36 protein-coding genes, 2 tRNA genes and 2 pseudogenes (1 of these 40 running past the window's edge) are annotated in these 57,671 nt (G+C 57.8%); 33 read left to right on the forward strand and 7 right to left on the reverse strand.

Annotation, left to right across the window (positions count from 1 at the left end; genetic code table 11):
• Both GA0061077_RS00005 and GA0061077_RS00010 read right to left on the reverse strand, forming a co-directional pair.
• Window positions 1-881, reverse strand: an 881-nt coding sequence (locus tag GA0061077_RS00005) for a hypothetical protein (RefSeq protein ID WP_200754426.1), incomplete at its 3' end; no start/stop codon positions are given.
• A 649-nt stretch (window positions 882-1,530) separates the two neighbouring features.
• Window positions 1,531-1,603, reverse strand: a tRNA-Thr gene (locus tag GA0061077_RS00010).
• 317 nt (window positions 1,604-1,920) lie between these two features.
• On the opposite strand from GA0061077_RS00010, the gene GA0061077_RS00015 reads away from it, so the two are divergent.
• The 4 genes from GA0061077_RS00015 to GA0061077_RS06910 all read left to right on the forward strand — a co-directional run bounded on the left by GA0061077_RS00015 (window position 1,921) and on the right by GA0061077_RS06910 (window position 6,711).
• Complete coding sequence (locus tag GA0061077_RS00015; RefSeq protein WP_091847523.1) at window positions 1,921-3,234, forward strand: mannose-1-phosphate guanylyltransferase; 1,314 nt, start codon at window positions 1,921-1,923, stop codon at window positions 3,232-3,234.
• Window positions 3,206-4,543 carry an acyltransferase family protein gene (locus GA0061077_RS00020; RefSeq protein ID WP_091846922.1) on the forward strand — a complete coding sequence of 446 codons (1,338 nt, stop codon included), beginning with the start codon at window positions 3,206-3,208 and terminating at the stop codon, window positions 4,541-4,543. Before GA0061077_RS00015 ends, GA0061077_RS00020 begins: the two co-directional genes overlap by 29 nt.
• A 243-nt stretch (window positions 4,544-4,786) precedes the next feature.
• On the forward strand, window positions 4,787-6,481 hold the full coding sequence (gene pgi, locus GA0061077_RS00025; protein WP_091846923.1) for a glucose-6-phosphate isomerase: 1,695 nt from the start codon (window positions 4,787-4,789) through the stop codon (window positions 6,479-6,481).
• A gap of 77 nt (window positions 6,482-6,558) precedes the next feature.
• Complete coding sequence (locus GA0061077_RS06910; protein ID WP_200754427.1) at window positions 6,559-6,711, forward strand: hypothetical protein; 153 nt, start codon at window positions 6,559-6,561, stop codon at window positions 6,709-6,711.
• Window positions 6,712-6,813: 102 nt separating this feature from the next.
• On the opposite strand, the gene GA0061077_RS00030 is transcribed toward GA0061077_RS06910, so the two are convergent.
• Complete coding sequence (locus tag GA0061077_RS00030; RefSeq protein ID WP_091846924.1) at window positions 6,814-8,511, reverse strand: AAA-associated domain-containing protein; 1,698 nt, start codon at window positions 8,509-8,511, stop codon at window positions 6,814-6,816.
• A gap of 133 nt (window positions 8,512-8,644) precedes the next feature.
• Window positions 8,645-10,402 (reverse strand): ABC transporter permease, encoded by a 1,758-nt coding sequence (locus GA0061077_RS00035; RefSeq protein ID WP_091846925.1) that lies wholly within the window; start codon window positions 10,400-10,402, stop codon window positions 8,645-8,647.
• A gap of 944 nt (window positions 10,403-11,346) precedes the next feature.
• Between GA0061077_RS00035 and rplS the strand changes: the two genes are divergently transcribed.
• The 4 genes from rplS to GA0061077_RS00060 all read left to right on the forward strand — a co-directional run bounded on the left by rplS (window position 11,347) and on the right by GA0061077_RS00060 (window position 14,870).
• Complete coding sequence (gene rplS, locus GA0061077_RS00045; protein ID WP_091846927.1) at window positions 11,347-11,715, forward strand: 50S ribosomal protein L19; 369 nt, start codon at window positions 11,347-11,349, stop codon at window positions 11,713-11,715.
• Between the two features lie 200 nt (window positions 11,716-11,915).
• The gene (lepB, locus tag GA0061077_RS00050) at window positions 11,916-12,617 is read left to right on the forward strand and encodes a signal peptidase I (RefSeq protein WP_091846928.1); all 702 of its coding nucleotides are present in this window, start codon (window positions 11,916-11,918) and stop codon (window positions 12,615-12,617) included.
• Window positions 12,618-12,762: 145 nt separating this feature from the next.
• Entirely contained in the window at window positions 12,763-13,614 is an 852-nt protein-coding gene (locus GA0061077_RS00055; RefSeq protein ID WP_091847524.1) for a ribonuclease HII, read from the forward strand.
• A gap of 176 nt (window positions 13,615-13,790) precedes the next feature.
• Window positions 13,791-14,870, forward strand: a complete 1,080-nt coding sequence (locus GA0061077_RS00060; RefSeq protein WP_091846929.1) for a LacI family DNA-binding transcriptional regulator — start codon at window positions 13,791-13,793, stop codon at window positions 14,868-14,870.
• Between the two features lie 40 nt (window positions 14,871-14,910).
• On the opposite strand, the gene GA0061077_RS00065 is transcribed toward GA0061077_RS00060, so the two are convergent.
• Both GA0061077_RS00065 and GA0061077_RS00070 read right to left on the reverse strand, forming a co-directional pair.
• Complete coding sequence (locus GA0061077_RS00065; protein WP_183193191.1) at window positions 14,911-16,038, reverse strand: PucR family transcriptional regulator; 1,128 nt, start codon at window positions 16,036-16,038, stop codon at window positions 14,911-14,913.
• Window positions 16,039-16,108: 70 nt separating this feature from the next.
• Window positions 16,109-18,352: a DUF6020 family protein gene (locus GA0061077_RS00070; protein WP_091846930.1), complete on the reverse strand. Its 2,244-nt coding sequence runs from the start codon at window positions 18,350-18,352 to the stop codon at window positions 16,109-16,111.
• A gap of 216 nt (window positions 18,353-18,568) precedes the next feature.
• Here GA0061077_RS00070 and GA0061077_RS00075 point away from each other — a divergent pair, with 216 nt between their 5' ends.
• The 25 genes and pseudogenes from GA0061077_RS00075 (at window position 18,569) to leuA (ending at window position 56,254) form a co-directional block, all read left to right on the forward strand.
• On the forward strand, window positions 18,569-19,663 hold the full coding sequence (locus tag GA0061077_RS00075; RefSeq protein WP_091846931.1) for a biotin--[acetyl-CoA-carboxylase] ligase: 1,095 nt from the start codon (window positions 18,569-18,571) through the stop codon (window positions 19,661-19,663).
• A 205-nt stretch (window positions 19,664-19,868) separates the two neighbouring features.
• Window positions 19,869-21,803, forward strand: coding sequence for an acetyl/propionyl/methylcrotonyl-CoA carboxylase subunit alpha (locus GA0061077_RS00080; RefSeq protein WP_091846932.1), 1,935 nt, complete (start codon window positions 19,869-19,871; stop codon window positions 21,801-21,803).
• 11 nt (window positions 21,804-21,814) lie between these two features.
• Window positions 21,815-23,410, forward strand: a complete 1,596-nt coding sequence (locus GA0061077_RS00085; RefSeq protein WP_375773989.1) for an acyl-CoA carboxylase subunit beta — start codon at window positions 21,815-21,817, stop codon at window positions 23,408-23,410.
• Between the two features lie 93 nt (window positions 23,411-23,503).
• A pseudogene (locus tag GA0061077_RS07175) lies at window positions 23,504-28,796 on the forward strand (fatty acid synthase subunit beta domain-containing protein); the annotation flags it as partial.
• Window positions 28,797-28,945: 149 nt separating this feature from the next.
• Window positions 28,946-32,908 (forward strand): annotated as a pseudogene (locus tag GA0061077_RS07180) (beta-ketoacyl synthase N-terminal-like domain-containing protein); the annotation flags it as partial.
• Between the two features lie 256 nt (window positions 32,909-33,164).
• A complete protein-coding gene (locus tag GA0061077_RS00095) occupies window positions 33,165-33,767 on the forward strand; it encodes a holo-ACP synthase (protein ID WP_234696431.1) in 603 nt (200 codons plus the stop codon).
• A 218-nt stretch (window positions 33,768-33,985) separates the two neighbouring features.
• Window positions 33,986-36,232, forward strand: a complete 2,247-nt coding sequence (locus GA0061077_RS00100) for an exo-alpha-(1->6)-L-arabinopyranosidase (RefSeq protein WP_091846936.1) — start codon at window positions 33,986-33,988, stop codon at window positions 36,230-36,232.
• Window positions 36,233-36,336: 104 nt separating this feature from the next.
• A tRNA-Gly gene (locus GA0061077_RS00105) sits at window positions 36,337-36,410 on the forward strand.
• A gap of 296 nt (window positions 36,411-36,706) precedes the next feature.
• Window positions 36,707-37,441 carry a hypothetical protein gene (locus tag GA0061077_RS00110; RefSeq protein ID WP_234696432.1) on the forward strand — a complete coding sequence of 245 codons (735 nt, stop codon included), beginning with the start codon at window positions 36,707-36,709 and terminating at the stop codon, window positions 37,439-37,441.
• Between the two features lie 288 nt (window positions 37,442-37,729).
• Window positions 37,730-37,999: a 30S ribosomal protein S15 gene (rpsO, locus tag GA0061077_RS00120; RefSeq protein ID WP_091846937.1), complete on the forward strand. Its 270-nt coding sequence runs from the start codon at window positions 37,730-37,732 to the stop codon at window positions 37,997-37,999.
• A gap of 337 nt (window positions 38,000-38,336) precedes the next feature.
• Window positions 38,337-41,045 carry a polyribonucleotide nucleotidyltransferase gene (locus tag GA0061077_RS00125; RefSeq protein ID WP_091846938.1) on the forward strand — a complete coding sequence of 903 codons (2,709 nt, stop codon included), beginning with the start codon at window positions 38,337-38,339 and terminating at the stop codon, window positions 41,043-41,045.
• Window positions 41,046-41,380: 335 nt separating this feature from the next.
• A complete protein-coding gene (locus tag GA0061077_RS00130) occupies window positions 41,381-42,703 on the forward strand; it encodes a hypothetical protein (protein WP_143249569.1) in 1,323 nt (440 codons plus the stop codon).
• Window positions 42,703-43,692, forward strand: a complete 990-nt coding sequence (locus GA0061077_RS00135) for a CpaF family protein (RefSeq protein ID WP_091846940.1) — start codon at window positions 42,703-42,705, stop codon at window positions 43,690-43,692. The genes GA0061077_RS00130 and GA0061077_RS00135 overlap by 1 nt, the downstream gene beginning before the upstream one ends.
• 3 nt (window positions 43,693-43,695) lie before the next feature.
• A complete protein-coding gene (locus tag GA0061077_RS00140) occupies window positions 43,696-44,388 on the forward strand; it encodes a hypothetical protein (RefSeq protein WP_091846941.1) in 693 nt (230 codons plus the stop codon).
• Window positions 44,385-45,032, forward strand: coding sequence for a tadC protein (locus GA0061077_RS00145; RefSeq protein WP_234696433.1), 648 nt, complete (start codon window positions 44,385-44,387; stop codon window positions 45,030-45,032). The genes GA0061077_RS00140 and GA0061077_RS00145 overlap by 4 nt, the downstream gene beginning before the upstream one ends.
• 198 nt (window positions 45,033-45,230) lie before the next feature.
• Window positions 45,231-45,518: a DUF4244 domain-containing protein gene (locus GA0061077_RS00150; RefSeq protein WP_091846942.1), complete on the forward strand. Its 288-nt coding sequence runs from the start codon at window positions 45,231-45,233 to the stop codon at window positions 45,516-45,518.
• A gap of 45 nt (window positions 45,519-45,563) precedes the next feature.
• Window positions 45,564-46,118 (forward strand): TadE family protein, encoded by a 555-nt coding sequence (locus tag GA0061077_RS00155; RefSeq protein ID WP_311389025.1) that lies wholly within the window; start codon window positions 45,564-45,566, stop codon window positions 46,116-46,118.
• Between the two features lie 284 nt (window positions 46,119-46,402).
• Window positions 46,403-46,753, forward strand: a complete 351-nt coding sequence (locus GA0061077_RS06800) for an Rv3654c family TadE-like protein (RefSeq protein ID WP_183193144.1) — start codon at window positions 46,403-46,405, stop codon at window positions 46,751-46,753.
• A gap of 142 nt (window positions 46,754-46,895) precedes the next feature.
• A complete protein-coding gene (gene dnaX, locus GA0061077_RS00165; protein ID WP_091846944.1) occupies window positions 46,896-49,706 on the forward strand; it encodes a DNA polymerase III subunit gamma/tau in 2,811 nt (936 codons plus the stop codon).
• Between the two features lie 3 nt (window positions 49,707-49,709).
• Window positions 49,710-50,312: a recombination mediator RecR gene (recR, locus tag GA0061077_RS00170; RefSeq protein ID WP_091846945.1), complete on the forward strand. Its 603-nt coding sequence runs from the start codon at window positions 49,710-49,712 to the stop codon at window positions 50,310-50,312.
• 231 nt (window positions 50,313-50,543) lie between these two features.
• A complete protein-coding gene (locus GA0061077_RS00175; RefSeq protein ID WP_091846946.1) occupies window positions 50,544-51,311 on the forward strand; it encodes an aspartate kinase in 768 nt (255 codons plus the stop codon).
• Between the two features lie 205 nt (window positions 51,312-51,516).
• Entirely contained in the window at window positions 51,517-52,059 is a 543-nt protein-coding gene (locus tag GA0061077_RS00180) for an ACT domain-containing protein (RefSeq protein ID WP_091847529.1), read from the forward strand.
• A gap of 214 nt (window positions 52,060-52,273) precedes the next feature.
• Window positions 52,274-53,347, forward strand: coding sequence for an aspartate-semialdehyde dehydrogenase (locus GA0061077_RS00185; protein WP_091846947.1), 1,074 nt, complete (start codon window positions 52,274-52,276; stop codon window positions 53,345-53,347).
• Between the two features lie 92 nt (window positions 53,348-53,439).
• A complete protein-coding gene (locus GA0061077_RS00190) occupies window positions 53,440-54,060 on the forward strand; it encodes a DUF5701 family protein (protein ID WP_091846948.1) in 621 nt (206 codons plus the stop codon).
• A gap of 283 nt (window positions 54,061-54,343) precedes the next feature.
• The gene (leuA, locus tag GA0061077_RS00195) at window positions 54,344-56,254 is read left to right on the forward strand and encodes a 2-isopropylmalate synthase (protein ID WP_091846949.1); all 1,911 of its coding nucleotides are present in this window, start codon (window positions 54,344-54,346) and stop codon (window positions 56,252-56,254) included.
• Window positions 56,255-56,524: 270 nt separating this feature from the next.
• Here leuA and GA0061077_RS00200 read toward each other — a convergent pair whose 3' ends face one another.
• Window positions 56,525-57,671: the final stretch of a transglycosylase domain-containing protein gene (locus GA0061077_RS00200; protein ID WP_091846950.1), read on the reverse strand. 1,154 nt of this gene lie beyond the right edge of the window; the window shows 1,147 of its 2,301 coding nt (coding positions 1,155-2,301); its start codon lies off the right edge, out of view; it ends in the stop codon at window positions 56,525-56,527.

The raw sequence follows: 57,671 nt of genomic DNA on the forward strand, positions 1-57,671 counted from the left end.
CCGTGCATGTTGGTGGTGTTGGTGGTGTTGAAGTGGGTGAGATCGAGTGATGCCAACAACTTGCAGTCGTCGAACATGTAGCTCATGTCGGTGGTTTGGCTGGTTTCGAACCCTGCGGGGTTGGTGCCGGTGAATGCAGTAAGGGCGGAATCCTCATTGAACAGTGAGGCTGCGGCTTTTTGGGAGAGGTGGAGTGTGCCGTCGATCCGCACCTCACTCAGCTCGGGCATGTCTCGGAACGCACCGAAGCCGGGGTAGAAGCGGTAGGTGGTGTGGAGTGTGAGGTTGCCGTCGATGTGGATTGTGGTGATGGTGTTGCGGTACGCGTCCCATGGGAATTTGTAGTTGAAGCCCCCGTAGTCGGGTGAGGTGCCGTGGTGGATGGTGAGGGTGCATTGGCTGTCGATGTCCCATTGGACGGTGCCCGGGTCCCTGTCGGGCACGTTGTTGACGAGGGTGTCGGTTGCGGGTGTCCCCCATGTTCCGCTTGTGGGTGTGCAGGTGCCGTCCTGTGGTCCGATGGCGTTGTGTGTGATGCTGGTTCGGTTCTGTGATTCGGTTGCGTTGATGCGTGGTGCGGCCGGTGCGAGTGGTGCGGTGGGTGATTCGGTGGGTGCGCCCGTGGCTGCGGTGTCGTGGTGGATGGGTGGTGCCGTCGGTTCCGATGCGGGTCCGGCTTGTCCCGGCTTGGTTCCGGGTGTTCCGGTTGTTTCGCTGACGGGTGTGGCGTGCGGTGTCGTGCTTCGTTGCGTGGACGTGCCGGGATTGGCGGCTTGCTGCGTTTGCGTTGTTCCGATTGCGTGTTCTCCGGAGGGTTCCGGAGGTATCGCCGTCATGGTTACGCATACAGCGACGCTTACAAGAATGCTGAAAATACCCAAGGTACCCCTACCTTTGCTGAGTTTTGGCCGGATCGCGCGTCCGAGCGCGATGGTCTCCCGGACTGTATATGCAACATAATAATAAGACGTGTCTAATACATAGGTTAAGTCGGTGTGTTATGTCGTATGACTTGGCGCGTGTTTTCGGCGTGGCGAAGCGAGCTGCGGGGCCGCATGTCGGCCACTGGCATGCGTGATCAGTCGGCGCCGGCGCCTCCCCCCCCTCCACACACACGTCGTACGGCAAGTCCAGAACGCGTTGTGGGCGCTGGTTTCGGGTGCGGTGTTTCGTCGCGCGGCCGTCTGTGTGACGATGTGTGCTGCGGGGCTGGTTTTCAGACGTTCTTGCCTGCGGTGCCGGTGTGGTTGGTTTTCATCTGGTCGGGGGGGGGGCAATTGCCACAATGATGCACAGTGTGATGCTGATGATGGTGTTGAGGATGCCTACGGTGGCACTACCTCCTCTTGTTTCGCCGTCCGGTCCGTGCGTTCGATGCCCGTCGAATGTCATTGTGGACCGTTTTCTATCACAATGCGATAGGCGGAATGTAGTGTAGATAGTAAATTCGCGTGTGGCTATGGGGTTTCATGATGGTGTTGGCGAGAAGATATGAAATGTGTGTTGATGGCACGAACTGCCGATAGAAAGAGCCGCTTGACAGAATCGAACTGTCGACCTTCTCATTACGAGTGAGACGCTCTACCAACTGAGCTAAAGCGGCGATGCTCGGAAGGTGTATGCCACCCGCGCACGAAATAAGAATACTACCTGATGGTGTCGATTTTGTCCAAGGCGGCGGTGTTTGGCTGTGTTGGGGGAACCTTTGTCGGTATTGAAGCGTGTTGAATTGTGCTTGAATATACCAGACTCGATGGTGCTTGTTTTCGCCGGATAGTAAGTGCCTCCGTGCAGGCGTTTCCACCCATGCCGTCCGTGTCTTGAAGCGGTTGATGGCAATGACAACGGGCTGAGCGAGAATAGGGGGAGCAAGCACGCCATGCGACCGGACGATTGGGGATGTGCACGTTGAACGACATCATGCCGCAGACACCGAATCAAGGTGACAATTTCATAGATTTCTATGCCGTCATTCCTGCGGGCGGCACCGGTTCGAGGTTGTGGCCGCTCAGCCGCGGGGCGAGACCTAAGTTCCTGTATGACCTGATGGGGAATGGCCGTACGCTGATTCAGTCCACATTCGACAGGCTTGCGCGCCTTGCCGGTCCCGATCGCGTTCTGGTGAGCACCGGTTGGCGGCATGTGGCGGCGGTGGAGGCGCAGCTTCCTGAGCTTAAGGCATCCAACATTCTTGCCGAGCCGGTGCCTCGTGATTCGACGGCGGCCATTGCGCTGGCGACGGCGGTTCTGGCGCGGCGGCATGGCGACCATATTGTTGTCGGGTCGTTTGCGGCCGATCACGTTATCCGTGGCAAAGAGTCGTTTGCTGATGCGGTGGCTCAGGCGGTGGTGGCGGCGCGCGCCGGGTACGTGGCGACCATCGGCATTGCGGCCTCGCGTCCGTCCACGGCGTTCGGTTACATCCATCAGGGCCGCTCGCTCGGCGCGGAAATTGCGGGCGCGCCGAGTGCCAGGCTGGTGGAGCGCTTCGTCGAGAAGCCGGATTCCGCCACGGCGCAGGCTTACCTTTCCACGGGCGAATATCGTTGGAACGCCGGAATGTTCGTGATGCGGGCAGATGTGTTGCTTGAACATTTGCGTGAATACAAGCCGCAGCTGTACGATGCCGTTTCGCACATCGCCGATGCATACGCGGCGGTTGACGGGCAAAACGGGTCGGCGGCGGCCTCCAGTGAGCAGACCGCAGCGGCCCAGCGTGTGGCCCAGAGCGAGAATCGTACCGACGGCCGGTTTGCTGATGGGGCTGGTGAGGGCGGCGCTGGTGATAACGCTGCTCCCGGTGCTGATGCTGATACCAACGTCAACGCGGCTGCGATTGACGAAGCGATGGCGACCTACTGGCCCGGCATCGAAAAAATTGCCTTTGATTACGCGGTTGCTGAGCCGTTGAGCGTGGCGGGGGGCGTGGCGATGGTTCCCGGCGATTTCGGCTGGGACGACATCGGCGACTTCAACTCCGTGGCCGTGCTGCTGCCGAGCACTGGCTCGCGCAACATCAAGATTCTGGGCGATACAGACAAAGTGGTGAGCCTCGACAGCGCCGGCGATGTGGTGATGCCGCTTTCCGACCGCACCATCGCGCTGCTCGGAGTCAACGACATGGTGATTGCCGACACGCCTGACGCGCTGCTGATTGCCCCGCGCGCCCGCAGTCAAGAGGTCAAGGATATGGTGGCGTATCTCGATGGCGAAGGACGAGATGACATCCTCTAGTGTTTCCGTGGCCGCGCCCGCGTCTGCCGCACCGGCACGCCGTCGCATGTTTTCCGTTGAACTGCTTAGGCTGCTGGCTATCTGCGGCATTGCTGTGTTTCACGCGTTTCTGCCCATCTTCGAGCAGATGGTGGTGCTGGGGCCGCAGGCCTCGGTGTTGCAGGGTGGCGCCGGAGCGCCCGTTTCGGATGTCGCGGTTTTGGCAGCATCCCGACCTTTGGTGTGGGTTTTGGCGCTTTTGCAATTGTTGGGATCGTGGGGCAATCATGTCTTCTTCATGATTTCCGGGTTCTTTCTCATTCCGTCCGCTGCTGAACGTTCGCGCGAGCCGCACTTCTGGTCGGCGCAGGTCCGTTCGACGGCCTGGCGTGTGGTGAAAGTGGTAGCCGCGGTGGCGTTCTATGTGCTGATATTTGTTGCCGTGAACCGTTGGCTTATGCCAGTTGAGGACATTGGCAGCGTGTGGTGGGTGACCTACAACATCGAATTCGTGTGGCTCTATATGTTCTTCATCGCCCTCGCGCCGCTGATCGGTTGGGTGGTCGCGCGCTGCGGCAAGCGCTGGCAGGCATGGCTGGCGGGTGGTGTGTTACTGGTGCTGTATGCGCTCAATGTTTACGTTGCGCTTACGGCACGAGGAGATTTCGGCCAGCTGACTGCCGCGAGTTGGCGCAAGCAGATTGGGGCGGTGAGCTATTTTGTTTCGTTTGTTCTTGCCGGCGTTTTGGGAATCATGATTCGCAGGGCACATAGGGGTGAGAGGGCCGAGAAGTCCGACGGGTCGCCTGTGGAACGGTATGTGTGGATGTTGCGTGGATTCTGGCTTTCCATCATCGGATGCGTGGCGGCGCTGGCGATGTTGCTCGCCGCCGTGTTCACGATGCGTCGTGACTACGGGTTGCTCTCAGCGTTGTCGTTCAAGTCGACCTCGCCGATTTCCTTTGTTCTTGCGGTTGCTGCGTTAATGGTCGCCGTCTGCTCTCGAGGTGTCCGTAATCACGAAGCCGGCACGCGAGCTGCCAAGAAGGGCAAGGCTCTAATCGAGATGCTGACATCGGGCATTTTGGGCTATTACATCGCCCAAGCCCTGGGCTACGGCGTCATGCGCGTTATCCAAAACCGACTCACCGCCCCGTCGCTAAGCCGCGCGTCGGCGGCTGCCCTCGCCGGTTCCGCGCTCGAGTGCGCCGGTTGGCAATTAGCCTGGTGCCTGTCCGCAATATTCGCCGCATTGGCTCTGGTTGTCATCATCTGCCTGATCGACCGCCTCATCCGCCAACCCCTGCTGCGCCAAGTCAAACTCGCATAGCGGCCGCAGATTTCGACCGGCTAACAACGTTTGTTCGATTCAATGCTTGGAAGAGTGTGGTCCGAGTTGAATCTCGGTCGACACGCGGGTAGGGGTGGGATGCGACGACGCTTTTTTGTGCAGTTCTGTCCGCTTTTGTGAGTAAGTTGGGAGATGTAGCAGGCGGTGGAAACAATGCCTTGGAAGAGCAACGTTAAGGCTGCAAAACCACTGCCGCACGTGATGAAAGGACCTTACCGAATTATGGCCATCAATCCTCCTGTCGACGCGACCAAAACCCCGGAGTGGGCGGCGTTGCAGCAGCATTTCGATCAACTGAACAACGAAGGCATCGACCTCAAGAAGTGGTTCGCCGAAGAGCCTGACCGTGTCGAGAAGCTCAGCTTCGACGCAGGTGACCTTCACTTCGACCTTTCGAAGAACCTCATCAAGCCCGAAACGCTCAAGCTGTTCGCAGATCTTGCGAAGGCCGTCAACCTCGAGGATCGCCGCAAGGCCATGTACGAAGGCGTGCACATCAACAACACCGAAGACCGCGCTGTGCTCCACACCGCGTTGCGTCGCCCGGCTTCCGATGAGGGCAAGTACATCGTCGACGGCCAGGACGTGGTCAAGGACGTGCGCGACATCCTCGACAAGATTTATGCGTTCGCAGACAAGGTGCGCAGCGGCGAATGGCGCGGCGTGACCGGCAAGAAGATCGAAACCGTCGTCAACATCGGCATCGGAGGATCCGACCTGGGCCCGGTAATGGTCTACGAGGCGCTCAAACCTTACGCAGATGCCGGCATTTCTGCTCGTTATGTCTCCAACATCGATCCCAACGACATCGCCGAAAAGACGAAGGGCCTCGATCCCGAGACCACGATGTTCATTGTTGTGTCCAAGACCTTCACCACGTTGGAAACCCTGACCAACGCACGTGAGGCCCGCACATGGCTGCTCGACACCCTCAAGGCCAACGGTGCTATCGACGGTTCGGACGAGAACAACGCCGATGCCATCCGCAAGCACTTCATCGCGGTTTCCACCAACCTCGAGGCCGTAGCCGAATTCGGTATCGACCCGGAGAATGCCTTCGGCTTCTGGAACTGGGTTGGCGGTCGTTACTCCGTTGACTCCGCGGTGGGCACCTCGCTCGCTATCGTCTTCGGGCCCAAGCGTTTCGAGGAGTTCCTCGGCGGCTTCCATGAGATCGACGAGTGCTTCGCCAACACGCCTCTCGAGGAGAACGTCGTCGTATTGCTGGGAATGCTCAACGTTTGGTATCGCAACTTCTTCAAGTCCGCCACCCACGCCGTGCTGCCCTACGACCAGTACCTGCACCGCTTCCCGGCCTACCTGCAGCAGCTCACCATGGAGTCCAACGGCAAGTCCGTGCGCTGGGACGGCACTCCGGTGACCAGCGACACCGGCGAAGTCTTCTGGGGTGAGCCCGGCACCAACGGTCAGCACGCCTTCTACCAGCTGATCCACCAGGGCACGCAGCTGATTCCCGCCGACTTCATCGCCTTCGCCAACACGCCGAACCCCGCCAAGGACAGCGGTCAAGATGTTCATGAGCTCTTCCTCGGCAACTACTTCGCACAGACCAAGGCACTGGCGTTCGGCAAGACCGCCGACGAGGTTCGCGCCGAAGGCACGCCGGAAGCCATAGTTCCTGCCCGCGTCTTCACCGGCAACCGTCCGACCACCTCCATCTTCGGTGATTCGCTGACCCCGTTCTCTGTTGGTGAGCTTATCGCGCTCTACGAGCACATCACCTTCGTTCAGGGCACCGTGTGGGGCATCGATTCCTTCGATCAGTGGGGCGTCGAGCTCGGCAAGCAGCTTGCTCGCCAGATCACCCCGGCAATCTCGCAGGATGACGAGGCGCTTGCGCAGCAGGACGCCTCCACGCAGAGCCTCATTCGCTTCTACCGAGAACACCGCAAGTAAAGCGGCTGCTGGCTTGCGCGAACACCGATAGGCAATGGGCGCCCGCCAGTTTTGAATCACACCCCGATTGTTGGACAATGGAAATTCTGTTCGATGATCGGGGTGTTTTCGTGTCCTTTGCGGCAATGTACGCACGCTGCAGCAGTGCTTCGTTCGGTGGTGTCAGTGACGGCTCGAACGGTGGCGGCTTCGGTGGCTGTTCCGGAGGCGGATCGTTCGGAGGTGGCTGATTTCGGTATTAGTTGTCTCCGCCGAATGGTGTCTGGCGTCGGCACTGTCGTCGCCCCTGTCGAACGTTGTCTGTTTCGTCAGGAGTAGCTCGGTTTCCGTGTTTACTTGTCGGCGTCGTCCAAGGTGAGCTTGTCGTCGTCGGAGTCGTAGTCGAAGAGCTCGCCGTAACGACCCCAGGTCACTGCGATGTCGAACTGCTGCTGAGCCTCCTCATCGGTGTGCTGGCTGCGCAGCAAATCGAGAATCAGCTCGCCGCGCAGATCCTTGTCAGGATTGTTGTGCAGGGCCCGGTCGATGGTGCGCACCAACGGTGCGTGGTCCATGACGAGCTGGGCGAACATCTGTTTTGCCTCCAAGACGCCCGCGTGGCACCAGCGGTCGCCTTCCTTGGTGATGGAGCAGTGGCCGTTGTTCACCGTCAGCAGGCTGAGCATGGTCGCCGCGTCGATCAGAGGGAAGAGGTCGTCGACCTCGAATGACAGGTCGGCCGCAAGATCCGACAAATCTACGCCGTCCTGGTAATTGGACACCACGTCGAGCAGGCCTGCCAGTCCGCCGGGGGTGGCGTTCGGCAACAATTCGGTGCCTGCGTCGGTGTTTTTGGCCTTGGTGTCGTTCTCGTGAGCCGTCAGTTTTTCGTTGGCCTTCGCTTGTGTGGCGTCATGCGTCTTGCGTCCGTCGGTCGTCTGCTTGCCGGCCACATCCTGGTTTCTCTCGTCCTTGCTGTTTTGCTTATCGCTGGCGTTGGCGCCGCCTGCGTCCTCCGGCGTTTGAGGATTTTCGTCGGTCTGGGATGTGGCAGCATCGCTTGCGGCTGCCTCCTTCCGTTGGATTGCGGAAGTTGATTGATCGGCAGGGGCATTGTCGCTGCTCTCTTCCGCATTTTCGTTGTTGTTCTGTGATTCCTGGCCGGTGAGGATGGTATAGAGCTTGTCCACCATCGCTTCGAACTCAGGTGTGTGCTTGTCGCGTGGTCGCGGCAGGTCCACTGGTACCTGCGCGATGAGGTGTCCGGGGTGCGAGCCGAGCACGACCACGCGGTCGGCCATCTGTACGGCCTCTTCGATGTTGTGTGTGACGATGAGGATGGATTTGATGCCGCTTTGGTTGTCGTTCCAAAGCTTCAGGACCTCTTGACGCAGGTTTTCGGCGGTGAGTACGTCCAGTGCGCTGAACGGTTCGTCCATGAAGAGGGCGTCCGGTTGCAGCACCAGCGCGCGTGCGATGCCGATGCGCTGCTTCATGCCGCCGGACAGTTCCTTGGGGTAGGCGGATTCGAAACCGTCCAGGCCGATGGCGTCGATGGCTTCCAGTGCCATTTTCTCGCGCTGTGCCCGAGGTATGCCGCGTGCTTCGAGGCCGAGCTCGACGTTGTCTTTCACGCTCAACCATGGCATTAGCGCGAAGGTCTGGAACACCAGCGCCACTCCCGGATTCGGCCCGTTGAGTTCCTTGTCGCGATAGGATACCTGACCGGTGCTCGGCGGAATCAGACCGGCAAGAATGCGTAGAAACGTCGATTTGCCGGCGCCGCTGCGACCAAGAATCGCCACGATTTCACCTTCGTGCAGGTCGAAGGAGATGTCGTCGAGAACGGTGGTTTCATTGCCCTTTTCCGAGGTGAAGCTTTGGCTGATGTGGCTCGCTTCGATGACGGTGCCGGCGTTGTCGGCGTCCAGGTCGACGAAGTGCGGATTGACTGGCCTGTGGTTGTGTTTGTGCTCGCGGGTGTCGATTGTGGTGATGGTGTCTGCTTCGGTGTCGCCGGTGATGGCCTTACGCAGTTTGTTGAAGTTCATGGTGGTTTCCTTTGCTTGGCGTTTCCAAACGGTTCATTGTGTGTGGGTAATCGGTTGATGCGTCAACGGTCGATGTTGTGGGAACCGGTTCATTGTTGTTCGACTTGTCGTGCTCATCGGATGCCTCCTTGGCTCAGGCGATGTTGAAACGACGGGCGGCCAGACGCTCCAGCGGGTTCCAGAAGAGATAGTTGACGGCGACCACGAAGATGGCCATCACGGTCACCCCGATGATGGTCTTCATGCCTTCGGCGTGGGCAGTCGCTTCCGCGATGTAGGAACCGAGGCCCTTTGCCACCAACGTATGGTGTCCGTAGCTCACAATTTCGGAGACGATGGATGCGTTCCATGCGCCGCCTGCAGCGGTGATGCCGCCGGTTACCCACGAGCCGAAAACGGCCGGCAGGATAAGGGTTTTCCATTTCATCCACCCGGTGATATGGAAGTTCCGCGTCATTTCCACCAAATCATCGGGAATGGCGGATGCGCCGGCGATGACGTTGAAGAGGATGTACCATTGCGTGCCGAGTGCCATCAGTAGGATTGAACCCCAGTTGATGCTGATATTCCAGAGCACGAACACCATCACCACGAACGGGAAGATGAAGTTCGCCGGGAAGCTTGCCAGTACCTGCACCAACGGTTGAATAAGGCGCGAGACCTTCGGGTTCATGCCGATGATGGCCCCCACCGGTACCCAAACGATGGAGCACAGGGCGGTGAGCAGGGCGACGCGCAGGAAGGTGATGCTTCCCAGTCCGAAAGCGGTGCCAAGCTCCGCCAAGCCGGTCGTTCGGGCGATGGAAATCATCAGTTCCGCAGTGCCTGCGATGACCAGAATTCCGATGATCGCAGCAAAAACGATGTCTCCGGCGCGGCGACGACTGGGTTTGGCACCCCACTTCGAGCCGGTACGGCCGAGCGGGCGTGTGATCCAATCAAGGAACTGGCCCAAGGGGCGCAATATGCGCGCGAGTAGATCATCGATGTGCGACTGGCGAATCAGCGTCAGCACGGCGCTGCGCTTGGGCTCGGTCGATTCGCTTTGCGTGATGCGGAATTTTTCGGCCCAAGCGGTGAGCGGTTTCCATACAAGGATATCGATGGCGACCACGACGATGACCATGGTCAAAATGGCCCAACCGATTTTGTCCGGCTGTTGCTCGGCTGCCGCGGCTTCGACGTAGCTGCCGATACCGGGAAGTGCATACGTGCGGTTGTTTACCGAAATCATTTCGGATGCGGTCAGGAAGAACCAGCCGCCACCGACGCTCATCATCATGTTCCACAGCAGCGGAATCATGGAATTGGGCACATCGAGCACCCAGAAGCGCTGCCAATGCGAAAGCCGCAGGTTGCGCACTGCTTCGTCGAGTTCCTTGGGTTCGCTTTGCAACGAGCGGTAGAATGCGAACGTCATGTTCCAAGCCTGCGAGGTGAAGATGGCGAAGATCGACGCGGCCTCAACGCCCATCATGGAGCCGGGGAAAAGAGCCAGCCAGATGGTCACTGTGGCTGAAAGGAAGCCCAGGATCGGCACGGACTGCAGGATGTCGAGTAGGGGGATGAGAATCTTGCCGAGCCGCCGTGACCGTGCTGCCGCCAGGCCGTAGACGAACGTGAAGATCAGCGAGATGAACAGCGCGATGGCCATGCGAAACACCGAGCGCAGGGCATAATAAGGCAGGTTGGACGGGTCGGTCGAGACGGTGGATGGAATGCCTTCCGGTCCGACTGGCGCGTCGATGGCCGGCAGGATCCAAGCGATAAGGCCGAAAAGGGCCAAGACGCCGACAGTCACCACGCAGTCGGAAACCAGACGCCTGGTGAAGCTGACATCCGACCGTGCGTCAGGTGCGGCGCGGTTGAAATTGAAGAAACGGTTGGTCATGATGATTCCTCACGAATATCGTATCGCGATATCGGTGGACCGTGGATTCGGGAGCGGTATGGCGCTGCGCTGGCAATGGTGAGGGCCGGTGGTCGATGATCCCACGACGTTGCCTGTCAGCTGTTTGGCAGATCGGTGCGAGTCGTAGGAACTGTCTGATTTGACAGGTATCGCTTGCTCTCGAGCCTCTGGTTTTATCTGGTCGGATACGTTGGGACGAATGAAAACGAAAAACTGGGAACGACCGCATCGGCGCGGTTTGAGGAATATGCTCTGCTTCGTCTTATGCTCGTAGCGTGACGAATAAGAATCAAATGTACCTTTTATCCGCGGTCAGACTGTCGTGACGAGGTAAGGTCGAACACAGCCGGACAAATGATGCAGATCGCTGATACTGCTAGGGAGATCGTCAGCCATGATCCTCACCTCCTTTGATTCGGTGCGTTTGGCGCAGAAAGTGCTAACGCCCTTAAGATAGAGGTCTTGAAGAGACTTGTCAAATCCGTATTGACTATTTGTCGTACGTCAGCGGTGGACTTCCAGACTTGCCGATTGATGCATACCGACGCGGAAAAGCCTGAAACGTATTGCATAGCTGTGCTGGCAGCAAGGCCGTGGCGACGATGTAAAGTCTGTTGTGCTGTGTCTCGGTTGGTCTGATATCGTGCTGCTCTGGCTTTGTTTTCTGTCGCTGTAGTTGACTAAAATCGAACCCTGTTATGCCAAGAAGCGGGCTGCCGCATGGGTTCGCTTCTTCATTAGGGTTCAGCCGCTTGGTGCCATCCGTTTGTTTGGGTACATACTTTTTGCGGCGAATCGGCAACATTCCGCCGGGTTTCGGCGGAAACGGTAGTGGGTGCGTTCGGCTTTGTCGGCCGTTGGGCACGAAAGTGCCGCGCCGCCCCCGATATGTACGCTGATATGCGGCAGCGACAGGTGAAACAATGGTTAACGCTATTGAGGCATTTGATGCCAAGCATATGAAGCCTTCGGATGAGATTCCGGAGTTCCGTCCGGGCGATACCGTCGAGGTCAACGTCAAGATTCAGGAAGGTAACAACTCCCGTCTCCAGGCGTTCACCGGCGTGGTGATTGCTCGTAAGGGCACTGGTCTGCGCGAGACGTTCATCGTCCGCAAGATCAGCTTCGGCACCGGTGTTGAGCGCCGCTTCCCGCTGCACTCCCCGTCGATCGATTCCATCAAGGTCGTTCGTCGTGGCCGTGTTCGCCGCGCCAAGCTCTACTACCTGCGCGCACTGCGCGGTAAGGCTGCTCGTATTGTCGAGCGCCAGGACAAGAGCGCCAAGGCGTGAATGCCGGCCTAGAAGGCTACATGAAGAACGGCGGTTGGGCTTGCAAAGCTTGGCCGCCGTTTTTCATGAAGGAACATCGTCGCGTAGCGAGCGTAGCTTGCTTGCCGTCGGCGGTATCATGAACTAAGAAGTCGTCGTTGCACAGCGAACTGGCAGAAGCCGCTGCGGGACGAGATATAAAAGGATTGTCTGGAGGTCTCATGGCATCGGAAGAAGTGCGGCGGAGTACACAAACTGGCAAGGGGTTGAGCTACCGCGCAAAGCATGCCAAGCGCAATGGTTCCAGCTCGTCCGCCGATCGTGAGATGGTGCACTATGCGGTTGAGTTTGTGGCGCTTCTGCTTGTGTTGGTGCTGCTGCGCATGTTCGCCATCGGAGTCTATGTCATTCCGTCCAGTTCGATGGAAGATACCATCGCGATAGGCGACCGTCTGATTACCAACCGTCTTGCTGGTCCGCTCAAGACCGTCAAACGCGGCGATGTCGTTGTGTTCAGTGACCCTGCCCGCTGGCTTGTCGGCAAGCAAAGCCATGGTTCGGACGACCTTATCAAACGAGTTATTGGCATGCCTGGCGACATGGTGGAATGCAAGGGTGGCGGCGCTCCCGTCACCGTCAACGGTGTGGCCATAGATGAATCCGTTTATCTTAAACCCGGTGTCGAGCCCAGTATTTTCCCGTTCAGTGTCAAGGTGACTGCCGGCAATGTCTTTGTGATGGGTGATAACCGTGCAAATTCCGCGGATTCTCGATACCATGCTGATGACGGCAACGGCGGACTGGTGCCGATGAAGAACATCATTGGGGTGGCCATGCTCACGTTCTGGCCGTTCGCCCATTTCAGGACCATGAATTCGCACCATGAGGTGTTTGAATCAGTGCCGGATGCTCCGAAGAAATAGCCAGGCTGTTGGCTGCGGCTTATTGCAGCCTTGGGAACCATCACAGTGTAATTAATGGGCTCGTGGTCAGTGTTAAACGGTGTGCGTTGTGTTGCCGGTGATGGCCGATGTAGATGATGACCGAAATCGTGGAAAGGTCGCATGGATGAGTGTGGATGCAACCTCAGCTTCGGACTGCGAAGATTTGACCATAGGCTCCAAACGTGGGGGCTCACATGCTCGCATTACGCCCACCTTGGAACTCGAGCGTGAATTGGCAGGACAGGGTTTCGATCTCATTATCGGTTTGGATGAGGTGGGGCGTGGTGCCCTTGCCGGACCCGTGATGGTGGGAGCGGCGGTGGTGTGGTCGTGTGATGTCGGAGTGCTTGGCATACCGGAAGGCGTGACTGATTCCAAGTTGCTTACCGAATATAAGCGCGAGGCGATGTTCGATGGTCTGCTCTCATGGTGCGCCGCCAGCGCGGTCGGGCAGGCCAGCAACACGGAAATCGACGAATGGGGTATCTCCTATGCGCTCGGCATTGCGGCCCTGCGTGCGATTAACGAAGTCGAACGAGAACTGAACATCGGCGTTGCATCCGCGGCTTGCGACGCGGAAACGAGTTCCGGGTCTTCTGTCGCCGTGTCTGTTGACAGTGGTCTTTCTTCGGGATGCTTTTCGGGTTCCGACCGGCCTCGTGTCGGTGCCATTCTTGACGGACCTAATAATTACATTTCCAAGGTTGCCGGAACCTTTGATGCTCCGGGCGTGCCGATTTTGCCGGATGTGACCACTAAGGTGAAGGCCGACCAAAGCTGTGTCCTTGTCTCGGTTGCGTCGGTTATCGCCAAGGTCACCCGAGATCGGCTGATGGTTGCGCTGGCCCAAGGCAATCCGAACTACGCGCCCTATCAATGGAAGCGGAACAAGGGTTACGGTTCGACCGCCCACCGTGAGGCCATCGCCCAGTATGGCGCGACTCCGTTGCATCGTGTTAGCTGGCATTTGACCTGAGCGGTGTAATCGTAGCGGAGATGCGGCCTGCAGTGGTCGGTGTTGATAGGCGATGTCGGGTAAACTCGTGAACGAGCACCGGACGCCACTGTCGTAAAGAGATGTCAAGGCAAACCGATCGGTCATTGAGGGAGGCAAGTGTGGGTGCGGAACGCAGACAGCAGAAACGACCGTCGATGTTCGAAGTCGCCAAGATGGCAGGGGTGAGTCATCAAACCGTATCGCGTGTCATCAACCATTCTTCCGATGTTTCCGAAACCACACGAACCCGCGTCCAACAGGCCATCGACGTGCTGGGATACCGTCCCAGCAATTCGGCCAGAACCCTTGCATCGCAACGTTCCCGCACCATCGGATTGATTGCCGGTGGTCGGGATTTCCTCGGCCCTCTTTCGGCCATCTCAACCGTTCAGGAGACAGCTCGACGTCACGGCTTGTTTCTTGCGGTTTCCATGGTGCATGAGGCACTGTGCACGCAGCAGGAATTCGAAAATCTTTGTCGTACGTTCGAAGAGCAGAATGTTGACGCCTTCATCTTTTTGACCCCGACTGATGTCATGCTTTCCGCGGCATGTCGTACCCGTTTGTCCGAGCCTCGCGTGCTGGTCACGTCCACTCACGGCAATCTTTCGATGAGTCGTGCAGGTGGGCTGATGGATCCCGAAGGACGCAAGCGCACGGCCATCGTCGGTGTTGATCAGTGGGGTGCGATGCGAGAGGTGGCCGGTTTGGTTGCTCGTTTGGGCCACCGCTCGGCGCTGTATTTTTCTGGGCCATTGCAATGGCGCGATGCGGCGACGCGACTGCTTGGTTGGCGTAAGGCTTCAGCGGCCCAACTGATCGAATCGCGAGAGATACAGTGTGATTCGTGGGATTCCTCCGAAGCATACGCGCGTATGAACCATGAGCTCGAGAGCATCGGATCGTCCGGCGCTCGCAAACCCACCGTCGTGGTGACCGCCAATGACGCGCAGGCAATCGGTGTGGTGCGGGCCTTGCATGAGCATGGTATTCGCGTGCCACAGGATATCAGCTTGGTGGGGTTCGATGATATGGCAGGTGTGAGCGATCTATGGCCGCCATTGACCACCGTGCGTCCCGATTTTGACGACTTGGGCACTGCCGCAATGCGTGAGGTGCTGCGTTTGCTGGGTGCCGGAGGTGAAACCGCGTTCGTGGCGAGTGCTCACGGGGCTGGCCTGATTCATGCCGAACTGATTCAACGCCATTCGCTGGGGCCTGTGCCGAGAGTGTAGTTGCGCCCTGTCTGCGGCAAGGGCGATTTGAGTGTCGAGTTCAGTCCTGCCTATGTTCTGGACGGGCGTCGCGGATGCTTCCGATGATGATGGCGGTGCGCAGCACGTAGGCATCCCTTGGGTCGTTGGCGTCCCAGCCGGTGGTGTCCGCAGTGCGCTTGATGCGATAGCGCACGGTATTTGGATGTACGTTAAGCGCCTTGCCGGCGATGTCGAGTGATCCACCGGAATCCAGGAATGCCGTGATTGTTTGCAACGTAGGGTCGCTGTCGTTATTGCTTTTCAGGCTCTGGTAGACACTGTGGTACAGCTCGTCGATTGCGTCGGTGTCGCCAATCAGAGCTCGCTCGGGTAACACATCCGTTGCGCGGACTGGCCTAGGCAACGGATGAATGGCCGGTATGGCGAGGAAGGTGGATAATGTGGCGCGCAAAGTGCTCACCGCTCCGTCGAGATTGCGTCGCGTGGGTCCCAGACATATTGGTTTGTCGGGGTCAAACGCCGGCATTGCGGCGGTGCAAGTCACTTCTGGGGTCGCTGCACCTTGTACGACGATGATGGCGACGGTCAGATCGTTGCTGCGTCCGACCAGACAATGCTCGCTGCCGAGGTCGCGCGCTCTATGCTTGATTGTCAATTTTGCCTGTTCGAAGTTGAGTGCTGCCGTTCCGCCGATTGCGAAACAACTGAAATGTTCCGACCAGCCAAGCACATGAAGCAACGAGGTCACGCGGCGGTCACTCAGGCCGTGCACGAGGCTCTCAAAGGTAATGTTTTCGAGCGTTTCGCGATTGCCGAGCATCTCAGTTGTTTCGGTTTGTTCATGGTCGTTCGCGTGCTTGGTGGGGTGCTGCCGTGCCGGCCCTGCAGCGCCGCCATCCGAACCGTTGCTGACGGTGGGGTGCGAGGTGTCGTTTCCGCTTTGGTTGCGGCTGATTGGCGGTAACCATGATGGCAGTCTTCGTTTGGAAGCGGGGGAGTCGGATTTGCCGCGGCTGCGACTTGTTTTCTCTTCGACCTCCGCGACCATCTCGCTTCCGACGAGATCAAGAAAATCGGCGGAGTTTTGCGGTTGGCGCTCATCGTCGATACCGTTTGTGTTGACGGCATCGAAGGATGCGTCGAATCTGCTCCGGTCGGAGGTTTTGACGGTATCTTGTGTATTCATGACTATGAGTTTAGTCCGATGGCGTGCAGCTTTGCCAGAAAATGGCTATCGGCGTTTGTGTGTTTGGTAACTATCGATGTTGATGCGAAGGCTGCGTCGAATCTGGGACGGATGTGTCTGGGGCCGCCCGCCTTGATTGCAGCCAGAAAGTGAGGAGTACGAAACTGAGCGTGAAGACGACGGGAAGCATATGACGCTCGAAATTATTGGCAGGTGCCATAATCATGACTCCCATCAGCAGCAACAGCGGTAGATTCATGACCAGCGTGCGCCAGCGCCGAAGAACGACCTCGGCCGCACCGATCAGCAGTGTGATGATGACATAGGTGTTGCCGTGAATAAGCCAACCGATTATCGGTTTTGAACTCCAATTCTTAACGAAATCAGTCACCGTTTTGCGCCAACCGCTGCACCAGTCGCCAATCCAGTCAGTAAAATTCGGATTCTGCGCGGACGTAACGTAATATGTCATGTCGATGTATGGCTGGTCTTGAATGTCAAAATATCCGTAGCTCTTTGAAATCAATGCGTCCATGGCGATGCGCGGGTTGGCTTTGACGATTTCGAGCCATGCGGAGTTGAAGTTTTTCATATCGGCCTCGGTGACCGTACGCCAGCGATAGCTTACTTTTTTGGCTTGGATGCCCGAAGACTTCACCGGATCCGCATCTTGCTGGGAGTATGCGTCGGCCATTTGATCAAGGTTGAAAATTGGCGCGAGTTTGTCGCGTGCGTCCTGCGGGATGCCGTTCGGATTGAGAGCGGCGACGCGGGCGATTTGTTGTAATTGAACGCCGTGGCTTTCGATCGGGTCACCGGTGATAATCAGGCCGTCGCGTACAGCAAGGTTGAACACGCCCTCAAAAAGGATAAGAGGCAGTAGCATTCCGATAACGTAGGTTTTCCAACGTTTGTTATCGGCAATCAGAGCAACGATTACCTCGAAGGCGACGATGTACATCGCGTATTTCGCTGAAATCAGCATTACCAACGTCGAGAGAATGAGCGCGATTTGCGTACGTTTGCGTACCTGCCGGGCCGGTTTGGTGCACGAGTGTGAAATACGGGAACGGACTTCCGTGGTTTTGTGACTGCGGCTTGCGATTGCAGCGAGGTGTCCGGAATCGGTGGCGGCTGTATGTGTTGTTGCAGTGCTCAGCAGCTCATAGCCGATGCCGAACCACCAAACGAATGCGAATGCGAAAAGTGGTGATTTCGTAAGGCTGATGGTGGAAAACAGAACAAGCGGGCAGGTGAGGAAAAACAGGAGTATACCGAATCGCGGTAGAGCTCCAATGTTGCTTGCCGAACTGGTGGAACGTTGGTGTGATGCCGATTCAGCGGTGCCTGCTGTGTCTTCCGCCGTGTCAATGGCGATGGAGTTGAGCCACGGACAGTTGAAGAAGCGGTTCATGGTGGCCGCCACGCAGAAGGCGGCGAAAAGGAACTGTGATGAGGCGAGTGCGGCCAGACCCCAATCGTTTGAGCCCGTGAAATAGCGCGAGATGGTGCCTACCCCGCCGTAGATGAGTGTGAGGACGATGTTGTGCTGATCTGTTAGATACACTGGGTGATCGGGCCAAAGATAGTGTGCGGTGGGGTAGATGTCCATCGGGACGAACGAGAAGAAGCCGATGTAGGGTTGTTTAAGACCGGTCCACTGATTCCATGCCCAGCTGAACTCGCGGAATTGGTTGTGAATATCCGCCCCGAACGCCGTCACCAGGGTGGTTGGCACCCATAGCCAGCCGATGATAAGAGTCAGCATGATTACCCAGCTGCGATTTGTTATCCTCATCAGGAATAATCGCGAAACCGTTGCGAATCGAGAGATGAATCGTTTCACCGGTTGCCTCGCTGCTTCGCCACGGTGTGCCGGATGACGGGTGCATTTGGGTTTGAACCCGCTGATGCAACGGCGCAGCGAGGAAAGTAGGTTGTGAATCAGATCTGTTAGCTGGCGAGGAAGCAGACGCTGACCACGTGCGAAACGGACGAGTTCGACGACAACAAGGGAATAGATAATGAATGCCCTGGCGAACAGTGCCGCATTGTTCCATGAGAACGAGGTGATTGTGGCTGCGCTCGGATTGTAATAGAACTGCCAGTAGATTGGCCCCAGCGCCGTACAGCCGGCCAGCCAAAGACATGCGGCGATCGCCAGTGCCCAGCGCAATGCGCTGCCAATGGACCCGAAACGGGATGTCTTCGACTTGGGGGCAGTTCCGGCCCGCTCGGTCCGTTGCTCATCCGAACGCGCTTTTGGGCCGTCGGATTGCCGGCCGTCTGCGTTCGAGGGATGGCAATTGCTCATGTTTGGATTCTATCGTGCCGCGTCAACCAAGTCGCAGGTGTCAAAACCGGATTGATGCTTGCTTTTCGATGACCCGCGGATGGGGGTGCGTGCGGAGTTTGAAACGGTTTTCAAACGTGCCTTGTTTCGTTGTTGTGGAGACTTCGGTACTGGCGTACACAAATTTGTAGGGAATGACAACGGCAAGGCGGACGGATTGCGAATACAGTGGTTCGTATGACCAATGAAAGCAGTGATATGACGATGATCCAGCGTATCCGTGATACCGAAACGCAGTATGCCTCGTTTGCGCGGCAGGTAGGTGCGGTAGTGCCCGAACTGTCCAGAACCAAGGCGACAGCCGATGAAACGATTGCGCTGGCTGCTGTCGATTCCACGAATATTCTGGCCAGAACCTTGCTTGCCACCGGTGAATTGCAAGTTGTCGGGGCGAATGGTTGTGCACGGATGGCGGCAATTTGCGCCGATGCGCAGACCGCAGGTCATGGCAGGCTTGGCAGGCAATGGAGCGCTTGGCCGGAGGGAGCCTCATTTTTGGTCACCTATGTTACGGCCTTGCCTCGCCGGTTGGTGACTGATCCGGCGTGCAACGGTTGGTTCACCATCGCGGCCGGTCTCGCTTCGCTTGACGCGCTAAATTCGGTTCTCGCGCAATGTGGAGCGAAACCTTTGGATGGCGCCCATCAATTGGCGCTCAAATGGCCCAATGACATCTTTTGCAATGGTCGTAAGCTTGGCGGTATCTTGGCCGAAGTGGTCGAATTACCCCATGACGGCAATGGCATGGTGGTGGCTTCCGGCGTTTCGGGAGTTTCTGTGGACCCGGATGGTCGTTCGGCTGCTCCATATGCCGTCGATCACGTGCTGTTGGGCGATGAAGGATCGAGCGCAGCAACGCTTTCAGAGTCGATACGCGATTGTGCCCTTGGTGTGATGTTTGGCATCGGCATAAATCTCGACATTGCGCCTGAGCATCTGCCCACGCCGATTTCGACATCACTTCAGTTGCTGTATGGCCCATTGCCGGACCCACCGACAATGCGCGATATGATCGCCGCAAAGTTGACGGAATCGCTGCGCTCGCGACTGGCGATTCTAGTCGATGGGGGTCAAGAGGCCTTCGAGGATTTGCGCGATGAGACCGGCGCTGTTTGCTGGACGTTGGGGCAACAGGTTGAGGTACGGTCCACCGATGGCTCGTCGGTGCGGGGCGAAGCGTTGTCGCTCAACGCCGATGCATCGCTGACTGTGCGGGATGAATCCGGCATCTCCCATGTCGTGAGAACCGGCGATGTCGGAGTGCTAGCGTAGCGGGATGGGTGTTACCCGGCAATTGCCTTCAGTGGTTTGTGGCATCTTGTCGGGAGATTTACTGTGATATCCTTGTTTTCCTTGGAATTCGAACGATTTCTGCTTTTTCTATGAGGTGAGTTTGTATGAATCTACAAAAGGGGTCGGGCGATTTTGTCGATTGCGGGGGTACCGCTCGCTGACATATGGCGATAGGTTGGAACCTATGGTCAACAATGTCAATAAACTGCTGGTCGCGAACCGTGGTGAGATCGCACTTCGGGTCATTCGAACGGCCCATGAGATGGGGATTGCGACCGTAGCGATTTACGCTGAGCAGGACAGGGATGCGCAGTATGTGCAGATGGCCGATGAGGCATATCTGCTCCATGGCGATTCCTACCGTTCCTATATGGATGAGGATCTGATCATCGATGTGCTGCGCCGCAGCGGTGCCGATGCTGTTCATCCCGGTTATGGCTATCTTTCGGAAATCGCGTCGTTCGCCGACAAAGTGATGAAGGCCGGTGCGACATGGATTGGCCCGAGTCCCACGGCTTTGACCGATTTGGGCGACAAGATCACCGCTCGGCGCGTGGCCAAGCGCGCGCACGTTCCTCCGGTACCGGGCATTTCCGAGCCGGTGAGCAACATGCGTGAACTGTTGACGTTCGCACAAATCAATGGTTATCCCGTGATGATGAAGCGTACCGATGGCGGCGGCGGAAAAGGTATCACTCTAATACACGACGATGACGAGTTGCGCAGCTTCTATATGAACCATGACGCGCTTGAAGGCGGCGACCTGGACGAGTACTTCGTCGAGGTGTTCATCGACAAGGCCCGCCATGTCGAAACGCAGTCCGGCCGCGATTCGCATGGCAACTTCACCGTGTACTCGACGCGAGATTGCACCGTGCAGCGTCGCAACCAGAAACTTATCGAGGAAGCTCCGGCACCCTTCCTAACCGACGACGAGCGAGAACAGCTCGAACGCTACTCGCGCAACTTGTTCAGCGCTGTCGATTACATCGGTTTGGGTACTTGCGAGTTCATGGTCACCGAGCAGCACAAGGTCTATTTCCTCGAGGTCAATCCTCGTCTGCAGGTGGAACACACCGTTTCCGAGCAGGTGTGCGGGCTGGACCTTGTGCGTGAGCAGATCAACATCGCCAGAGGCGATGAACTGACCAAGGCCCCGCAAAGCCATGGTCATGCCTTCGAACTGCGCATCACAAGCGAGGATCCGGAAAAGAACCTCACCCCCAGCGGCGGCACGCTCATCCGCCTCGATTGGCCCAGCGGCCCAGGCATCCGCATCGATTCCGGCGTGAAGATCGGCGATGTGGTCTCCCCGAAGTTCGATTCGATGATGGGCAAGCTCGTCGTCACCGCACAGGACCGGCCTACCGCCGTGGCTCGTGTGAGGCGCGCGTTGAAGGAATTCAACCTCGAAGGTGTGCCGACTCCCAAGTCGCTGTTCGAAACGGTGTTCAACGATCAGGAATTCACTGCCGAAGACCATCCTTACAGTGTGTATACCAAGTGGCTTGAGCACAAGTACCTCAACCGCAAGCCCAATGCCGCCGGCAGCGGTCAGCCTGCCTCGATGAGCGGATCGGATGAGCAAATCAGGAAGCAGGAGACCGATTCCTTCGTGATCGAAGTTGACGGCAAGCGCGTCAAACTCACGGTTCCTCGCGATATCGTCGACAACTTCACCGGTTCCGCCCGCGCCCGCGGCGTGCGGCGACCGACTCAGCCTTTGCGTGGTTCCTCGTCGGGAGCCGTGCAGGAACGCACGAAGGGCAACGACGGAAAGTCCGGTGTGATTGATTCGCCCATGCAGGCCATCGTCACCCGTGTCAACGTTGCCGAGGGGCAGGAAGTGAGCAAGGGTGATCTGTTGGCTGTGCTGGAAAGCATGAAGATGGAGAACTACGTCTACACACCTGTCAACGGCACCGTGTGCAAGATTCTCGTCGGGCCTTCCGATTCGGTCGATGCCGGCACCACGTTGATGAATATCGACGTGGAAGGTGCGTCCAACCGCGAAAAATCCGGTGCGAACAACGTGGATGGCAGTGAAAAGAAGTCGCATGATGGCGACTCGCAGACCGCTTCGCTTGCCGATGAAGCTGATGAGAAGGGGAGGGGCTGATGACCGACATCATGACCAGTTCGGCCGTTGAAAAAGCCATCGCCAGCAGCAAACCGCTCGATCAGCAGCCGCTTCGCACCGCTGTCGCGCGCGCGGCCGAGCTGGCACGTGACGCCGAGAGCCTTGCTCGCACGCGCCAGAGCGCCAAAGGAAAATTCACGGCCCGCGAGCGCCTCGATTTGTTGTTCGACACCGGCACGTTCCAGGAGATCGGCCGTTTTTCGGGTGGCAACATCAACAAGGGTGTGGCCGGTTCTGCGGTTATCACCGGTTTCGGTGACGTCTATGGCCGCAAGGTCGCGGTGTACGCACAGGACTTCTCGGTGCGTGGCGGTACGCTGGGCCACGCCGAAGGTGAGAAGATCTGCCACCTGATGGACATGGCACTCGACCTCAGGATTCCTGTCGTCTCGCTGATCGATTCCGGCGGTGCTCGTATTCAAGAAGGCGTAGAGGCGCTTACCCAGTACGGGCACATCTTCCGCAAGACCTGCGAGGCTTCGGGCCTCGTCCCTCAGATTTCGCTTATTTTGGGGCCCTGCGCAGGCGGTGCTGTCTATTGCCCGGCTCTGACCGACTTCATCATCATGACCCGTCAAAACTCCAATATGTTCGTCACGGGTCCGGACGTGATCAAATCCGTCACCGGAGAGGCCATATCCATGGAGGATCTCGGCGGAGGCAGGGTGCACAGCACTGTCTCTGGAGTCGCGCACTATCTGGGTGAGGATGAAGCCGATGCCATCGATTACGCGCGTACGGCGCTTGCTTATTTGCCGTCGAGCTGTGACGAGATGCCGCCGACTTACGCCTATGCGGCCACCCGTGCCGATCGTGCGGTGGCTGAGCGTTTGGGGGATATCGTTCCCGACAACGACCGCCAGCCTTACGACATCAACGAAGTGATTCGCGGCATCGTCGACTACGGTGAGTTCGTGCAGGTGCAGGAGCTGTACGCCAGATGCGCTGTGGTTGGTTTTGCTTGCCTTGATGGACATCCGGTCGGTATTGTAGCGAACCAGCCCAACGAGCAGGCTGGTATTCTCGACGTCGATTCCAGCGAGAAAATCGCCCGGTTCGTTCGTCTTTGCGACGCGTTCAACCTTCCGGTGGTCACCTTGGTGGACACCCCCGGTTACAAGCCGGGCAGTGATCAGGAACACGCCGGCATCATCCGGCGCGGAGCCAAGGTCATCTACGCTTATGCCAACGCACAGGTGCCGATGGTCTCCGTCGTGTTGCGCAAGGCTTTTGGCGGTGCCTACATCGTTATGGGTTCGAAATCGATTGGTGCCGATGTCAATTACGCGTGGCCTTCAAGTCAGATCGCAGTGCTGGGTGCCGCGGGTGCGGTCAACATCATCCATCGCAAGGAGCTGCACAAGGCCAAGGAACGTGGAAAGGACGTTGAGGCGTTGCGCCAGCAATTCGTCGAACAGTATGAGACGGAGACGCTCAACGCAAATCTTTCGCTGGAAACCGGCCAGATCGACGCGATGATCGACCCAGAGCAGACGCGCGACGCCATCGTTGAATCTCTGCGTCTCCTACGCGACAAGAAGCGCGTACGCCGTACTTCGAAGCACCACGGCAACCAGCCTATGTAGCGCTGTCCTTTGATGAGAGCCGGTTTTGCCGGTGGCGCGCAACAAGTTTCATAACCGTATCCATGAGAATTTCAACCAACCAGAGGAAAGACAATGACTGAAACCACTTTCTTTTTGAATCGCCTGAGTGCCGAGCCGCATGCGCTCGTCTTCGGCGGTCAGTCCACGCCGTGGGTCAGTGCCTTGGCGGACGAGTGCACTGACCCGACGCTTGTGCAAAAGCTGAAGGCACACGCTGAGGCTTCGAGCCGTTTGCTTTCGGCGGTCACTCCTGATCTGCTGGCCACCATGGGCGGCACGGTTGATTTGTTCGGCTTTGAAGCCAATTCAGCCAAGCTTGGACCTGCGGCCGAGTCCGCCGCCAGCGTGCCGGGCATTGCCTTGACTCAGCTGGGAGCGCTCATCGACGCAGAGGACCTTGGTTACAGCGTCGCGCAGGCCAATCCGGTTGCCGCTCTTGGTCATTCTCAGGGCATCATCGCAGAGCACATGGTCGAGGCCATCCAGGCGGCCGGGTCCATTGAAGCCGCCGGCGATGCTATTGATGAGATTCTCGCCATCGCGCGCCTGATCGGCGCTGCCGGAACCCGCCAGTCCCGTTTGCTTCCCGTTTCCACCAGATCCGGTGAGGCCACCCCGATGCTTTCGGTGCGCGGCGCGACTAAGCGTCAGATTGAGACGCTGGTCGACCGTGTGGTCAAGCCCCGTGGTCCCATCGCTTTCGCGGTGACCAATGCCTCCGACAACTATGTTCTTTCGGGCCATCCCGAAGATCTTGTCTCCTTCGCGATCGAAGTCGGCAAGGAACATCGTCGTCAGGCCAAGCTGCGCGACGAAAAGGTGCGCGGCGGCGAGGTCTTCGATCCCACGCTTGAATATCTTGAGGTCACCGTTCCCTTCCATTCCCCGCTGATGTCCGATGCCGTCGAATATACCGTCAAGTGGGCGCAGGCGTGCGGTCTGGATGCCGATCGCGCCCGTACATTGGCCAGTGAGGTGTTGGTCAGCCACGTCGATTGGGCCGCTCGTACCGATGCGTTGCTCAAGAGCACCGACCCGACCAAGCTGTGGATCGTGGACATGGGCCCGGGCAACACCGTCGGCAAGCTCGTTGGCGCTCTGGTGCAGGGTACCGGTGTCGGCGTGGTCGAGGCTGACAGTGAAGAGGCTCGAGCCACACTTTCCACCATGGAGCAGGATCCGGCCCGTACGCAGGATTGGCGCAAGTTCGCCCCCAAGGTCATTTCCACCCCCGCAGGTGACAAGATTCGTACGAAGTTCAGTGATCTGACCGGCAAGCCACCCGTGCTGCTTGCGGGCATGACTCCTACAACTGTCAATGCCGATATCGTCGCAGCGGCGGCCAATGCCGGCTATTGGACGGAAATGGCGGGCGGTGGTCAGGTGACCCCTGCCGTATTCGACCGCAACGTCGCCGAGCTCGACAAGCTGCTTGAAGAGGGTCGCACCATTCAGTTCAACGCCATGTTCATGGATCGCTACCTGTGGAACATGCAGTTCGGTCCCGCCGGCATTGTCGCCAAGAAGCGTGCTTCCGGCACTCCGATCGACGGCGTTGTCGTTTCGGCTGGCATCCCCGAGCTGGACGAGGCCAAGCAGTTGGTCAGTGATTTGCGCGCTCAGGGTTTCCCCTACGTTGCTTTCAAGCCGGGCACAGTCGATCAGATTCGCCAGGTTGTGCACATTGCCAAGGCCGTGGCTCCCGTCTGCATCATCATGGAAGTCGAAGGCGGTGCCGCCGGCGGCCATCATTCCTGGGAATCCCTTGATGTGCTGCTGATGGATACCTATGCGGACGTTCGCGCCTGCGACAACCTCGTACTCGTCGCCGGTGGTGGCATCGGTACGCCTGAACGTGCCGCCGATTATATTTCCGGTCAATGGTCGCGTGCCTATGGCAAGCCTGATATGCCTGTCGACGGCGTGCTGATTGGCACCGCTGCAATGACGGCCAAGGAGGCCCATACCAGCCCCGATGTCAAGCGCATGCTGGTCGAGACTCCCGGCATTTCGCCCACACCCGACGATTCCGACCCGTTCGCGCCACTTGGCGAGAACTGGGTTCCGGCCGGGGAGGTAGCTGAGGGCGGCGTGGCCAGTGGCCTGAGCCATCTGCACGCCGACATCTACGAGCTGGAAAACGCATCGGCCCGTTGCGGTCGTCTGCTGGTGCGCGTGATGAAGCACCCAGAGGAACTGGAAAGCCGTCGCGACGAAATCATTGCCGCACTTGACAAGACCTCGCGTCCCTACTTCGGCGACCTTGACAAGATGACCTACGTCGAGTGGGCGCAGCGTTTCGCCGAGCTCTCCTTCCCGTGGGCCGATCCGACCTACGCCGACCGTTTCCTGCACTTGCTGCAGCGTGCTGAATCGCGTGTCTGTGACCAGGAATCCGGCGAGTTCGCTTCGCTGTTCAACTCTCGCGCCGATGTGGAGAACGACCCGCAGGCTGCCATCGAGAAGTTGCGGCGTGTCTACCCGCGTGCCGCCGAAGTCACGGTCACTCCAACCGACGTGGCTTGGTTCCCGACCTTGATTCACGAGTATCACAAGCCGATGCCCTTCGTGCCGCAGATTGACAATGACCTGTTGCGCTGGTGGGGCCAGGACCAGCTCTGGCAGTCCGAAGATTCCCGATATTGCGCCGATTCAGTGCGTGCCATCCCCGGCCCGATTTCTGTGGCCGGCATCACCACCGTTGACGAACCTGTCGGTTCCATCCTTGGCCGCTTCGAGGATGCCGCGCTTGAACGCACCCGCGAACTCAATGGACAGACCGAGCCGAAGCAGGCCTTCGCCGAACTCGATGCCGCGGTCGACGCGGAGGAGTTCATTCGCAAGTGCCCGAACATCTCGTGGGTTGGCCACTTGATGGACAACCCCGCTTTCGGCACCCCGATGGGCGACAAGTACTACGAGATTCGCCATGTGGGCGACGAGGACGGCACGCAGATGTTCGACCTTGATATCCACCTCGATACTTTCTGGGACAACGATCCCGACGGAGGCCTGAGCAAGCACGCCGTTCGTGACATCGTCATCCCGCTCAACGTCCGACCAAGCGAATCCGGCCTCTTCCCGGTGGTCGATCGCGAGCGTCTGCCGCGCCATGTCTACGAAATGCTTGCCGACACGGCCGGCATCGGCAACGTCGCCATCACCGGAGACAAGCTCGAGCACATGCCTGAAATCGTCGAAGCGGATGACAAGCAGGCCTTCCCGTATGGTCAGGCTCATACCAGCTACACGCTTTCCGGCAATCTAGGTTACGACCATGAAGCGGCGACCGCCGGCGACATGCCAGGCTCGCTCAACGCTTCGCGCATCGTGCCTGATGCCTTGGTCGGTCCTGCCTGGCCGGCGATCTACGCCGCACTTGGTTCGGTATACGTCCACGGTTACCCAGTTATCGAAGGCCTGCTCAACGCGGTGCATCTCGATCATCAGATGGAGTTGGAGATCACCGAGGAAGATCTGTTGAGCTATGTTGGTGAAACGGTGAATCTCACCAGCTGGGCCGAAGCCTACGCAGAGTCCGCGTCCGGCCGTGTGGTGACCATTCATGTCACACATACTGCAACGGATGGCACCGTTCTGGCGCACGAGGTCGAACGCTTTGCTGTGCGCGGACGCTCCTATTCCGACGAATTGCCGGTCGATGTGCCTGACTATGGCGACTATCTTGCCTATCGCAAACACGATACCGGTGCCGGAACCCCGTTTGCCGATGGTGAGGGTGCTGAGGAAGACCAGGTCGTGGACACCCCGCGCCGTATGCTTCGCCGGGTCATGTTGACCGCACCGAGCGAGATGACGGCCTTTGCACGTACTTCCGGCGATTTCAACCCGATTCACACTTCGCATCGCGGCGCCGCCGTCTCTGGCCTTAAGGCACCGCTCGTGCACGGCATGTGGCTTTCCGCCGCCGCTCAGCACGTTGTGCAGGCGAGCGACGACAAAGGTGCTCACTACGAGATCGCCGGTTGGACCTACAACATGTACGGTATGGTACAGCTCAACGACGAGGTTGAGATCAGCGTCGAACGTATCGGCAAACTGCGCCACGGCGGTATGACCCTCGAGGTCACCTGCCGTATCGACGGTGGTATCGTCTCTCGCGGCACCGCGGCTGTTCGTGCGCCCCGTTCGGCCTATGTCTACCCGGGCCAGGGCATTCAGCAACAGGGCATGGTGCTCGACGAGCGCGCCAAGTCTGCCGCCGCTCGCGAAACCTGGGAGCGTGCAGACAAGCTCACCCGTGAGAAGCTCGGCTTCTCGATACTGGCCATCGTGCGTGACAACCCGACGACCCTGACCGCCAACGGCGTGACCTATCATCATCCGGACGGACTGCTCAACCTGACGCAGTTCACCCAGGTGGCGCTTGCCACCGTCGCCTATGCTCAGACCTCCCGCCTGCGCGAAGCCGGCAGCGATATCTGGCCCGCCTACTTCGCAGGTCATTCGCTGGGCGAATACAACGCCTTGAGTTCATTCGCCGGCATCATTCCCTTCGAAACGGTGCTTGAGCTGGTGTTCCAGCGCGGCTCTGCGATGAATAGTCTGATCGATCGCGACGAGCAGGGTCGGTCGAACTACCGCATGGCCGCTTTGCGCCCGAATCAGTTCGGTCTGGGTGACGACGGTGTGGATGAGTATGTAAAGTCCGTGAGTGAGGCGAGTGGCGAGTTCCTGCAAATCGTCAACTATAACCTCTCCGGACAGCAGTATGTCATCGCCGGCACGCTCAAGGGTCTTGAGGTTCTGAATGCTGACTGCGCACGCCGTGTCAAGGAATATGGCGGCAAGCCGGCACTGATGTATGTGCCCGGCATTGATGTGCCGTTCCACTCCATGTTGCTGCGCAAGGGCGTTCCCGACTTTCGCGACAAGCTCGACGCATTGTTGCCGGAACATATCGACTATCAGCGTCTAGTCGGTCGTTACATCCCGAATCTGGTAGCCACGCCGTTCGAGATGACCAAGGAATTCGCGCGCAAGATCGTTGATGTCGTACCTTCCACGCGCATTCAGGAGGCACTTTCCGATTCTGGTGTGTGGGATTACTACGCAGCCGACGAACAGAAGCTTGGTCGACTGCTCTTCACCGAGCTTTTGGCTTGGCAGTTCGCATCCCCAGTACGTTGGATTGAGACGCAGGCCATTATGTTCGGCGACCGTGCGCAGGGCGGTCTCGGTGTGGAGAGCTACGTCGAGGTCGGTCTTGGTAATCAGCCGACGCTCGCGAACCTCGCCACGAAGACCTTGCGGCTTCCTGATTTCTCAGGTAGTGAGGTTGCCGTCTACAACCTGGGACGTGACGAGCAGCGTGTCTACATGACCGATTCGGATTCCCTTGCTCAGGAACAAGACGAGGAGTCCGACGGACTTTCCGTTTCCGGTGGAGAGAGAGATGTGGTGAGCCCGAATCGGCAGGAATCAGCTGCGGCGGATATCCAGAATGTCGCTGTTGCGGCTCCGGTTGCGCCCGTTGCGTCCGGCGAGCGTCCGGCCGATTTGTCGTTCAAGGCATCCGACGGCATTGCGATGCTGCTGGCCTATGCGGCGAAGGTGCGTCCCGATCAGATCGGCGAGAGTGACACCACAGACACCTTGACCAACGGCGTTTCTTCGCGTCGTAATCAGCTGCTGATGGACATCAGTTCCGAGCTGGGTGTGGCCTCGGTTGATGGCGCTGCCGAAGCGTCGATCGACGACCTTTATGCCTTGGTCAATAAGGTGGCCCCGAACTATAAGCCGTTCGGTCCAGTGCTTTCCGACATCGTGCGTGACCGCATCCGTGATCTCTTTGGCGCCGCCGGCGTCAAGATGGCCCAGGTTGAGAAGCGCATCACCGACACCTGGCAGCTTGGCCGGGGCTGGGTTGATTGCGTGCTGAGCACTTTGGTGCTAGAGACCCGGGAAGGCACGTCCTCGCGTGGTGACGATCTGGCCGGCCTCGGTAGTGAACAGGTTTCCAATGTCAGCGCCGCAAACACGTTGATTGACGCGGCTGTGCAGAAAGTCGCGGCTGATCATGGCGTGGCCGTCGCGCTGCCCAGCGCCGGTGGTGCAGGTGGTTTGGTGGTTGATTCCGCAGCTCTCGACGCTTTCGCTGCGAAAGTCACCGGAACTGACGGTGTGCTTGCCAAGACTGCGCGCTTCGTTCTCGATGAGCTCGGCATCAAGGCTCCAGTCGCCGATAAGGACGAGGATGAGGATGCCGTCGTGGTTGAGACGGTCAAGGCGGAACTTGGCAGCGATTGGGTTGATCAGGTCGCTCCCCGTTTCGACGAGCGCAAGGCGTTGCTGCTCGACGATCGCTGGGCCACCGCGCGTGAGGATCTCGCCCATCTTTACTACAACCATGATCAGACGGTCACGTCGCTGAGCTTTGTCGGTGCAGGTCCCGAAGTCGCCAACCAGGCTGAATGGTTCGCTTCCAAGTCCGAGGCGGATGGCGATGTGATCACGGCCTCCGCTTTCAACCGCATCGCGGTCGAGGCGCGTTCCGATTCCAAGGCCAACCAGAAGGCGTCCCGCTTCTGCGATGATGTCGCCGTTGTCACTGGTGTGGCTCCCAACTCCATCGCTGGACAGGTCGTTGAAGGGCTCCTGGCCGGAGGTGCGACGGTAATCGCCACTTCCCACAGTTTCAAGGATTCCGTGAAGGCTTGGGCGAAGCAGGCCTATCGCGAGCATGCAGTGGGCGAGGCCAAGCTGTGGCTGGTGCCGGCAAACCTTTCGAGCTACCGTGACGTCGATGCGCTGGTCAAGTGGGTCGGCACAGTGAGCAAGAAAACCACCGGTGCTACCACCACGATTCTCAAGCCGGCCTATGAGCCGAGCCTGTTCTTCCCGTTCGCGGCTCCTCCAGTGCATGGCACGATGGCTGATTCCGGCGAACTCTTCGAGTCGCAGGCGCGCCTGATGCTCTGGGGTGTCGAACGTGCAATCACCGGATTTGCGGCCATCGGCGGTGACACCGACGTGCAGCACAAGCTTCATGTCATCCTGCCCGGTTCCCCGAACCGAGGTGTGTTCGGCGGCGACGGAGCATACGGCGAGGTCAAGTCTTCGTTCGACGCCATCGTCACCCGTGCCCGTGCAGAAAAGGATTGGTCCGGCAGGGTCACTTTCGCTCACCCGCTGATTGGTTGGGTGCGCGGCACAAGCCTCATGGGCGGCAACGACCCGCTGGTCGATGTGGTCGAACGTCACGGCATTCGTACCTATTCCACTGCTGAAATCTCTCAGCAACTGCTGGATATGGCAGACACGGAAGCCCGCAAGAAGGCTGAACGGGCCCCGCTTTGCGCCGATTTGACCGGCGGGCTTGGCAGCGAACCCATCGATATCGCCGCCTTGCGGGCCGAGGCCGAAGCCGACAAGGCCAACTCAGCTGCGGCGGACATGGGCCACTCCGCCGAAACCGACAGTGCAAAGAAAGGCAAGATGACGCTTATCAAGGCGCTGCCTACTCCGAACCCGCCACGCCAGGCAGCAGTGAACTTCGCCGACTGGCAGAACGTCACCGCCGAACCTGAAGACCAGATTGTCATCGTCTCCATCGGTGAGCTGGGACCGTGGGGCTCAGGTCGTACCCGTGCCGAGGCTGAGCTGGGCATTCATTCCAACGGCAGCGTCGATCTGTCCGCCGGTGCGGTGCTCGAACTGGCCTGGAACATGGGCCTGGTCACTTGGCAGGACAGCCCGAATGCCGGATGGTATGACGTCGACGGCAACCTAGTGCCCGAAGAGGATATCGCCGAGCGCTATCACGACGAGGTCGTGGCGCGTTCCGGCCTGCGTCCCTTCGAGAACGGCATGGGAAGCGGCGACTATCAGGACGATACGGCCAGCGGTGAGGTTGAGATCTATCTCGACCACGAGGTGACCTTCAACGTGCCGAACGAGGAAATCGCCCAGCAATATGTCGTCATGGACTCCGAACACACCCTTGTGGTCCAGGACGAGGAATCCGGCGAGTGGAGCGTCGCCCGCCAGCCCGGTTCAATGATTCGCGTGCCCAAGCGCTTCGCGATGACCCGTACCGTGGGCGGTCAGTTCCCCAAGGGCTTCGATCCGGTCAGGTGGGGCATTCCTGCCTCCATGCTCGGTGAGGTCGATGAGATTGCGCTCTGGAACATCGTCACCACGGTTGATGCCTACCTTTCGGCCGGCTTCACGCCTTCCGAGGTCTTGCAGACGGTTCATCCCTCGATGGTCGCCTCCACCCAGGGCACCGGTTTCGGCGGTATGGCCAGCATGCGCAAGCTCTACCTCGACCGCTTCCTGGGGCATGAAATTCCGACTGACATTTTGCAGGAAGCCCTGCCGAACGTCGTTGCCGCGCATGTGATGCAGTCCTACATAGGAGGTTATGGCAACATGGTCCAGCCGGTTTCGGCCTGCGCCACGGCTGCGGTTTCGCTTGAGGAAGGCGTCGATAAGATCGCTCTGGGTAAGGCCGACTTCGTGGTCACCGGTGCAATCGACGACATCGGCGTAGATTCGGTGATCGGTTTCGGCAACATGGGTGCCACCGCTGATGCGAACGTCATGTATGGCAAAGGTATTTCCGACCGCTTCTTCTCTCGTTCCAACGATCGTCGCCGCGATGGCTTCGTTGAGAGTGAGGGCGGCGGCACGATCTTGGTCACCCGTGGTGACATTGCGTTGAAGATGGGCCTGCCGGTGGCGGCTGTAGTAGGTTATGTTCACAGCTTCGCAGACGGTGCGCATACCTCCATTCCGGCGCCCGGACTCGGAGCGTTGGCTGCGGCTCAAGGTGGCAAGAATTCTCAGCTGGTCCGTCAGCTGGCTGCACTCGGCGTCACCCCGGACGATATCGCCGTGGTCTCTAAGCACGATACCTCCACCAACGCCAACGATTCGAACGAATCCGAGCTACACAACTCCGTCCAGCATGCCATTGGGCGCAACGATGGCAATCCGCTGTTCGTCATCTCCCAAAAGAGCTTGACTGGACATGCGATGGGCGGCGCCGCAATCTTCCAGATCGATGGCATCACGCAGTTGTTCAAGTCCGGCGTCATCCCTGCCAACGCAGCGCTTGACTGCGTTGATCCGAAGATGCGCAAGGACGACCACATGGTCTGGCTGCGCAAGCCACTGAACATCGGTTCTGTCAAGGCCGGCTTGGTCACCTCGCTCGGTTTCGGCCATGTTTCGGGCTTCGTCGCCCTCGTGCATCCGGGTGCCTTCGAAGCGGCCGTTGCCAACGAGTACGGCCAAAACGCGCTGAACGAATGGCGTAAGCGAGCCAACGAACGTTTGGCCCGAGGCGAGCGCAGGCGTCTGCTGGGCATGATGGGCGAGGCGCCTCTCTACGAGGAGGTCGACAACCGTCGCTTCCACGAAGACAGCAAGTCCTACAACGCCCACGACGTAGAAAAGGCCATGCTTCTCAACCCGGACGCCCGCCTAACTGCCGACGGCTACTTCGAGTAAGGGGTAGCTTGTTACACCCCCTCGTGGGATGGGCTAACAGGTTGGTCGTTCGAATCTGTGCCGACCCTGCCAATCATGTTGTTGGCAGGGTCGGCACATGTATAATGTATATGGGAGTCGTGTGTTCATGGTGGTTCGCAACAATTGGTCCTGCAACGCTTTCGTTTTGTGGTGCAGCACTCTGCATATTTCTTCTCGGCCCGATAGCATGAACGGTATGGCGATGGATGAATCTGCGGCTTGATACTCAGTCGGCATGAACGAGGAGAATACAATGCCCCCTAATTCGTATGCAGCGGTACTCGGGCTGGGGCATGACGTTGTGGATGTTGGCGGGTTTGCAGCGCAGCTCGATCAGCCGGGATCTCGTATGAGGAGACTGTTTTCGGCGAGGGAGCTGCGACAGTCCGCGATGCGTGCCAATGCCAAGCACGATGATGAGGCGGCGCATCTGGCGGTCCGTTGGGCAGGGAAGGAAGCAGTGCTCAAGGCATGGTGCGAGGCGCTGGGGGAGCGGGCGAATCCGTACACTCTGGATGATTTCCCTTGGTCGGAGGTGGAAATCCTTGACGATTCGCACTCGCGGCCGCATGTGATGCTGAGTGCGCAGTGTGATGCGATGCTGCGGGAGTCGTTGTGCGTGTTGACTTCGCACGAAGTGAAACCGGCAAGGAGGGAGCGTTCTGTTACGAATGCGAGCATATCGGTCGATGAGAAGGGGTCGGAAACATTTTCTGAGGGTTCTATCGTCGGTGATCGGGTCACTGCTTTCGATGCATCGTTGCGTTGGCATATCTCGTTGAGTCACGATGGCACGATTGCCTCTGCCGTTGTGATTCTGGTATGTGTCGGGGCTTAGCTGAACCGGTTGAGCGCCGTTGCGTTTGTGTCCTGTGGTGAAAACCGTGAATCTTCATCCGGACGGCGAAAAGAAAAATCAGTATGCTAGAATTTTGATTACCTACCGGTCGGTAACTAAGTGGTTACGGAGATCGATTCGGGAGTAAGCCAAACGAACATAGACATGTCGCGCATAGCTCAGAGATGAGCCGTCGCGAAGTATGGAAAGGTTGCAGCATGACCAATCAAGTGACAAGCGCCAAGGAGCTCAGTGTTGAGCAGCAGGCCGCGTTGACCAGCGGTACCAATCCGTGGAGCATCGGCAAGGTCGAGGAAAAGGGACTGCCGAACTACACGATCACCGATGGTCCTCACGGACTTCGCAAGGCCAAGAACCTCGATGGCATGGATGTCGATAAGGCCGTTCCGGCCACGTGTTTCCCGCCGGCTGCCGGCATGGCTTCGAGCTGGAACCCGGGTCTGGTGCGCGAGACCGGCGAAGCAATGGCTGAGGAATGTATCCAGGAACAGGTCGCCGTCATTCTCGGCCCCGGTATCAACATCAAGCGCAATCCTCTGGGCGGCCGTTGCTTCGAGTTCTGGAGCGAGGATCCGTATCTGGCCGGACATGAGGCGGTCGGCGAGGTCGAGGGCATTCAGTCGAAGGGTATCGGCACATCCCTGAAGCACTTCGCAGTGAACAATCAGGAGACCGACCGCATGCGTGTAAGCGCCAACGTTTCTCAGCGTGCGCTTCGTGAGATTTATCTGCCAGCCTTCGAGCACATCATTAAAACCGCCCAGCCTTGGACCGTCATGTGTGCCTACAACAAGGTCAACGATGTGTACGCTTCTCAGAACAAGTGGCTGCTGACCGACGTCCTGCGCGATGAGTGGGGCTTCGAGGGCATCGTGATGTCAGACTGGGGTGCGGTGCATAATCGTGCTGCCGCTCTGAACGCCGGCCTGAATCTTGAAATGCCGCCGACCAATACCGATGACGAGGTAGTGCATGCAGTGCGTGATGGCGAGCTCAAGCCGCAGCAGCTTGAGAAAATGGCTCAGGGCATGATTGATCTCGTCACGAAGACGCGACCGGCGATGGAGAAGGGCCAGGCCGGCTACCGTTACGATATCGACGCTCACGACGATGTCGCTCGTCGCGCCGCTCATGAGGCCATGGTGCTTTTGAAGAACGAAGATGGCCTGTTGCCGGTGAAGCCCGGTACCAAGCTGGCCGTAATCGGCGAATTCGCACGCACCCCGCGCTATCAGGGCGCCGGATCATCGCTGATCAACCCGAACAAGCTCACCAGCTTCCTTGACGCGTTGAACGAGCGCGGCATCGAGGCGGACTTCGCGCCTGGTTTCACGCTTGACGACGCCGATCAGGATCAGTCGCTCACCGATGAGGCCGTGAAGACCGCCGCTGGTGCCGAGACTGTGCTGCTGTTCCTCGGTCTGCCGGCCGCCGCAGAATCCGAAGGTTTCGATCGCACCACGCTCGATATCCCGGCCAAGCAGGTTGAGTTGCTCAAGGCCGTTGCCGCTGCGAACAAGAACGTTGTGGTCATTCTTTCCAACGGTTCCTCGGTTTCCATGCCGTGGGTTGACGACGCCAAGTCGGTTCTCGAGGCATGGTTGCTCGGACAGGCCGGTGGTGCCGCAACCGCCGATGTCGTCTTCGGTGACGTCAACCCGTCCGGCAAGCTCGCGCAGACCATTGTTGATGATTTGAGCAACGATCCGACCATGCTGAACTGGCCGGGTGAGGAAGGCCATGTCGAGTACGGCGAAGGCATTTTTGTTGGCTACCGTTACTACGACACTTTCGACAAGCCCGTAACCTACCCATTCGGTTATGGTCTGTCCTACACCAACTTCGAGGTATCCGGTGCGAAGGCAGAGAAGACCGGTCCGCAGTCCGCACGCGTTACCGCCACGGTGAAGAACACAGGTTCCGTTGCCGGCGCCGAAGTGGTGCAGTTCTACGTTGCCCCGCCGAAGGTGGCTGTCGCCCGACCGGTTCACGAGCTTAAGGGCTTCGAGAAGGTCTATCTTGAGTCCGGCGAATCCAAGGAGATCTCCATCGATTTTGATTTCCGTGCGTTCGCCTACTGGTCCGAGCGCTTTGAGGGTTGGAAGGTCGAGGCCGGCCGATACGGGATCGAGGTCGCCACGTCTTCCCGCGACATCGCGGACACCGTCTTCGTTGATCTCGAGGACGATGGCAAAGCTGCGAATCTCACCGAATGGTCCACACTCAAGGAATGGAAGGAAGACCCTGTCGGCGGTCCGATCGTCGATAAAGTCGTTGCCGATCTCGACAAGCGCTTCGGACGCAACATCATGCCTGACAGCCAGCTGGCGGTGATGTTCCTCAACAGCTGTGTGGTCGGTGGCATGTCGATGCTGCTGGGTGTCGATGTCGGTCAGGCTCTTCGTGAAGAACTGTTGGCAGAGTACGCCAAGGTCACCAAGTAAGGACCTGAAGTAATCGAGCCATGTCGTCCGTGTTCGTTGCGGGTGGCGTGGCTCGTTCCATGCCTCGTGTATACTGGCCTTATCGCTGCGTTGGCAGACGACACGCGGATGTAGCTCAATGGTAGAGCCTCAGTCTTCCAAACTGATTACGCGGGTTCGATTCCCGTCATCCGCTCCACTCCGCAGGGTCGCGGAAACGTTGAGATTCCAAGCAAAACAGACTGCAAACAATGGCCTTTCCCGACATCCGCTATCAATAGACAATATGCCTACTTTCGGCCACAATAGGCTACTTTAGATCAAGATAAGCTACACCGTAGGTCATAAAACGAGCCTTTTTGGCTGCGACGAGTGTGACCGGTTACATCTTTGGCTACACCTATATTTGAAGGAACTTGGTATTAGGATGAGTCCCGTTTGAGACGCTCGCGAACTGAGCGTGCGACGTGGCAGACAGGCAGGTGCGGAGGAAACATGACGGATGATGAGAGCAATGCAAGTCCCGAATCCACCAACGGCGTGTCTCGGGACGATGCTTTTTCGAGCAATCCGAATGAGGTTGTCGAAATCATTGAAGGTAAGGTCGAGAAAGTCAGCGTTTCCAAGCATCCCGAGGCTTCGATTCCCCGGACCGAACTTTCTTTGGCGGATATCAAGCGCAGTCAGTCTCATCCGATGCGTTGGGTGGTCTATCTCATTGTTCTGCTGGCCGCCATCATCGCCCCGTATTGGCTCGGTCGTGTTCTGGCCGTGGAACGCACCGCGCAAGTGGTGAAGATTCTTAGTCATTTCTCACCGCAGGGTGTGGCCCTTATTTCCTGGACCGTTACCGTTTTCGCCCTTGCCACTTTCGCGCTTTCATTCGTGGAGTCGCATGCGTGGCTTTGGCGAAATCTGTTCCTGCTTTCGTTGGCGTTGGGGCAGCTCATCGGTGGTGTGAGCCTTCTAAAGTTCCGCTTCTGGTATTCGACCTACGTGGTTTACAATTCCTCTTCGGTACTTGTGAATGCCGCCAATCTGGGCATTATCGCGGCGTTGCTGGCCGCAGGCCTTTATGCGGCGCTGTTCGTCGGGCTGCTCATCGGCGTCAAGAAGGATTCGCCTCTGAACATCCTGACTCGCAGCTGGGTCTCGTTCCTCATGTTCTTCATCGTCGAGGCAATAGCTTTGCTGATCGTTCTTTTCACCAACCTCATTATCGCGTTCTAACGCGGTTGATCGCACGTAATCTGCCTCGATTGACTTGTGTTCATGAGATGCAAAGTGTGACGCAGTGGTTTGTGTGATAACTCCTGTTTTGTATCGCGATGGCGGCGAGGATTAGGGTATTGAGCTCGCATTTTCGCCGATTCCTCATTATTGCCAACGTTCCGAGCATGTGTGGTTGTGTTCATCCTTACCCATTAGTACAATTGGGCTTGGCGTGGATTCGCCCGCGGATAGAGAGCGCTCCGGCACAGGGCCGACAGCACCGCGCAGCAACCAGAGGAGGATGCCGTGGCACTTACGGCTGAGCAAAAGAACGAAATTATCACGCAGTACGCGACGCACGAGGGCGATACGGGATCTCCCGAGGTTCAGGTCGCGCTGCTGAGCAAGCGTATCTCCGATTTGACCGAGCATCTCAAGACCCACCAGCACGATCACCACTCCCGTCGTGGTCTGCTTTTGATGGTCGGTGATCGTCGTCGTCTTCTCGATTACCTGAAGAAGGTCGACATCAACCGTTACCGCTCTTTGGTCGAGCGTCTTGGTCTTCGTCGATAACTGTTGTATGCCCGGGCCCAGCGCTCGGGCTTTTTCAGATGTCGAGAATGAGAGAGTATGGCGGTGGCCCGCCTGAAACATATTCGCGTGTGAAGAAAACCGACGGTCCTAAGGTGAGGACCGATAATTGAAAAGATCTGAGTGGATTTCGGTGTGATTTGCCGAAGACGTCACTTCAGACTGAGAAGTGAAATCGGCATGACGGCGTGGATGCTGTGTGGCTGGGTATGCCACACGGGAGTGCAACCGGGCAATATTGATTGCAGCAGAAAAGCCAGAAGCCGACGAAGCATTTTGCAGTATGTTGGAAATAGGAATTTAAACAAAGGAGGAACCCTTGGAGGGTCCCGAAATCAAGGCCGTAGAGGCTGTAATTGACAATGGTTCATTTGGTAAGCGTACCTTGCGATTCGAGACGGGTCGTCTCGCGCAACAGGCTGACGGCGCTGTAGCTGCCTACCTCGATGACGATTCGATGGTCCTTTCGACCACCACCGCAGGTTCAAGCCCGAAAGAAAACTACGATTTCTTCCCGCTCACCGTTGATGTGGAAGAGAAGATGTATGCAGCGGGCAAGATTCCCGGCTCCTTCTTCCGCCGTGAAGGCCGTCCCTCGAACGACGCCATTCTGGCCTGCCGTATCATCGATCGCCCGCTCCGCCCCCTCTTCCCGCACACGCTGCGCAATGAGGTTCAGGTCGTTGAGACGGTGCTTTCGTGCAACCCTGATGATGCTTATGACATGATTGCCCTGAACGCGGCGTCCGCGTCCACCATGATTTCCGGCCTGCCGTTCGACGGCCCGGTCTCCGGTGTGCGCCTGGCGCTGATTGACGGCCAGTGGGTCGCCTTCCCACGTTGGAGCGAGCGTGAACGCGCGGTCTTCGAGCTCGTTGTGGCCGGCCGCGTTGTCGAGAACGGTGATGTCGCCATCGCTATGATTGAGGCAGGTGCGGGCAAGAACGCTTGGAACCTCATTTATGATGAGGGTCAGGTCAAGCCGGATGAGGAAGTCGTTGCCGGTGGTCTCGAGGCCGCCAAACCGTTCATCAAGGTCATCTGCGAAGCTCAAAACGAGCTCAAGGAGAAGGCCGGTAAAACCAACGACAAGGAATTCCAGCTCTTCCCCGAATACACCGAAGAACTGTACAAGCGCATTGACGAGATTGCTCATGCCGATCTCAACGACGCTCTTTCCATCCCGGCCAAGCTGCCGCGTCAGGAACGTATCCACGAGATCAAGGAAGACGTCCGTGCCAAGATCATCGACGAATTCACTGAGATGGACGAGGCCGAGAAGGAGAAGGAACTCGGCAACGCCTTCAAGGAACTGCAGCGTCAGATTGTCCGTCGTCGAGTCCTGACCGAGAACTTCCGTATCGATGGTCGTGGTCTGCGCGATATTCGTACGCTTTCCGCCGAGGTCGGCATCGTGCCTCGCGTGCACGGTTCCGCTTTGTTCCAGCGCGGCGAGACCCAAATCCTGGGTGTCACTACGCTCAACATGCTCAAGATGGAGCAGATGCTCGATTCCATCTCCGGCCCGCAGACCAAGCGCTACATGCACAACTACGAGATGCCGCCGTATTCCACCGGTGAAACCGGGCGTGTGGGTTCCCCCAAGCGTCGTGAAATCGGCCATGGAGCCCTCGCTGAAAAGGCCATCGATCCCGTGCTGCCAAGCCGTGAGGACTTCCCGTATGCCATCCGCCAAGTTTCCGAGGCTATCGGTTCCAATGGTTCGACCTCCATGGGTTCCGTCTGCGCTTCCACGCTTGCGTTGCTTGACGCCGGTGTGCCGCTGAGGGCCCCGGTGGCCGGCATTGCCATGGGCCTGGTCTCGGGCGACGTCGATGGCACGCACATCTACAAGACCCTGACCGATATCCTGGGCGCTGAAGATGCGTTCGGCGATATGGACTTCAAGGTTGCCGGTACTTCCGAGTTCATCACCGCTCTGCAGCTCGATACCAAGCTCGACGGTATTCCTGCCGACGTACTGGCCGCTGCTTTGCAGCAGGCGAAGGAAGCCCGTACCACGATTCTCGAAGTCATCAACGAGTGCATCGATGCTCCGGCCGAGATGAGCCCCTATGCCCCGCGTATCATCACCACCACCGTTCCGGTGGACAAGATCGGTGAGATAATCGGCCCCAAGGGCAAGATGATTAACCAGATTCAGGAAGAGACCGGTGCAGACGTCAGCGTTGAGGACGACGGCACCATCTACATCGCTTCCGAAGGCGGCGAGGCGGCGGAGAAGGCCAAGACCACCATCGATGCCATCGCGCATCCGCACGTTCCCGCCGTCGGTGAGAATTTCAACGGCAAGGTCGTCAAGACGACAAGCTTCGGTGCATTCGTTAACCTGACTCCGGGCACCGACGGATTGCTGCACATCTCGCAGATTCGTAACCTTACTAACGGTGAGCGAATCGACGCGGTCGAGGATGTTCTCAAGGAAGGCGACACCGTGGAGGTCACTGTCCAGGGTGTCGACGATCGCGGTAAGATTTCACTGGCAATTCCGGGTTTTGAGGACCAGGAGTCCGGTGCTCGCGGCGGTGGACACGGACCGCGTCGTGACCGTGACGACCGTGGTGATCGCGGTGGCTACCGCGGCGGACGTGGCGGCTACCGTGGCGACGATGATCGTGATGATTTCGGTCGCCATGATCGCAGGTCGAACCGTGGCCGTGACGAGCGCATTGAGCGTAATGATGCTGATTTTGAGGATCGCCCGCGCCATCGTAATGAGGGTCGCGATGAACGCGGTTCCCGTCTGTCACGTGATGATCGTGACGTTCGCCATGATGATGCTGATTTTGAGGATCGTCCGCGCCGTCGTCGTGAGGATCGTGACGATTACCGTCGCCGCGATCACTCGGACCGCCGTGGCGGAGGCTACCGTGGGGGACGTCGCAACGACCGCAACCCGCGTTATGCCACCGACGATCACTATGAGGAGTACCGCGAAAGCCGTGAAGAGCGCAGCGAGCGTCCGCGCCGCCGTGTCCGTCACGACTTCGACCCGTTCGAGGGCTGATCGTCAGGTGTCGAGCGTGATTGATCATGTCTGAAAGTCGCTGACTCAATAGCTGATCGCGTTGGACGCTGTTAATTGACGTTGATGGAAGTTGGCCCGCAACTGTTACCGGTTGCGGGCCAACTTGTTATTTCAGCCGGTGTCTTCTTCGGTCATCGTTGCCCGTTATTTGATTACTGTCCACTTACTTGGCCCATGGTGCCGAGTCTTTGAATGGACATGGACGGCTCGAGTCTTCCGACCTCGACACGCTTCAAATGTGGATAAATAGAGCGTTCGACCACAGTACCCGTTTTTCCTTGCTTATCAAGAGCGGAGATGGGTTGAATGGTTGTATGAAAAATACGTTACCGATGGCAATGAGTCGGGACTTTGATGGTCCTTTTGCGTGGCACAAGCGGGTGCTGTTGCCTGATGAGGTTCGCGGCAAACCTGTCCGAAGACCGAATTCGGTGCAACTGCTGCAACCTGCCCGGTCTTTGATGCGGACAGCGCCTGCATCGACAAGCGTCATGCCTTCGCCGTACGGTTTGCAATATCCGCTGCCTGTTTCGCAGTCCCGTTCATTTGGTGGGCATATGAATGCATCCCAGCCTCGCTCGCCGGTGTCGCAGGATATGGTCATACGCCGGCCTCGCCGTGAGACCGCGGTGGTGTCGTCTGCTGCACCTCCAAAACCCAGAGATATTGCAGTAAGCCCACAACGTGATGTGGCTACTCATACAAGGAATACAGTGGGACTGACGTTCGCCAAGCGTTCGGTTCTGTATCTCTCTGCCACCGGCGGAGTCGGGCTTAGCGCCCTCTGTGCGCTGACATCTTTGACATTGCACGGCAACGGTGTGCGGACCGTTCTGGTGGATGCGGATTTTGACGCCGGAGGTCTTGACATTCTTCTCGGTCTTGAAAACGACAAAGGTCTGAGATTCGGCGAATTGAATGCGCCGCTGGGAAGGATCGACGGTGAGGTGTTGCTTCATCGCCTCCCTTCCTGGGAGGGTGTGCCTGTTTTTGCTTACGATTCTTGGAACAGCGAGATACCCGAATGGTGGCAGGTTCAGGCTGCGATAGAAGCACTCGCACAATCGGCGGATACGGTGTTGATTGATGCGGCCCATGGGTGTGTGCTGGGAATGGTTCCGCATTTACGTCTGGCGCCGGTTGTGTTGGCAGTGGAGCTGTCGGTGCTCGGGCTTGCACGTGCACGGACGTTGCTGGGCAGACTTTCGATGCCGATTGCTCAATCGTCAGCCACTTGTGTGTGTGCCAGCTATGGCGGTTCGTTCAGCGCGCAGGACAGTTCTTCGGTGAGTTTTGGACTGGACGGTGGGGCAGCAGGGTCCTTGGATGTTCAGCACGATGGAGAACTTCTGAACCATGAAGGTATCGGAACATCTGAAACGTTGCGAAGCCGTCAACTGCTGGCAATCGTCGGCATGGAGCCGAGAAACATGTCTCGAAGGCGCGGTCTGGTGAACATCGAGGATGCCGAAACCTATCTCGACCATGAAATCATCGGTCCGCTGGCTGTTGACAATGCGAGAGCTAGCGATGCATTGGAAGGGCTTGGGCTCAAGGTCGGCAAGACCGACCGAACGGTGCTCGGCAAGCTTGCCCGGCTCATCGCGGAACGTGGTGAAGGTGGTGAGCGGCATTGATGTTTGGACCTTTGGAAGAGCTTAGTCATCAGTCGGGGCTGACGGATATTGCGGTGACCTGCGAGGGGCGTGTATGGATTGATTGCGGGCGTGGAATGGCTGAATACCATCCCGCAGTTCCGTTCCGTTCGCCTCAGGTCGTACGTGAATACGCGACCCAGTTATGCGCTCAGCTGGGCAAAAGACTTGATGACGCATGCCCGATTGCGGACGCGTCAAGCGTGGAGGGTATCCGCGTTCATGCCGTGATTGCACCGCTCGTACCCACTGGTGCCAGCATCTCGATACGGTTCCCAAGTCTTGTGATGCCTTGTCTTGCTGATTTGGGAACGCAGGGGTTATTTCCGGCTCCCTGGTTTCCGTTGCTGTGCGCGCTGGTCAGTCGACATGCGACGATTCTCATCACTGGCAACACGGGGGCAGGCAAGACCACTTTGCTCAAAGCTCTGCTGTCTCAGGCCGACCCTACGGAACGCGTCGTCAGCGTTGAGGAGGTTCGAGAACTGGGAATGCTCGGACGCGGTAATCATGTTGCTCTCGTGGCGCGGGAGGCCAATGTTGAGGGTGCCGGTGCCATAGGACTGCCGGACTTGGTCAAAGCGACGTTGCGTATGCGGCCCGACCGCATCATTTTGGGGGAATGCCGCGGTGAGGAGATCGCTGATCTCCTGCGTGCTTTCAACTCCGGCCATCACGGGGGAATGGCCACCCTGCATGCCGATGGCGTTGATCGTGTGCCTTCTCGATTGGTTTCACTGGGGTTGTTGGCGGGGCTGAATCGCGAGGCGCTGACGATGTTGGCGGCCGGCGCGTTCGATGTAGTGCTGCACTTGGAACGGCGTCATGGTAAACGACGGATTGTTGAGATAGGGCGGCTGACGGCTGATCCCGAACACTTTTCCGGTGAGTCGGTGGCTACATGGGACGGGACCGGGCTGCCTGTTCCTGCGCCGGCATGGGTTCCGTTCGTGAGCCGGTGGATGGAGTAATACATGGGATGGTTGCCGCTGCTGTCTTCGCTGTTTGCCGGCTTGACCGTTATCCTGTTCGGCTGGCACAGCAAAGCCGCGCTGTTAGAGCTTCCCGAAGGCAAGGTCCATGCAACCGTTTTGAAACCCAAGCGAACTATCGGCATCCTTTCGGTTATCGACTCTCTGCGGGCTCATGTGAAGGCAGGTGGATCGTTGGAGGAGGCGTTCGCCGATCAGACGGACGGCGAACCGATTGCCCTCACTCCCTGTATGCCGAATCGTGAGCAATTGCAGGACATGATGCGCACTCGTCTCGATGCAAAGGAGACATGTGAGCAAGCCGATCAAGCGGCAGCTGAACTTGACCTGGCATGCCGGTTAATTGGTGTGCTCGGTTGTGAGGCTACCCATTGCCTCGATGCGGTGGCCTCGTCCTACCGGCGCAATCGCATGCTCAAAACGTTGAAAGACAGTGCCTTTACCGTGCCTAAATCCACCGTGAAACTTCTTTCCCTGTTGCCGCTAGCCACACTCGTTTTGGGTGAGCTGGTGAGTGCTTCGCCGATTGCATTTCTTGTTGGCAAGACGGCAGGGCATGTTTGCTTGGCGCTGGGAATGGGATGCTACATGCTGGGAATGCTATGGATGCGAACGCTGATGGATGGCGTTGCGGCAGCCGGTCAAGGATATGGCGACTCGGGGGGAAGCGGATGAGCGCATGGATTTCGGGATGTCTGGTGATGGTTGCCGCACTGGTTTGGTTTCTGCCCGTTGAATCTTCGGCTCGACGGTTGCATGCGACGAGTTCGTCATTCGAGGCCAAACCATCACTTACGGTCATTCTGGAAATGCTGGCTGTAGCTATGCGTGAAGGTTCGTCGATTCCATACGCGCTTGAGGTCATCGGTTCGATTGTCGGTGAATCGCTTGGTGCGGGCTTGTGCAAAGCCGCAAATTCGCTGATGCAGGGCTACTCCTGGCAAGATGCATGGTTGGCTGCTTCGCTTGCTTGTCAACAACAGGAAGGGTGCGAGAATCTGTCGAATGCGATGAAGCATTCCGGTAAATCAACTTCTAAATCGCGCGATGGCAATGATTGTGTGTCCAACGTTCCCGTCGTGGATGAGGGGGCGTTGGCAATTATCCGTGATGCGCTGGAACCCTCTTGGTCTCGTGGTGTTTCGCCTGTCGGGCCGCTAGACAGTGCGGTGGAACAAATGGATGCGCATTCGCGTGCTTCGATCGAGCAATCGGCGCAACGACTGTCGGTAAAACTGCTGCTGCCGACTGGTCTTTGTTTTTTGCCCGCTTTCATACTGATAGGCGTTATTCCAGCCATCGGCTCGTTCATGGGTTAAAACGGTATGTTGATGTTCGGTGGATGACTCGGTGGGTGAAAACGACAACACGCCCGAATTGTGTATAACACCCATCGTTCGACCACAGTGGCTGAAATTTCTCGGACGAAATGCAAAACGCTGAGAGACTGAAACCATCGCAATCCAATCGTTGCGATGAAGAGCAATCAAACAATATCAACTATCAAAGGAGCAATCATGGATAAGGAACTGGCAATCGTAGAGCAAAGCAATCGTGGCGTCATCGGGCGCTTCGGCAATCGTATGGTCGAACGAGGCAGGCAGCTGAAAGGACAGGCGTGTGTGCTCGATGCCCGAGTGCGTTCAGTGCTTGAACAGCCGGATGAGGGCGCGGCCACCGCCGAGTATGCAGTGGTCCTTGTGGCGGCCACCGGCTTCGCGGCGGTGCTGGTGGCGTTGCTTAAATCCGGCGCAATCAAGACGCTGTTGGAGGCGCTGGTCAAGAAGGCGCTCAAGGTGGTCTGAGCCGGCCGTGGATATGAGGAATCATCTCGAAAGGAGGGTATGGATATGCCGGGTCAAAATCGTTCGTCGGCAATCACGATTCATTCACCATTCATGTGGTTGCGGGCTTGCCGCGTGCAATATCGCCGTCATCATGGGCAAACCGTGAGTGTTGATTGCGCGAAACGTACCGAAAACTCGGATTGCACAGGTCATGCCTCCAACACACGAGATGGTGTCGCTTTCTTGTCCCCGCGGCCAAAAAGCTGTCGGCAACACGGTCATCATGGCGGTGATGAAGGTGCGGTCACTGCGGAATTCGCGGTCGTTCTTCCCGCAGTGATGGTGATGGCCGTGTTGCTGATGATGCTGGCTCGGACGGTTACCGTCGAAATGAGCTGTCAGGATGCGGCCTCCGCTGCCGCCCGTGTTGCAGTAGTGTCGGGTGATGATGACGAAGCGCGTTCCGCGGCTGAGAATGCCGCGGGCGAAAAGGTTGATGTTTCGATCAAGCGTAGGTTCAAGCAGGTCAATGTCGTTGTCAGCTGCCGTGTAGTGCCCGATCCGCTTCATGTCCTGCCGATGGCAGTAATCGGCAAGGCGACGGGGGTGGTCCAATGATTAATTTCGGATGCCGTCGGCTTCTTCGTCGGTCTCCGCATTCGTGTGGCCCCGGCGCCAACTCCACAGGTTGGTTGCGGACGCGGTATAGACAAGCGCTTTGCGTTATGAACAAGCCGATGGCAGTATTGGCTCAATACCAATTTTGGCGAACAAGTCGTTTTTGGAGCGGCTACTGCATACCCTCTGCATCTTGCAAGGATATGTTTGGCAATGCTGATTCCAAACGATTACATTTTCCACGGTTTTCATACTCTGCGTTTTGTAAGGGTGTGCCCAGTAATGTGGGAGGAGACTGTGATGAAGGTTCCGGCACCATAAACGGGGTAATGCTTATCGCCGTCGCGGCGGTGCTGATTTCGGCGATAGCAGCCGGCGGCAATGTACTGCTGTGTATCTCGCAGGCTCGTTCGGCAGCGGACCAAGCGGCCATTGCCGGAGCATATTCCGCCAGTGATGGTGATTTCGATCCGTGCCTTAAATCCCGAATCACCGCCTCCTTGAACGATGCCGCGGTGGTTAGTTGCACCGTTGTCGAGGAGGATGTCACTGTGAAAGCGGAAGTAAAAACGGCGGTGCCGTTCGTTCCGTCGGTTTCGAGGATGGCTCGTGCCGGACCGGTAGAATGTCATTGAAGGTGAAGTGGGTGCGGTCCTATTGGGCATAGGTTTCGGCACTTGGGCCTTGGTTCCGATGAGGCGTGTACGGCTTGGTTCAGGACGCAATGCAATTGCTGGAATCTCCTGAAAATAGCCGGGTGAAGGTAGGTTAGAGAACATGGCACTTGCATTGTATAGACGGTATAGGCCGGACACGTTTGATGGCATTATCGGTCAGGATCAGGTTACCGTTCCACTTTCCCGAGCCCTGGATGAAGGCAAGCTTACCCACGCCTACCTGTTCAGCGGGCCGCGTGGTTGTGGCAAGACCAGTTCTGCGCGTATCCTTGCTCGATGCATCAATTGTGAGAAAGGACCGACTTCGCATCCCTGTGGAGAATGCGAAAGCTGCAAGGACCTGGCTACAGGCGGTTCCGGTTCGATTGATGTCGTCGAAATCGACGCGGCCAGCCATAATGGTGTCGAGGATGCAAGGGAGCTGCGTGAACGTGCCGTATTCGCCCCCGCACGCGACCGTTTTAAGATTTTCATTCTCGACGAGGCCCACATGGTCACACAGCAGGGATTTAATGCCCTGCTTAAGATCGTCGAGGAACCGCCGGAACATGTCATGTTCATCTTCGCTACCACAGAGCCCGATAAGGTCATTTCGACGATTCGTTCGCGTACCCATCATTATCCGTTCCGTTTGGTGCCTCCCGAAGTCATGGGCCCCTATCTTGAGCAGGTGTGCGACAAGGAACATATCGAGCCTGAACCGGGTGTACTGAAACTTGCGATGCGTGCCGGCGGCGGATCGGTGCGCGATACGCTTTCCGTGCTCGACCAGCTCATGGCCGGTGCTAATGATGGCGAGATATCGTACGATTCCGCTGTTGCACTGCTTGGTTTCACACCGGATGAACTCATCGGCGAGGCCATTGATGCGGTTATCAGCAAGGATGGCCAGCGACTCTATGCGGTTGTCGAGAAAGTGGTCGTCGGAGGCTTTGAACCAAGACGTTTCGTAGAGGATTTGCTTGCCCGTGTTCGTGATTTGCTTGTGCTGACGCTGGGCGGGGAAAAAGCTGAAAGCGTTTTGAACGATGATGCCACGCCTGAAGATATGAGTGACATGCATCGCCAGTCTTCCGCGTTGGGACTGTCTACCTTGACGGCAATGGCCGAGACGATCAATGGCACCTTGGACAACATGACCGGTGCCATCTCGCCGCGTATGCGTTTGGAGCTGCTCGCCGCGAAGCTGCTGGCCGGTCGTGAAAATGGCCCTGCTCCGGCGCTTGCGGCCAGTGCCCCAGTAGTGCAAAATCCGGGTGTGCGCTCGCAGACTGCAGTCAGCAGCGCTCGTCAGGCAAATGGTGGTTCGCAGGCACGTGGCGGTTTTATTGGATCAAGCCGAGGCGCATCGAACGCTTGGCGTGGGACGGGCTCTCCAGGAGGCACAACCACAGCTGCTGAACCACAGGCTCCGAACCAAAATAACGAAGCGCAGGGTTCGAGGCCTTCTGTCCTCGAGGAGGCTTCCGGCAATCCAGCCGTGAGCACGCCCGATCAGCGGTCGGGCGAAGTGTCTGATTCCAAGGCGATAAACATCGATCCAAGTGCCACCGTCGAGGAAAAGTGGGATGCGGTGCTCGATTTGATGCCGGAGAATGTGCGTGAATACATCGATCATGCCAAGGTTCCCAAGGTTTCGTTGGCGACGAACAACGAGGGTCGGTCTCGTCTGTCGATGACCTTCGACTGTGCGCTGAGCCAGCATGCTTTCGCGTTGGCTCTTGCTTCGGATGCCGAACATAATGGGCAGAAGGCAGCCAATGTAGTGCTGGACGGTGTGCGTTCGGTATTCGGTCCCCGAACAATGATCATGCCCACTGGTGTGGCTGCGAACGGGGAGAAGGTCATCTCCACCAAGCGGATGCAGCCCGAAGAACTTGCCAAGGTCAAGCACGACATCGCCATCGCCAAGGTCGGTGCCACCGGAGGGCTTGGTGTGGCCGGCGGCCAAGGTGGGCATGACGCCTCCCAGCCGAAGGAGCAGAAGAAGCCATCCAAGGAAGAAGGCGGCGATTCTGATGGCTCCACTCACCGGGCGGGTGCAAGTCAGTCCGAACAAGGCGTCGATGGTGACTCGAACCGTTCCGGTGACAGTGTTAATCAGTCTCATGCTGTAGCGCCTACTGCGCACGGCGATGGGGTGTCTCATCAGGTTGATGATGACGATTATGACCCGTGGATGCATCCTATGCCGGTTCGCCGAGCCGCCAATCGTGAAGAGAGCGGTGGCCACACTGGACAGACTCAGGGTGTGCAGCAGGCGGATGTCGAAGATCGTCACGTATCTGCCGACGGTTCGTCCGGATCGGCCCAAGGGCAGCGCAAGAAGGATGTGTCGGTACCTGATATCAGCGACGGCATTGATCCTTGGGCTATGGCTTCGACGGCAACTGAAACTGACCGGTCACTCTCTGCGAACGCTGGGCAGCTCAGTACCGATGCCGGTTCATCGGCAGGAGTCAGTGCTTCCAACGTAGGTTCGCAAAGCCAAGGTGTTGCCGATTCTGGTGAAGATGATTCCCGGCAAAAACCGGCTGTAGACGCATCCTTGGGCAATCAGGGAAACTTGGGAAGCGCGCGGGCCGATGCTGTGGCAACGACGATAAATGATGAGCAAGCAGTTCCCTCCGCGAGTCAGGACGAATCCACGGCGCAACCGGACAGGGGAGAGGTTGCCGCCCGATTCGTCAATGTCGAGAACGACAGTGAGCCCGAACCTCCGGAAGTGGCTCCCGAGGAAGATGACTATTCGCTTAATGACCAGTCGCTGGGCGATGCCGTGTCTGTGAGTATGGAGGAAATGTCAAAGCTCTTTGAAGTCAAAAAAATCGAGACGTTTACCGCCGACGACCCCAAAAATCCGAAAAACATCAAGCCGGTCAACAAGAATCAGGAAGAAGAAAGGAGATAGGACATGGCTTTGGCTTACGACGGCCCGGTTCAACGTCTTATTGATGGGTTTGCGGGGCTGCCCGGCATTGGCCCCAAAGGTGCGCAGCGCATTGCTTTCTATCTGCTTTCAGCCAGTGATGACGAGGCTCAGGCGCTGGCCGACGCCATCCGTGAGGTAAAACAGAAGGTGCGGTTCTGCGAAATCTGCGGCAATGTGTGTGAGGCCAGCCCGTGCCCCATCTGTTCCGACCCAAGGCGCGACCGATCTGTTGTTTGCGTGGTCGAAGAACCCAAGGACGTCATGAGTATCGAACGCACCCGTGAGTTCCACGGGCTCTATCACGTTCTGGGTGGCGCCATCAACCCGATGGCCAATATCGGTCCGAGTGACCTGGCTATCCCGAAACTGCTGGATAGGCTTAAATCCGACGAGGTCGAGGAGATCATTTTGGCGCTCGACCCGAATATCGAGGGTGAAGCTACCGTGACCTACCTGAGTCGCCTGCTTTCCCCGTTGAAAATCAAGGTCACACGCTTGGCCAGTGGTTTGCCGGTCGGCAGCGACTTGGAATACGCCGACGAGATTACTCTTGGCCGTGCGTTGCAGGGACGCCGGGAGGCATAGCGAATCGGCGTGGTGTTCATCCAAGCAATTAGACCAATAGGCGCAAGTGGCGCTTTGACCGAATGTTGGAGAGCGCTAAAGCGTCGGCATGAAGCTACCGTATAATTCAATCATTACTGACAGAAGTCGTTGTGGTTTTGTGCTGATTTGTTCTGCACAAAACGCACAGCCGACGTGAGCATAGGCAACACATGGCTAACCTCGTGTGAAACCCGAAAGACAAGGACAATCGTGGCACTTATCGTGCAGAAGTATGGCGGATCTTCCGTTGCTGATGCGGAATCGCTCAAACGTGTCGCCAAGCGCATTGTGGAGACGAAACGCAAAGGTAACGATATAGCGGTAGTCGTTTCCGCGATGGGTGACACCACAGATGACCTGATTGACCAGGCCATGAGCCTTGATTCGAATCCGCCTGCTCGTGAGATGGACATGCTCATGACTGCAGGGGAGCGTATCTCAATGAGCCTTCTGGCGATGGCTATTCACGCCGACGGTGAGCATGCATACTCCTTCACCGGCTCGCAGGCTGGCTTTATGACCGATGCGCAGTTCGGTGCCGCACATATCCGAGCGGTTAAGCCCAAGCGTGTGGCTCATGTCCTGAGTAACGGCAAGATTGCCATCATCGCCGGATTTCAAGGTATCAATGTAGATGGCGATTACACGACGCTCGGTCGCGGCGGTTCGGACACTTCCGCGGTGGCGCTCGCGGTGGCGCTTGGCGCCGATATCTGCGAGATTTACACTGACGTGGATGGTATTTTCACCGCTGATCCACGCATTGTTCCGACCGCTCGACGCATTCCCACCATCGGTTATGACGCCATCCTCGAAATGGCCGCGTGCGGTTCGAAGGTGCTGGCATTGCGTTGTGTCGAATACGCGCAGCGCTTTAGCATGCCGCTGCATGTGCGTAGCTCGTTCTCGCATCGCATGGGTACCTTGGTCGTGCCGGATGGCATCGATGCTCGCACCCTGCCGAATATCGATCAATGATGGCATGGAATCTAACAGCGAGTAAGTGCACAAACAGATAGCGCTCATGAGGGTCAACATCAATACGAGTATGAATGAAACACAGCAAAGGAAAACGATGATGAGCAGTGAGAACGTAGCGAATGGGAGTGAAGGAAGCGACGATCTGTGCAGGCACGCCACCGGTCAGGCAAATCGGACTAAGGCGTCGACCGAGAGTGGGTCGATGGGTGATATTTTCCCGGATCTCGGTCCTGAAACTCCGGTAATTTCCGGTGTGGCGCATGACCGAACCGAATCGTTGGTCACTCTCAGAGGCGTTCCCGATAGGCCCGGTGTCGCGGCTCAAGTTTTCACTGAATTGGCGAAGAGCGGCATCAATATCGACATGATCGTGCAGGCAGGGGCGTCCACCGGTAAGGTCGATGTCTCCTTCACTATGCCGGATTCGATGGTGAAGGCGGCGAGAAAGGCACTTGATGACAAGCTGTCTTCGATTGGCTACGAGTCTTATTTCGTTGACATGAATGTTGGCAAAGTGGCTGTGGTGGGTGTGGGCATGAAAACCCATTCCGGTCTTGCCGCGAAGTTCTTTGAAGCGCTGAGTGCTCAGCGGATCAACGTGATCATGATTTCCACCTCTGAGATTCGTATCGCGGCACTCGTTTCACTCGATCAGCTCGATGACGCCGTGCGTGCGTTGCACACGGCATATGGTCTTGACGCCGATCAGGTGGAAGCTGTCGTCTACGGCGGCACCGGTCGCTGAGTTGTCGCGCGGTTGGATGTTGTCTGTGCTCTCGCGTGTCTGAGCTCGTGATTCGATATTCCGCATAGTTGCATGCGACCAACGGCCGTGCGTCACCTCACGCTATGATGTGGCACATAGTCTTGCAACGTCCAATGCCCGGACTTGCGTGAATTTGCATAAGGTCGCAGTGGCGTCAGCCAAGGGCGATCGATTACCGAAGAGGAGGACCGGCATGGCCGAGTCAATTCAACCGCAGCAGCACAGAGTCAACGTAGCAGTGCTGGGGGCCACTGGCCAGGTCGGTATGGTTATGCGCCGCATACTTGACGAGCGGAATTTCCCGGTCAACGACTTGCGTTTTCTTGCCTCCGCGCGTTCTGCCGGTACCGTAATCAAGTGGCGTGACCGTGATATCGCCGTCGAGGATGTGGCCAAGGCCAATCTCAGCGGCATCGATATCGCGATCCTCTCGGCCGGCGGCAGCACTTCGAAGGTTTGGGCGCCGAAATTCGCCGAGGCCGGTGCCTATGTCGTGGACAACTCCTCGCAATGGCGTATGGATGACGATGTTCCGCTGGTTGTGGCCGAGGCAAACCCCGACGACCTCGACGATATACCGCGCCGTATCGTTGCCAACCCGAATTGCACCACCATGGCCTGCATCCCCGTGCTCAAGCCATTGAACGATCGGTTCGGTCTCAAGCGTCTTATTGTCAGCTCCTACCAAGCCGTCTCCGGAGCAGGACGTGGCGGTGTGGAGCAGTTGATGAACGAAGCCGCAGCTGCGGTCGAGCAGGGTGCCGACAAGCTCGTTTTCGATGGCAACTCCATCGATCTCCCCGAGCCAACCAAGATTATTCGCACCATTGCATTCAATGCGGTCCCGTTCATTGGTTCCATCGTCGATGACGGCAGCGAGGAGACGGACGAGGAGCAAAAATTGCGCAATGAGGGCCGCAAGATTCTCCACCTGCCGAATCTCGCAGCATCCTGCACCTGCGTGCGTGTTGGCGTATTTACTTCTCACGGCATGTCCGTTAATGCCGAATTTGAACGGGATGTTACACCCGATATGGCTCGCGAGGTACTCAAGAATGCACCGGGCGTTGAGTTTGAGGACATCCCGACTCCGCAGTCGGCTGCCGGCAAGAACCCGAGCTTCGTTGGCCGCATCCGTCAGGATCAGGCGGTCGATGGCAAGAAGGGTCTTGCGTTCTTCATAGCGAACGACAACCTGCGTAAGGGTGCTGCCCTGAATGCGGTGGAGCTTGCCGAGATTGTCGCTCGCAAACATTTTGGTGCGTGACATTCCTAATTTTGATTCGGCATCACACTTAACGTGAGGCTTTGCTGAATCGGCTGCTGACCGACATCATGAGCAGGTGACATACTGTAGGTATGTCGAAGGCATCAATACAAGCGCAAAAGCAATTGGACCGTATCGTCGCGTTGGGGTACCCTGATGTGGCCGATATGAGCGCGGAGGCGTTCCGCGCACTTGCCCGTCCTCTGATCGATGCTTTGAAAGACAGCGATTTGGGCGAGAATATCCTTTTGGTCCCCACTCACGAACTGGTGAGCCCCGAATCGCTGATCGCGCGAACGAGCATCAATCGCATGGCCGGATTCACCACCATGCCCCCGCGTGATGTCGCCAGTTTCCTGCCGCAGGATGGTTGCGAGCCGCCAGAGGGCCCGTTCTATCTGGTTGTGGATCCGCATACGGGCACAGCCTATGTCAACCGCGAACCAGACGTGGCGCGCAAACTCATCGATTCCGACGAACATATGCCCCTGACCCTCGAAGAAGGGCTGGCGATCGCGACTCAGCACCCGGACTGGCTGGTGAAGAAAAATGGTTTCAATCTGCTCGGCTCGCGCAGTGCCGATGGCCGTGTGCCCAGCATCTGGATGAGTCAGAATGCACCCCGTCTGGGTTCGGTATGGCCGACTTCTCGCCATACCTGGCTTGGTAACGCATATTGCCAGGCGCGCCGCGGACTTTCGTTGTTTCGTTGAGTGAGCTGCTGGATCACTTGATATTTGAGAACGCAGACGCTCTTATAGCCCGAAATGCGCCCCAACGAGCTAGGCACAGCGAGTGCGGTCTGAGCTCGCACTTGAAAAAATGAACCGTGCCTTTGAATTATGGACACAGCGTACGCCGGTTTTGCTTTATTGACTACTATTATGCCAAGCAGCATGTGTCTTGGCAATGAGCTACCGACGCATACTGGTATCTCATCATCTGTTCACACCGCGGCGCAACCGGCGACGCGAGACATGAAGAAAAGGAGGAGTGATGGGTCAGGATCAACAATCATCGGTGTTTGATCTCGCGCAAGTCGCGGCACAATCCAATGGGGGCAACAATGACCTGCTGCTGCCTCCCGCTCGTTTCATCGGTGAACCGCAAAAGCCGAGCAAGATGCCGTATTCGAAGTACGTGGCATACGACAAGCAGATTCCCTTCGATTGCCCCGAACGCACATGGCCGAACAAGCGGCTTCAGCGTGCGCCTCGCTGGTGCTCGGTCGATCTGCGTGACGGCAATCAGGCGTTGGTTAACCCCATGGATGCCGAGCGTAAACTGCGGTTCTGGAATCTTCTCATTTCTATGGGCTTCAAGGAAATTGAGGTCGGTTTCCCCTCAGCTTCCGACACGGATTACGATTTCGTCCGCCTGCTTATCGAGCGCGAGCTCATTCCTGATGATGTCACCATCGTTGTGCTTACACAGGCCCGTGAGCACTTGATTCGCAAGACGTATGAGTGCCTGCGCGGAGCCAAGCGCGCTGTGGTGCACTTCTACAATTCAGTTTCCGTGCTGCAGCGCGAGGTCGTTTTCCAAAAGGATAAGGACGGCATCAAGAAGCTGGCGACGGATGCGGCGTGGCTGTGCAAGGAGCTTGAAGGCGAGGCCGAAGGTACTGAACTGTATTACGAGTATTCGCCTGAGTCCTTCACCGGCACCGAGCCGGATTACGCCGTCGAGGTGTGCAACGCCGTCATTGATGTCATTAAGCCGACGCCTCAGCACAGAATGATCATCAACCTTCCGGCCACCGTCGAAATGACTACGCCGAACGTTTTTGCGGATCAGGTCGAGTATGTTTCCAATAACCTGAAAGACAGGGAATCAATCGTTCTTTCGCTCCATCCTCACAACGACGAAGGTATGGGTGTAGCCGCTGCCGAACTGGCTTTGCTGGCCGGCGCCGACCGCATCGAAGGCTGCCTGCTCGGCAACGGTGAACGCACGGGTAACGTCGATTTGGTCACGTTGGGGCTCAATATGCTCACGCAGGGCATCGACCCGCAGATCGATTACTCCGACGTGCCCAAGATTCGTCAGACGGTTGAATATTGCAATCAGCTTACTATTTCCGAGCGCCACCCCTATGCCGGCAATTTCGTGTTCACTGCTTTCTCTGGTTCCCATCAGGACGCCATTAAGAAGGGCCTCGAGATGCGTCAGGCCGCGGCCGAGCGCGCGGGCGCAAGCCTTGATGACTTCCTGTGGCTTGTGCCGTACCTGCCGATCGATCCAAAGGATATCGGTCGCAGCTACAAGGCCATCATTCGTGTCAACTCGCAGTCCGGCAAGGGTGGCATGGCCTATCTGCTTAAGACCAACCACAATCTGGATTTGCCCAAGCGTTTGCAGATCGAGTTCGAAAAGGTCGTGCAGAATTACGCCGACAAGACCGATAAAGAGGTCAAGGATGACGAGATCTGGCGTCTGTTCAAGGACGAGTACCTCCCGATTGACGAGGACGGCGTATTTGATGCCAGCAGTCTTGTGGGCGATCAGCGGGACGGCGACCTGCAATCTTGGGGTCGTCTCAAGCTGCTCAATATTTCGGTCTCTTCCGGCGAAGATGGATCCGATACCGTGCTGAAGGCCAAGCTGCTCGACCGCGGCGCTGAACCAGGGGCGGATCCGATCGAACGTCAGGTTTCTGGCACCGGCAATGGCCCGCTCGACGCATTCCTCAATGCGCTCGGTTCCATTGGTATCACGGTTAGTGTGATGGATTATGCCGAGCATGCGATGACCGCAGGTACTGACGCGATGGCGGCGTCGTACGTCGAATGCCAGATCGGTGGAGAGGCCAATCGGAGGATTATCTGGGGTGTAGGAATTGATTCGTCGATTACTACCAGCTCCCTCAACGCGATCATTTCCGCAATCAATCGTTCGATGCGCTGATCGACTTGCCCCCCCGCCTGCAGTGCATTTTGTGTTGTGTGCAACCGCAGGTGGAGTGCGTTCGTCCTGCTTGGTCTGTGCGGGAGGTGGATGGAACGAACACGCGGACCGTTCTACGCTTGATTACCGAAAACGGGTTTGCATTCTTGATAGGCAAGAATGCAAACCCGTTTTTCCAATGTCCGGCGTGATTTCAATCGTATCGACTGCCTGGTGTGCCGACCGCGAATCGCAAATCATGCAGGCAGATCACCCCGTGTATCGTGCTGGCTATTGACCGCCTCTGTTGGCCTGCTGTTGTTCGGGGCCGCCGTTAGATTCGTGACCGCCGTTATCCGGTGTTTGGTTGGTCGCGCCGGTGCCGTCCCCCTTGTTCGTCTTCGCATCGCCCGAACCGCCGTCGTTGCCGTTCGTTGACTGGCCATTCGAACTATTTTGGTTGTTGTTCTGATAATTCCTGCGGTTGGAGTTCGAATTGGAAGACCTTCCGCCTCCGCTGCCCCAAGTGCCATCGGGACCACCGATTTTACCGTCATCATGGGCGACGGGGAACGTCTCGTTCGGCTGATCGGCAAGGGCCTGCTTCATGTATTCGGTAAACAGATGGGCGGGGTACTGCGCTCCGGAGCCGTATCCACCGCGCAGCGGCGGAATTTCCTGCGGCTTGCCATCCGCTCCCGGGTTCCACATCGCGAAAACGGTGACCATGCTGGGTGTAAATCCGACGAAACTGCCCGCTGTGGAATCGTTTGCTGTACCCGTCTTGCCTGCGATGGTCTTGCCGACCTTGCGTACTTCGGTGGCAGTGCCGAATTGTACGGTGCCTGTCATGGCCTTGGCCACCAGCGCCGTGTCGTTGGCGTTGAACACTCGCTCGCTGTCGGTGGGCGCGCGATACATGTCCTTGCCGTTCGAATCCTTCACGCTCGCTACGATATGCAGGGTCGGTTTGTTGCCCTGGTTGGCGATGGTGGCGTACGCCTGCGCGACGTCGGAAACGTGCACGCCGTCGTTGCCTAGCACGGTGAAGGGGTTGTCGCCGGGCACAAGCTTGGGGTTCATGCCCGCGGCCTGGGCGGTCTGTGCCACTTTCTTGGCGGTCAGATGCCCCTGCAAATCCATATAAACCGTGTTGACCGAGTGTGCCGTGGCGTTGTACAGGTTCGTATAGCCGAACTGTTCGTTGCCGAAGTTCTTGACCGGCTGGGCGATGCCGTTGTATGTACGCGGTGAATTGCCGTTGAACGTTGTGTTCAGGTTCACCCCGTCCTGCACGGCCGCCAGCAGGGCAAACGGTTTCATGGTCGATCCGAGCTCGTAGGTGGCCTGAGTGGCGTTGTTGAGCTGCTTGGTCAGGTAGTCGTCACCGCCGTAGAAGGCGATGATGGAGCCGTCTTTGGGGTTGACGCTCATCGCG

This window comes from Bifidobacterium commune (genome assembly GCF_900094885.1).
Classification (GTDB): Bacteria; Actinomycetota; Actinomycetes; order Actinomycetales; family Bifidobacteriaceae; genus Bifidobacterium; species Bifidobacterium commune.

Bases quoted from the DNA above. Each gene is read 5' to 3' on its own strand.
- GA0061077_RS00015 (WP_091847523.1), top strand. From the start codon at position 1,921: ATGCCGCAGACACCGAATCAAGGTGACAATTTCATAGATTTCTATGCC.
- GA0061077_RS00020 (WP_091846922.1), top strand. From the start codon at position 3,206: ATGGCGAAGGACGAGATGACATCCTCTAGTGTTTCCGTGGCCGCGCCC.
- pgi (WP_091846923.1), top strand. From the start codon at position 4,787: ATGGCCATCAATCCTCCTGTCGACGCGACCAAAACCCCGGAGTGGGCG.
- GA0061077_RS06910 (WP_200754427.1), top strand. From the start codon at position 6,559: ATGGAAATTCTGTTCGATGATCGGGGTGTTTTCGTGTCCTTTGCGGCA.
- GA0061077_RS00030 (WP_091846924.1), bottom strand. From the start codon at position 8,511: ATGAACTTCAACAAACTGCGTAAGGCCATCACCGGCGACACCGAAGCA.
- GA0061077_RS00035 (WP_091846925.1), bottom strand. From the start codon at position 10,402: ATGACCAACCGTTTCTTCAATTTCAACCGCGCCGCACCTGACGCACGG.
- rplS (WP_091846927.1), top strand. From the start codon at position 11,347: ATGGTTAACGCTATTGAGGCATTTGATGCCAAGCATATGAAGCCTTCG.
- lepB (WP_091846928.1), top strand. From the start codon at position 11,916: ATGGCATCGGAAGAAGTGCGGCGGAGTACACAAACTGGCAAGGGGTTG.
- GA0061077_RS00055 (WP_091847524.1), top strand. From the start codon at position 12,763: ATGAGTGTGGATGCAACCTCAGCTTCGGACTGCGAAGATTTGACCATA.
- GA0061077_RS00060 (WP_091846929.1), top strand. From the start codon at position 13,791: ATGTTCGAAGTCGCCAAGATGGCAGGGGTGAGTCATCAAACCGTATCG.
- GA0061077_RS00065 (WP_183193191.1), bottom strand. From the start codon at position 16,038: ATGAATACACAAGATACCGTCAAAACCTCCGACCGGAGCAGATTCGAC.
- GA0061077_RS00070 (WP_091846930.1), bottom strand. From the start codon at position 18,352: ATGAGCAATTGCCATCCCTCGAACGCAGACGGCCGGCAATCCGACGGC.
- GA0061077_RS00075 (WP_091846931.1), top strand. From the start codon at position 18,569: ATGACCAATGAAAGCAGTGATATGACGATGATCCAGCGTATCCGTGAT.
- GA0061077_RS00080 (WP_091846932.1), top strand. From the start codon at position 19,869: ATGGTCAACAATGTCAATAAACTGCTGGTCGCGAACCGTGGTGAGATC.
- GA0061077_RS00085 (WP_375773989.1), top strand. From the start codon at position 21,815: ATGACCAGTTCGGCCGTTGAAAAAGCCATCGCCAGCAGCAAACCGCTC.
- GA0061077_RS00095 (WP_234696431.1), top strand. From the start codon at position 33,165: ATGAACGAGGAGAATACAATGCCCCCTAATTCGTATGCAGCGGTACTC.
- GA0061077_RS00100 (WP_091846936.1), top strand. From the start codon at position 33,986: ATGACCAATCAAGTGACAAGCGCCAAGGAGCTCAGTGTTGAGCAGCAG.
- GA0061077_RS00110 (WP_234696432.1), top strand. From the start codon at position 36,707: ATGACGGATGATGAGAGCAATGCAAGTCCCGAATCCACCAACGGCGTG.
- GA0061077_RS00130 (WP_143249569.1), top strand. From the start codon at position 41,381: ATGAAAAATACGTTACCGATGGCAATGAGTCGGGACTTTGATGGTCCT.
- GA0061077_RS00135 (WP_091846940.1), top strand. From the start codon at position 42,703: ATGTTTGGACCTTTGGAAGAGCTTAGTCATCAGTCGGGGCTGACGGAT.
- GA0061077_RS00140 (WP_091846941.1), top strand. From the start codon at position 43,696: ATGGGATGGTTGCCGCTGCTGTCTTCGCTGTTTGCCGGCTTGACCGTT.
- GA0061077_RS00145 (WP_234696433.1), top strand. From the start codon at position 44,385: ATGAGCGCATGGATTTCGGGATGTCTGGTGATGGTTGCCGCACTGGTT.
- GA0061077_RS00150 (WP_091846942.1), top strand. From the start codon at position 45,231: ATGGATAAGGAACTGGCAATCGTAGAGCAAAGCAATCGTGGCGTCATC.
- GA0061077_RS00155 (WP_311389025.1), top strand. From the start codon at position 45,564: ATGCCGGGTCAAAATCGTTCGTCGGCAATCACGATTCATTCACCATTC.
- dnaX (WP_091846944.1), top strand. From the start codon at position 46,896: ATGGCACTTGCATTGTATAGACGGTATAGGCCGGACACGTTTGATGGC.
- recR (WP_091846945.1), top strand. From the start codon at position 49,710: ATGGCTTTGGCTTACGACGGCCCGGTTCAACGTCTTATTGATGGGTTT.
- GA0061077_RS00180 (WP_091847529.1), top strand. From the start codon at position 51,517: ATGGGTGATATTTTCCCGGATCTCGGTCCTGAAACTCCGGTAATTTCC.
- GA0061077_RS00185 (WP_091846947.1), top strand. From the start codon at position 52,274: ATGGCCGAGTCAATTCAACCGCAGCAGCACAGAGTCAACGTAGCAGTG.
- GA0061077_RS00190 (WP_091846948.1), top strand. From the start codon at position 53,440: ATGTCGAAGGCATCAATACAAGCGCAAAAGCAATTGGACCGTATCGTC.
- leuA (WP_091846949.1), top strand. From the start codon at position 54,344: ATGGGTCAGGATCAACAATCATCGGTGTTTGATCTCGCGCAAGTCGCG.